The 55,717-nt window shown below is 71.4% G+C and carries 56 protein-coding genes and 1 pseudogene (2 of these 57 only partly in view); 36 read left to right on the top strand and 21 right to left on the bottom strand.

The window, feature by feature from the left end:
• Positions 1–292 carry the 3' portion of a DinB family protein gene (locus tag AYO52_RS14020; RefSeq protein ID WP_067718532.1) on the top strand. 236 nt of this gene lie to the left of the window's left edge, so the window shows 292 of its 528 coding nt (coding positions 237–528); the start codon falls outside the window, past its left edge; the stop codon is at positions 290–292.
• Between the two features lie 91 nt (positions 293–383).
• Here AYO52_RS14020 and AYO52_RS14015 read toward each other — a convergent pair whose 3' ends face one another.
• Positions 384–1,373, bottom strand: a complete 990-nt coding sequence (locus AYO52_RS14015) for a pseudouridine synthase (RefSeq protein WP_067718530.1) — start codon at positions 1,371–1,373, stop codon at positions 384–386.
• Positions 1,370–1,546, bottom strand: a complete 177-nt coding sequence (locus AYO52_RS18400) for a hypothetical protein (protein WP_156523619.1) — start codon at positions 1,544–1,546, stop codon at positions 1,370–1,372. The genes AYO52_RS14015 and AYO52_RS18400 overlap by 4 nt, the downstream gene beginning before the upstream one ends.
• A 110-nt stretch (positions 1,547–1,656) precedes the next feature.
• Between AYO52_RS18400 and AYO52_RS14010 the strand changes: the two genes are divergently transcribed.
• The 4 genes from AYO52_RS14010 to AYO52_RS13995 all read left to right on the top strand — a co-directional run bounded on the left by AYO52_RS14010 (position 1,657) and on the right by AYO52_RS13995 (position 6,033).
• Complete coding sequence (locus tag AYO52_RS14010) at positions 1,657–2,574, top strand: endonuclease/exonuclease/phosphatase family protein (RefSeq protein WP_067718528.1); 918 nt, start codon at positions 1,657–1,659, stop codon at positions 2,572–2,574.
• Positions 2,575–2,588: 14 nt separating this feature from the next.
• Positions 2,589–3,209 carry a hypothetical protein gene (locus AYO52_RS14005; protein ID WP_067718525.1) on the top strand — a complete coding sequence of 207 codons (621 nt, stop codon included), beginning with the start codon at positions 2,589–2,591 and terminating at the stop codon, positions 3,207–3,209.
• 244 nt (positions 3,210–3,453) lie between these two features.
• A complete protein-coding gene (locus tag AYO52_RS14000; protein ID WP_067718523.1) occupies positions 3,454–4,488 on the top strand; it encodes an LLM class oxidoreductase in 1,035 nt (344 codons plus the stop codon).
• 153 nt (positions 4,489–4,641) lie between these two features.
• The gene (locus AYO52_RS13995) at positions 4,642–6,033 is read left to right on the top strand and encodes a deoxyribodipyrimidine photo-lyase (protein WP_216635335.1); all 1,392 of its coding nucleotides are present in this window, start codon (positions 4,642–4,644) and stop codon (positions 6,031–6,033) included.
• Between the two features lie 47 nt (positions 6,034–6,080).
• Here AYO52_RS13995 and AYO52_RS18395 read toward each other — a convergent pair whose 3' ends face one another.
• Positions 6,081–6,242 (bottom strand): sulfatase-like hydrolase/transferase, encoded by a 162-nt coding sequence (locus AYO52_RS18395; RefSeq protein WP_239550338.1) that lies wholly within the window; start codon positions 6,240–6,242, stop codon positions 6,081–6,083.
• 107 nt (positions 6,243–6,349) lie between these two features.
• Here AYO52_RS18395 and ilvD point away from each other — a divergent pair, with 107 nt between their 5' ends.
• A complete protein-coding gene (ilvD, locus tag AYO52_RS13990; RefSeq protein WP_253702172.1) occupies positions 6,350–8,089 on the top strand; it encodes a dihydroxy-acid dehydratase in 1,740 nt (579 codons plus the stop codon).
• An 88-nt stretch (positions 8,090–8,177) separates the two neighbouring features.
• On the opposite strand, the pseudogene AYO52_RS18620 reads toward ilvD, so the two are convergent.
• Both AYO52_RS18620 and AYO52_RS13980 read right to left on the bottom strand, forming a co-directional pair.
• Positions 8,178–8,534, bottom strand: a pseudogene (locus AYO52_RS18620) (VOC family protein); the annotation flags it as partial.
• Between the two features lie 63 nt (positions 8,535–8,597).
• On the bottom strand, positions 8,598–9,284 hold the full coding sequence (locus tag AYO52_RS13980) for a PhoU domain-containing protein (RefSeq protein ID WP_067718518.1): 687 nt from the start codon (positions 9,282–9,284) through the stop codon (positions 8,598–8,600).
• A gap of 161 nt (positions 9,285–9,445) precedes the next feature.
• Here AYO52_RS13980 and AYO52_RS13975 point away from each other — a divergent pair, with 161 nt between their 5' ends.
• From AYO52_RS13975 to AYO52_RS13955, 5 genes are read left to right on the top strand one after another with little or no spacing between them, the layout of a single operon-like run.
• On the top strand, positions 9,446–9,988 hold the full coding sequence (locus AYO52_RS13975) for a DUF4242 domain-containing protein (protein WP_067718516.1): 543 nt from the start codon (positions 9,446–9,448) through the stop codon (positions 9,986–9,988).
• Positions 9,985–11,097, top strand: a complete 1,113-nt coding sequence (locus tag AYO52_RS13970; protein WP_082924027.1) for an acyl-CoA dehydrogenase family protein — start codon at positions 9,985–9,987, stop codon at positions 11,095–11,097. Before AYO52_RS13975 ends, AYO52_RS13970 begins: the two co-directional genes overlap by 4 nt.
• Before the next feature lie 44 nt (positions 11,098–11,141).
• Positions 11,142–11,843, top strand: coding sequence for an ABC transporter ATP-binding protein (locus tag AYO52_RS13965; RefSeq protein WP_371517849.1), 702 nt, complete (start codon positions 11,142–11,144; stop codon positions 11,841–11,843).
• A 7-nt stretch (positions 11,844–11,850) separates the two neighbouring features.
• On the top strand, positions 11,851–13,038 hold the full coding sequence (locus tag AYO52_RS13960; RefSeq protein WP_067718513.1) for an ABC transporter substrate-binding protein: 1,188 nt from the start codon (positions 11,851–11,853) through the stop codon (positions 13,036–13,038).
• 57 nt (positions 13,039–13,095) lie between these two features.
• On the top strand, positions 13,096–13,920 hold the full coding sequence (locus AYO52_RS13955) for an ABC transporter permease (RefSeq protein ID WP_371517847.1): 825 nt from the start codon (positions 13,096–13,098) through the stop codon (positions 13,918–13,920).
• Positions 13,921–14,008: 88 nt separating this feature from the next.
• Here AYO52_RS13955 and AYO52_RS13950 read toward each other — a convergent pair whose 3' ends face one another.
• From AYO52_RS13950 to AYO52_RS13935, 4 genes are all read right to left on the bottom strand, one after another.
• On the bottom strand, positions 14,009–14,491 hold the full coding sequence (locus tag AYO52_RS13950) for an FABP family protein (RefSeq protein WP_067718510.1): 483 nt from the start codon (positions 14,489–14,491) through the stop codon (positions 14,009–14,011).
• Between the two features lie 40 nt (positions 14,492–14,531).
• The gene (locus AYO52_RS13945) at positions 14,532–15,059 is read right to left on the bottom strand and encodes a DUF488 family protein (protein WP_067718508.1); all 528 of its coding nucleotides are present in this window, start codon (positions 15,057–15,059) and stop codon (positions 14,532–14,534) included.
• Positions 15,059–16,099 carry a DUF808 domain-containing protein gene (locus AYO52_RS13940; protein ID WP_067718505.1) on the bottom strand — a complete coding sequence of 347 codons (1,041 nt, stop codon included), beginning with the start codon at positions 16,097–16,099 and terminating at the stop codon, positions 15,059–15,061. The genes AYO52_RS13945 and AYO52_RS13940 overlap by 1 nt, the downstream gene beginning before the upstream one ends.
• 88 nt (positions 16,100–16,187) lie before the next feature.
• Complete coding sequence (locus tag AYO52_RS13935; protein WP_067718623.1) at positions 16,188–17,063, bottom strand: oxygenase MpaB family protein; 876 nt, start codon at positions 17,061–17,063, stop codon at positions 16,188–16,190.
• An 82-nt stretch (positions 17,064–17,145) separates the two neighbouring features.
• Here AYO52_RS13935 and AYO52_RS13930 point away from each other — a divergent pair, with 82 nt between their 5' ends.
• Positions 17,146–17,883, top strand: a complete 738-nt coding sequence (locus AYO52_RS13930; protein ID WP_067718502.1) for a CPBP family intramembrane glutamic endopeptidase — start codon at positions 17,146–17,148, stop codon at positions 17,881–17,883.
• On the opposite strand, the gene AYO52_RS13925 is transcribed toward AYO52_RS13930, so the two are convergent.
• From AYO52_RS13925 to AYO52_RS13915, 3 genes are all read right to left on the bottom strand, one after another.
• Entirely contained in the window at positions 17,858–19,048 is a 1,191-nt protein-coding gene (locus tag AYO52_RS13925) for a multidrug effflux MFS transporter (RefSeq protein ID WP_235027729.1), read from the bottom strand. The two genes, AYO52_RS13930 and AYO52_RS13925, sit on opposite strands and share 26 nt — an antisense overlap.
• A gap of 83 nt (positions 19,049–19,131) precedes the next feature.
• Complete coding sequence (locus tag AYO52_RS13920; RefSeq protein WP_067718499.1) at positions 19,132–20,715, bottom strand: cation:proton antiporter family protein; 1,584 nt, start codon at positions 20,713–20,715, stop codon at positions 19,132–19,134.
• Positions 20,716–20,743: 28 nt separating this feature from the next.
• A complete protein-coding gene (locus AYO52_RS13915; RefSeq protein ID WP_067718496.1) occupies positions 20,744–21,250 on the bottom strand; it encodes an LGFP repeat-containing protein in 507 nt (168 codons plus the stop codon).
• A gap of 157 nt (positions 21,251–21,407) precedes the next feature.
• Between AYO52_RS13915 and AYO52_RS13910 the strand changes: the two genes are divergently transcribed.
• Positions 21,408–21,893: a VOC family protein gene (locus tag AYO52_RS13910; protein ID WP_067718494.1), complete on the top strand. Its 486-nt coding sequence runs from the start codon at positions 21,408–21,410 to the stop codon at positions 21,891–21,893.
• A gap of 124 nt (positions 21,894–22,017) precedes the next feature.
• Here the strand turns inward: AYO52_RS13910 and AYO52_RS13905 are convergent, their stop codons facing one another.
• The 3 genes from AYO52_RS13905 to AYO52_RS13895 form a co-directional block, all read right to left on the bottom strand.
• Positions 22,018–23,715: a fumarate hydratase gene (locus AYO52_RS13905; RefSeq protein ID WP_067718491.1), complete on the bottom strand. Its 1,698-nt coding sequence runs from the start codon at positions 23,713–23,715 to the stop codon at positions 22,018–22,020.
• A gap of 62 nt (positions 23,716–23,777) precedes the next feature.
• A complete protein-coding gene (locus AYO52_RS13900) occupies positions 23,778–24,344 on the bottom strand; it encodes a protein-L-isoaspartate O-methyltransferase (protein ID WP_235027730.1) in 567 nt (188 codons plus the stop codon).
• A 55-nt stretch (positions 24,345–24,399) separates the two neighbouring features.
• The gene (locus AYO52_RS13895; RefSeq protein WP_067718488.1) at positions 24,400–24,699 is read right to left on the bottom strand and encodes a hypothetical protein; all 300 of its coding nucleotides are present in this window, start codon (positions 24,697–24,699) and stop codon (positions 24,400–24,402) included.
• 195 nt (positions 24,700–24,894) lie between these two features.
• On the opposite strand from AYO52_RS13895, the gene AYO52_RS13890 reads away from it, so the two are divergent.
• The 8 genes from AYO52_RS13890 (at position 24,895) to AYO52_RS13855 (ending at position 33,499) form a co-directional block, all read left to right on the top strand.
• Positions 24,895–25,806 (top strand): siderophore ABC transporter substrate-binding protein, encoded by a 912-nt coding sequence (locus AYO52_RS13890; RefSeq protein ID WP_067718485.1) that lies wholly within the window; start codon positions 24,895–24,897, stop codon positions 25,804–25,806.
• 19 nt (positions 25,807–25,825) lie between these two features.
• The gene (locus tag AYO52_RS13885; RefSeq protein ID WP_067718483.1) at positions 25,826–26,848 is read left to right on the top strand and encodes an ABC transporter permease; all 1,023 of its coding nucleotides are present in this window, start codon (positions 25,826–25,828) and stop codon (positions 26,846–26,848) included.
• Complete coding sequence (locus AYO52_RS13880; protein WP_082924024.1) at positions 26,841–27,890, top strand: iron chelate uptake ABC transporter family permease subunit; 1,050 nt, start codon at positions 26,841–26,843, stop codon at positions 27,888–27,890. Before AYO52_RS13885 ends, AYO52_RS13880 begins: the two co-directional genes overlap by 8 nt.
• Positions 27,891–27,904: 14 nt before the next feature.
• Entirely contained in the window at positions 27,905–28,774 is an 870-nt protein-coding gene (locus tag AYO52_RS13875) for an ABC transporter ATP-binding protein (protein WP_082924023.1), read from the top strand.
• A gap of 149 nt (positions 28,775–28,923) precedes the next feature.
• Positions 28,924–30,162, top strand: a complete 1,239-nt coding sequence (locus tag AYO52_RS13870) for a glucose-1-phosphate adenylyltransferase family protein (RefSeq protein ID WP_067718480.1) — start codon at positions 28,924–28,926, stop codon at positions 30,160–30,162.
• A 79-nt stretch (positions 30,163–30,241) separates the two neighbouring features.
• Positions 30,242–31,228, top strand: a complete 987-nt coding sequence (locus AYO52_RS13865; RefSeq protein ID WP_067718478.1) for a TIGR03560 family F420-dependent LLM class oxidoreductase — start codon at positions 30,242–30,244, stop codon at positions 31,226–31,228.
• 122 nt (positions 31,229–31,350) lie between these two features.
• Positions 31,351–32,580: an acetyl-CoA hydrolase/transferase family protein gene (locus AYO52_RS13860; protein ID WP_082924034.1), complete on the top strand. Its 1,230-nt coding sequence runs from the start codon at positions 31,351–31,353 to the stop codon at positions 32,578–32,580.
• A gap of 127 nt (positions 32,581–32,707) precedes the next feature.
• Positions 32,708–33,499: a hypothetical protein gene (locus AYO52_RS13855; protein ID WP_067718472.1), complete on the top strand. Its 792-nt coding sequence runs from the start codon at positions 32,708–32,710 to the stop codon at positions 33,497–33,499.
• Between the two features lie 99 nt (positions 33,500–33,598).
• Here the strand turns inward: AYO52_RS13855 and aqpZ are convergent, their stop codons facing one another.
• From aqpZ to AYO52_RS13840, 3 genes are all read right to left on the bottom strand, one after another.
• Positions 33,599–34,387 (bottom strand): aquaporin Z, encoded by a 789-nt coding sequence (gene aqpZ / locus AYO52_RS13850; protein ID WP_067718469.1) that lies wholly within the window; start codon positions 34,385–34,387, stop codon positions 33,599–33,601.
• Positions 34,388–34,537: 150 nt separating this feature from the next.
• Positions 34,538–35,311 (bottom strand): NAD-dependent deacylase, encoded by a 774-nt coding sequence (locus tag AYO52_RS13845; RefSeq protein WP_082924022.1) that lies wholly within the window; start codon positions 35,309–35,311, stop codon positions 34,538–34,540.
• On the bottom strand, positions 35,308–35,988 hold the full coding sequence (locus AYO52_RS13840) for a hypothetical protein (protein ID WP_082924021.1): 681 nt from the start codon (positions 35,986–35,988) through the stop codon (positions 35,308–35,310). The genes AYO52_RS13845 and AYO52_RS13840 overlap by 4 nt, the downstream gene beginning before the upstream one ends.
• Positions 35,989–36,344: 356 nt before the next feature.
• Here AYO52_RS13840 and typA point away from each other — a divergent pair, with 356 nt between their 5' ends.
• Genes typA through AYO52_RS13820 form a run of 4 tightly spaced genes read left to right on the top strand, consistent with a single transcriptional unit; the run spans position 36,345 to position 41,459 of the window.
• Entirely contained in the window at positions 36,345–38,267 is a 1,923-nt protein-coding gene (gene typA / locus AYO52_RS13835) for a translational GTPase TypA (protein WP_067718464.1), read from the top strand.
• An 11-nt stretch (positions 38,268–38,278) separates the two neighbouring features.
• Positions 38,279–40,141 carry an ABC transporter substrate-binding protein gene (locus tag AYO52_RS13830; protein WP_067718461.1) on the top strand — a complete coding sequence of 621 codons (1,863 nt, stop codon included), beginning with the start codon at positions 38,279–38,281 and terminating at the stop codon, positions 40,139–40,141.
• Entirely contained in the window at positions 40,138–41,034 is an 897-nt protein-coding gene (gene mshB / locus AYO52_RS13825; protein WP_067718458.1) for an N-acetyl-1-D-myo-inositol-2-amino-2-deoxy-alpha-D-glucopyranoside deacetylase, read from the top strand. Before AYO52_RS13830 ends, mshB begins: the two co-directional genes overlap by 4 nt.
• Positions 41,031–41,459, top strand: coding sequence for a hypothetical protein (locus AYO52_RS13820; RefSeq protein WP_235027784.1), 429 nt, complete (start codon positions 41,031–41,033; stop codon positions 41,457–41,459). Before mshB ends, AYO52_RS13820 begins: the two co-directional genes overlap by 4 nt.
• On the opposite strand, the gene AYO52_RS13815 is transcribed toward AYO52_RS13820, so the two are convergent.
• Positions 41,430–43,133 (bottom strand): PH domain-containing protein, encoded by a 1,704-nt coding sequence (locus AYO52_RS13815; protein ID WP_082924020.1) that lies wholly within the window; start codon positions 43,131–43,133, stop codon positions 41,430–41,432. The genes AYO52_RS13820 and AYO52_RS13815 overlap by 30 nt on opposite strands.
• Positions 43,130–43,786 (bottom strand): PH domain-containing protein, encoded by a 657-nt coding sequence (locus tag AYO52_RS13810; RefSeq protein ID WP_067718455.1) that lies wholly within the window; start codon positions 43,784–43,786, stop codon positions 43,130–43,132. Before AYO52_RS13810 ends, AYO52_RS13815 begins: the two co-directional genes overlap by 4 nt.
• A 99-nt stretch (positions 43,787–43,885) precedes the next feature.
• On the opposite strand from AYO52_RS13810, the gene AYO52_RS13805 reads away from it, so the two are divergent.
• From AYO52_RS13805 to dapC, 3 genes are all read left to right on the top strand, one after another.
• Positions 43,886–46,465, top strand: a complete 2,580-nt coding sequence (locus tag AYO52_RS13805) for a bifunctional FO biosynthesis protein CofGH (RefSeq protein ID WP_067718602.1) — start codon at positions 43,886–43,888, stop codon at positions 46,463–46,465.
• Positions 46,466–46,551: 86 nt separating this feature from the next.
• Positions 46,552–46,875 (top strand): ferredoxin, encoded by a 324-nt coding sequence (fdxA, locus tag AYO52_RS13800; RefSeq protein ID WP_067718452.1) that lies wholly within the window; start codon positions 46,552–46,554, stop codon positions 46,873–46,875.
• A gap of 5 nt (positions 46,876–46,880) precedes the next feature.
• Positions 46,881–47,993, top strand: coding sequence for a succinyldiaminopimelate transaminase (gene dapC, locus AYO52_RS13795; RefSeq protein WP_172812177.1), 1,113 nt, complete (start codon positions 46,881–46,883; stop codon positions 47,991–47,993).
• Positions 47,994–48,154: 161 nt separating this feature from the next.
• On the opposite strand, the gene dapD is transcribed toward dapC, so the two are convergent.
• Entirely contained in the window at positions 48,155–49,123 is a 969-nt protein-coding gene (gene dapD, locus AYO52_RS13790; protein WP_067718447.1) for a 2,3,4,5-tetrahydropyridine-2,6-dicarboxylate N-succinyltransferase, read from the bottom strand.
• Positions 49,124–49,130: 7 nt separating this feature from the next.
• On the opposite strand from dapD, the gene dapE reads away from it, so the two are divergent.
• The 8 genes from dapE to AYO52_RS13750 all read left to right on the top strand — a co-directional run.
• Complete coding sequence (gene dapE / locus AYO52_RS13785; RefSeq protein ID WP_082924033.1) at positions 49,131–50,348, top strand: succinyl-diaminopimelate desuccinylase; 1,218 nt, start codon at positions 49,131–49,133, stop codon at positions 50,346–50,348.
• An 85-nt stretch (positions 50,349–50,433) separates the two neighbouring features.
• A complete protein-coding gene (locus AYO52_RS13780) occupies positions 50,434–51,234 on the top strand; it encodes a TIGR00730 family Rossman fold protein (RefSeq protein WP_067718445.1) in 801 nt (266 codons plus the stop codon).
• Positions 51,231–51,788 (top strand): TIGR00730 family Rossman fold protein, encoded by a 558-nt coding sequence (locus AYO52_RS13775; RefSeq protein ID WP_067718442.1) that lies wholly within the window; start codon positions 51,231–51,233, stop codon positions 51,786–51,788. Before AYO52_RS13780 ends, AYO52_RS13775 begins: the two co-directional genes overlap by 4 nt.
• Positions 51,785–52,675, top strand: coding sequence for a dihydropteroate synthase (gene folP / locus AYO52_RS13770; RefSeq protein ID WP_067718439.1), 891 nt, complete (start codon positions 51,785–51,787; stop codon positions 52,673–52,675). The genes AYO52_RS13775 and folP overlap by 4 nt, the downstream gene beginning before the upstream one ends.
• A gap of 75 nt (positions 52,676–52,750) precedes the next feature.
• The gene (locus tag AYO52_RS13765) at positions 52,751–53,119 is read left to right on the top strand and encodes a DivIVA domain-containing protein (protein WP_067718436.1); all 369 of its coding nucleotides are present in this window, start codon (positions 52,751–52,753) and stop codon (positions 53,117–53,119) included.
• Between the two features lie 92 nt (positions 53,120–53,211).
• Positions 53,212–53,379, top strand: a complete 168-nt coding sequence (locus tag AYO52_RS13760; protein WP_067718434.1) for a DUF3117 domain-containing protein — start codon at positions 53,212–53,214, stop codon at positions 53,377–53,379.
• A 78-nt stretch (positions 53,380–53,457) separates the two neighbouring features.
• Positions 53,458–54,933 (top strand): M17 family metallopeptidase, encoded by a 1,476-nt coding sequence (locus AYO52_RS13755; RefSeq protein WP_067718431.1) that lies wholly within the window; start codon positions 53,458–53,460, stop codon positions 54,931–54,933.
• Positions 54,930–55,717: the 5' portion of a putative RNA methyltransferase gene (locus AYO52_RS13750; protein ID WP_253702169.1), read on the top strand. Its footprint extends 175 nt past the window's final position; only the first 788 of its 963 coding nucleotides appear in the window; it begins with the start codon at positions 54,930–54,932; its stop codon lies beyond the right edge, outside the window. The genes AYO52_RS13755 and AYO52_RS13750 overlap by 4 nt, the downstream gene beginning before the upstream one ends.

The following is a 55,717-nucleotide window of genomic DNA, read 5'->3' as shown; positions in this document are numbered from 1 at the left end:
AGTCCTGGGGGACCGCATAGCGGCGATGCTCGACCGAGCCGAGCCGACCTACGACGATTTCGACGGCGAGGCGGCGGTCGTCGAGCACGGGTACTGGCGCAGCGACCCGGACGATCTCGCCCGCCGACTCGACGCCACCACCGCTCGGACGCTGAAGGTTCTCGACCGCGTCGGCCCCGCGGACCGGGACAGGACCGGTCGACGCGGCGACGGCTACGTCTTCACCATCGCCTCTCTGTGCCAGTACATCGTGCACGACGTCGAACACCATCTGGGTGACGTCGACGGGTGAGAACGCGCGGTCCCTGTTTTCCGCCCCGGGGCCTCGCGGGCGGGCTCGCCGACCGGCCCGTGGTCGGCGCCCACGCCGTCGCCCAGCGGCGTCACGCACCTGACGTTCCAGCGGCGTCGCTGACGGGGGCGTGTGTGAGGGTCCGGCGCGTGGCGAACCGTCGGGGCTCGCCGGTGACTGGGTCGGTGAACCCGAGCTCGCGGGCGAGGAGTTGCAGCGGCAGGTCGGGGTCGTCGGGGGCCTCGGGCAGCAGGTCGGGGTAGCGCCGGTCGCCGAGGATGGGGATCCCCAGCGCGGCGAGGTGCACGCGCAGTTGGTGGAGCCGCCCCGTGCGGGGCGTGAGAAGCGTGTGGACGACGGGCCGCCCGGAGGCGCTGAGTCCGGTCGCGAGCACGTCGACGAGGGTCTCGGAATTGGGCGGGAGCTCGGGGTGGAGGGTGACGCGCAGCTCGCCGCGCAGCGAGCGGATGTGCGCGCGGTGCGTGACGGGGACCGGGTGGCCGCAGAGCGACGGGGCGGCCGCGTCCCACCCGGCCGGACGGGCGGAGACGGCCTCGTAGGCCTTGGTCACCTCGCGCCGCTCGAACATCGACTGGTAGGCGCCGCGCGTGTCGGGGCGGGCGGAGAACATGACCACCCCGGCGGTCTCGCGGTCGAGGCGGTGGATCGGCGTGATGTCGTCGTTGCCCAAGCGGGTGCGTAGCCGGACCAGTGCGGTCTCGCGCAGGAAGTGGCCGGACGGGGTGGTGGGGAGGAAGTGCGGTTTGTCGACGACGACGAGGTGGTCGTCCCGGTACAGGATCTCCTCCCGGTAGGGCAGGACGGTCTCGTCGGGCAGGTCGCGGTGGTACCAGACGAACTCGTGGGTGCCCAGCGGAGTGTGGTGGTCGATCGCCCGGCCGTCGGCGCCGACGATCTCCCCGGCGGGGATCCGGCGCCGCAGCTCGCCCGGGTCGAGGTGGTCGAACCTCGTCTCGATGTAGTCGGCGATGCCCGCCCACGGGCCGGCGGCGGGGACTCGCAGGCGGGTGGGGCTGACGCCGTCCCGGACCGGTAGAGGCGGCGGTGCGGGCACGGTCACACGTCCTGTCCGGTGACCGCCCGCGCCGGCAGGAAGTCGTTGTCGAGACGGCTCGGGACGTACATGGTGTGCTCGGACCCGACCCCGGCGCGGCGGACGACCGCGGAGAAGAACACCCGCGCGGCCGGCAGACACTCCACGCACTGCTGTCCGACCGGCGTGTGTTGATCCACGGGAGGATCGTGTCACGGTTGCGACCGGTCCGCAGCGGGCCGCGCGCCGAATAGGGTGGAGGTCGCCCGGCAGGAGCGATGCAGAGGCGAGAACGGTGTGGGGTGGGGAGATGGCGCAGCGCGAGGCCGGGTCGGACCCCGCCGCCGAGCCGTCGGCGGGGGACCCGCCGCTGGTCGGCCCGGTGCCCGCGCCCGGCCTGCACGTCATGACGTGGAACATCCGGCGGCCGGTGCCCGCTGCGCTCACCCGGCCGGCGGACCGGTGGCATCACCGGGCGCCGCGCGTGCGGGCGCTTCTCACATCCGAGCGACCGACCGTTCTGTGCGCGCAGGAGGTGGCCGCCCGACAATTCGCCACCGTGCTCGAGGCCCTCGGCCCGGGCTACGACCACGTCGGTCGTGGCCGCTCGGCGGACGGCGGGGGAGAGGCGTGTCCGATCTTCTTCGACGCGACCCGTCTCGAGCTGCTGGGCTGGGAACAGTCCGCCCTGTCGGACACGCCTCACCGTGCCGGGTCGGTGTCCTGGGGCAACCTGTTCCCCCGGGTGATGGTCGAGGTGCACCTTCGCGACCGGGTCACCGGTCACGACCTGCTGGTGGTCAACACACACCTCGACCCGCTGTCCGGCCGGTCCCGGCTGCGCTCCGCCCGTGCCCTCCTGGAGGTGGTGGCCGCACGGGGCCTGCCGGCCGTCGTGACGGGCGACTTCAACGCGGGCCCGTCGAGCCCGGCCGTGCGCGCACTCCTCTCGGACGGGGTACTGGTGGACAGTTGGCGGGTCGCCCGCGCCCGGCACAGCGAGCAGTGGGGCACCTACGCCGACTACCGGCGCCCGCGACGGGACGGCGCCCGGATCGACTGGATCCTCACCACTCCCGATCTCTCGGTCACCGACGCCGCGATCAATCCGCTCCGCCACGAGGGCGGGTGGCCCTCGGACCATCTGCCGGTGCACGCTGTGGTGCACCCGGCCGGCCCGGGCGATGAGGAGCACAATGGGCGGCGAGACGAGACGCGAGGACAGTGAGGAGCCCGACGGACGTGATCGACAACTTCCTGCGCCCCGCCGGGAGCGCATTCCAGACGGTGGCGGACGCCCTGCGCCTGCTCGGCGTCCTTAGCGTGGTCTCGGCCCTGCTGTTCCACGGGGTGACGGACGCCGCCATCGTGGCCTTCGCCCTACCCGGACTCATGCTGCCCCGGTTCCTCGGCATGCGCGCGTGGGCGGACGTCACCGTGTCGGCCACGCTGCTCGTGGCGGCGTGGAGCAACGTCGTGGACCTCTACCGAACCGTCTGGTGGTGGGACATCCCGATCCACTTCTTCCTGGCCGGCGCCCTGTCTGTGGTGGCGTACGTGTTCTGTGCGCACCGCGGGATCGTGCGGGCGCCGGGTGCCCGCGGGTTCACCGTCACCGGCGCGGTCGTGCTCACCACGGCGTTCGGGCTCGCGCTGGGCGCGATGTGGGAGATGGTCGAGTGGTTCGGCTACGCCTACCTCGCAGACGAGATCTACGTGACCTACGAGGACACCGTCGGGGACTTGGCGGCGGGCGGACTCGGCGCGCTGCTCGCCGGCGTGCTCATGGCCCGTGGCCCAGAGCTGCTGCTCCCCGCGGCCACGCCGCCCGCCCGGCCGGCGCCCGCCTACCGGCACAGGTAGATCTCGGCCCGCCCGTCCCCGGAGCGAGCTGCGCCGTTCGCGACGAGAGCCGGCCTCGTCGTCGTCGCCGTACCCGCGCAGGCTCGAGGCGCGGCCCACACCACCATCGCGATCCGGAAGAGGGAGACGAGTTCGGTCGAGGAGGGCTCCGCGGCCGGGCCGGCAGGCGGTGTCGCCCGGCGTGGCGGCACCGGGTGACCGTGGGCGTTCGGCCCGCCGTGCCGCCCGTGCCAAGGTGGAAGCCATGACCTCCTCGCCGTGCACCCGCTCCGACGGTGACCCCCGCGCCCTGCCGGGGTTCCGGCGCACCTACGCGCCCGGCCGACTCACGCTCGGCCTGGGGTTCCCGATGCGGAGCCGGACCGACAGCGACGACGTCCACGACCCGGCGGCTCAGGTCCGCCTCGCACGGGCCGCCGAAGCCGGCGGTTTCGCCGCCCTCTACGTCCGTGACATCCCGCTGCGCGTGCCGTCCTTCGGCGACGTCGGTCAGGTCTACGACCCGTGGATCTACCTCACCCACATCGCCGCCCACACCTCGCGGATCGCGCTGGGCACCGCGGGCATCGTCCTGCCGGTGCGGCACCCGCTGCACGTGGCCAAGTCCGCGGCCAGCGTCGACCGGCTGTCGGGCGGACGGTTCCTGCTGGGATTGGCGTCCGGCGACAGGCCCGAGGAGTTCCGCGCGTTCGGCCTCGAGCAGGGGGAGCGCGGTGAGCGGTTCCGCGAGAACCTCCGCGTGATGACGCACGCCCTGACCACCGAGATGCGCGGGATCCGGTGGTCCGGCGGATGGATGCACAGCGCGGACGTGGTGCCCAAGCCCACCGCCGCGTCGGTTCCGGTCATCATGATCGGGTCGTGTCAACAGAGCGTGGCCTACCTCGCCGCGCACGGGGACGGGTGGATGACCTACCCGCGCGACTTCGACGCCCAGCGGCGCACCGCCGCACAGTGGAGGGACGCCGTCGCCGCCGCCGCGGCCGGCGGAGTCGGCGACGCGAACGACGACGCTGACAGGGACGACGGGGAGGTGTTCAAACCCTTCGCGCAGTCGCTGCAGATCGACCTCTCGCAGGACCCGGACGAGTCAGCCTCCCCGATCACCTTCGGCTTCCGGATCGGCCGGCGCAGGCTGGTCGACCACCTCGAGGACCTGAGGGGGATCGGGGTCAACCACGTGCAGCTGGGTCTGGGGGCCTGCCGTCGCCCGGTCGGCGAGGTGATCGCCGAGCTGGCCGAGCACGTCGTGCCCCACTTCCCGCACCTCGCGCACTAGGGCCGCCGGACTCACCGGAGCGGCTCCCGTGCGCGTTCCCGCGGCCGAGCGTCTGGCTGCCCGGCGAGGGCCGCACTTCTGCCACACTCGATGATCACGGCGACGGATCCCGGTCGATCCGCCGCGAGCGCCGACGAGGGAGGCCCCGTGGGGATCTCGATTCTGTGGTTCCGCCGCGACCTGCGACTGTCCGACCATCCGGCGCTGCTCGCGGCAGTGGAAGCGGGGGATGAAGTGCTGCCCGTCTTCGTCCGCGACCCCGGCCTGCTGTCCCGGGCCGGCGCGCGAGCCGACAGACTGGCGGCGTCGGTCGCGGCGCTGTCGGCTGACACCGGCGGAGCGCTGGTCGTGCGAACCGGCGATCCAGCCCACGTCATCCCCGGGCTGGCCACGCTCACCGGTGCCCGCGAGGTGCACGTCAGCCGTGAGTCCACGCCCTACGGACGGCGCCGGGACGCACGGGTGGGGGCCGCGCTCGAGGCCGACGGCCGCCGGCTGGTCGAGACGGGGGCGCCCTACGCCGTCGGGCCCGGCCGCGTTCTCAACGGCAGCGGCCGTCCGTACCAGGTGTTCACCCCGTTCTCACGCGCGTGGCGCGAACACGGGTGGCCCGCGCCCGGACAGCAGCCCCGGGACGTCCCCTGGGCGGCGGTGCCCTCCGGTGAGCTCCCCGGAGTCGACGGTGACGGCTGGGGACGCGGCACGGCGAGTGGCGTGGTTCGCGGTGCGGCCGGAGACGCGGGGGAGGCCGCGGCCCTCGCCCGGTGGCGGGCCTTCCTTGAGGACGACCTCGAGAACTACGGACAGAGGCGCGACCGCCCCGATCTGGACACCACGAGCCGCCTGTCCGCGCCGCTGAAATACGGAGAGATCCACCCGCGCACGATCCTCGCCGACCTCGCGGCGCACCCCGCCGCCGACGGCGAGGGGGCCCGCCGCTTCGTCACCGAACTCGCGTGGCGGGAGTTCTACGCCGACGTCCTGTGGCACCAGCCCCGGTCCGCCTGGAAAGACCTGCGTGACGCTCTCTCCGGGTTGCCCTACGACCAGGGACCCGAAGTGGACGACCTCGTCGAGGCCTGGCGACGGGGCCGGACGGGCTTCCCCTTCGTCGACGCGGGAATGCGTCAGCTCCTCACGGAGGGGTGGATGCACAACCGCGTCCGCATGGTCACCGCCAGCTTCCTGGTCAAAGATCTGCACGTGTGGTGGCCGGTCGGCGCCAGGCACTTCCTCGCCCACCTGCTCGACGGCGACCTCGCTTCCAACAACCACGGATGGCAGTGGGTGGCCGGCACGGGGACGGACGCCTCGCCGTTCTTCCGCGTCTTCAACCCGGTCACGCAGGGCCAGCGCTTCGATCCGGACGGGGAGTACGTCCGCCGATGGGTCCCCGAGCTGCGGCACCTGCCCGGGGCGGCCGCGCACGAGCCCTGGCGGTGGCCCGACGGCCACGATCACGGGTACCCGGAACGGATCGTGGATCACGCCGAGGAGCGGCTCGAGGCGTTACGCCGGTACGACCTCGTCAGGAACGGCTCCTGATGATCAGGCGGGTTGCGGGCGGCGGGCAGTCTGCCACGTGCAGCAGCTCAGTTTCTCCCAGGTGGGAACAGGCCGACGTGCCACTCGCCGGCGAAAGGGGTGCGGTATCCCGCGTCACGCAGGAGTTCCGCTACGGTCGGCACCGGGTGGTCGAGGTATCCCTCGTAGCCCGGCTGCATGTACTGGTTCAGCTCATGCAGCGGCTGCATCACGCCGAGGCCCGCGGGTGTGGAATCCCCGGCCCGATCGGTGGTCTGTCGGGCCGCGGCGGAGGGGCCGACCGCGCAGCTGGGCCGACAATGCCTAGGCTGTGCGCATGAGCTCCGGAACCGACATGCCTCGCCCAGGACACGCGGCCACCGGCCGCGAGGCCGACATCAAGCCCCGAAGCCGCGACGTCACCGACGGGCTCGAGAAGACCGCCGCCCGCGGGATGCTCCGCGCGGTGGGTATGGGCGACGACGACTGGGTCAAGCCGCAGATCGGTGTGGCCTCCTCGTGGAACGAGATCACCCCGTGCAACCTCTCGCTCGACCGGCTGGCCAAGGCCGTCAAGGACGGGACTCACGCCGGAGGCGGTTACCCGCTGGAGTTCGGCACCATCTCGGTGTCCGACGGCATCTCGATGGGCCACGAGGGGATGCACTTCTCGCTGGTCTCGCGTGAGGTGATCGCCGACAGCGTCGAGACCGTCATGAGCGCCGAGCGGCTCGACGGCTCTGTGCTGCTCGCCGGCTGCGACAAGTCCCTGCCCGGCATGCTCATGGCCGCTGCGCGGCTGGATCTGGCGAGCGTGTTTCTCTATGCCGGGTCCACCCTTCCCGGCTTCGCCAAGCTCTCCGACGGAACGGAGAAGCAGGTCACGATCATCGACGCCTTCGAGGCCGTCGGGGCCTGCTCGCGCGGTCTCATGAGCCGGGAGGACGTCGACACGATCGAGCGGTCCATCTGCCCGGGCGAGGGCGCGTGCGGCGGTATGTACACCGCCAACACGATGGCGAGCGCCGCCGAGGCGCTGGGTATGTCCCTGCCGGGTAGCGCGTCGCCGCCGGCCCCGGACCGCCGGCGCGACGACTACGCCAAGGCGAGCGGCGAGGCCGTGGTCGAACTGCTGCGGCAGGGCATCACCGCGCGCGACATCATGACCAAGGAGGCGTTCGAGAACGCGATCGCCGTCGTCATGGCCTTCGGTGGGTCCACCAACGCGGTCCTACACCTGCTCGCGATCGCCAGCGAGGCCGAGGTCGAACTGACCCTCGACGACTTCGCTCGCATCGGCGCCACGGTGCCGCATCTGGCCGACGTCAAGCCGTTCGGTGCCCACGTCATGACCGACGTGGACAAGATCGGTGGCGTCCCCGTGGTCATGCGGGCGCTGCTGGACGCCGGGCTGCTCCACGGTGACTGCCTCACCGTCACCGGCCGCACCGTGGCCGAGAATCTCGCCGACATCGCTCCGCCGGACCCGGACGGCAAGGTGCTCCGAGCTATGTCCGAGCCGATCCACCCGACCGGCGGGATCACGATCCTGCGCGGGTCGCTCGCCCCCGAGGGTGCGGTGGTCAAGTCCGCCGGTTTCGACTCCGACGTCTTCGAGGGCACCGCGCGCGTCTTCGAGCGCGAACGCGCTGCCATGGATGCTCTCGAGGACGGGACCATCACGGCGGGCGATGTCGTCGTGATCCGCTACGAGGGTCCCAAGGGCGGGCCCGGTATGCGTGAGATGCTCGCCATCACCGGTGCGATCAAGGGCGCGGGCCTGGGCAAGGACGTCCTGCTCATGACCGACGGCCGGTTCTCCGGCGGAACCACCGGACTGTGCGTGGGCCATATCGCGCCCGAGGCCGTGGACGGCGGGCCGATCGCCCTGGTGCGGGACGGCGACCGGATTCGGCTCGACGTCTCGCAGGGCACCCTGGAGCTGCTCGTGGACGAGTCGGAGCTACAGACCAGGCGTGAGGGCTGGGAGCCGCTCCCTCCCCGCTACACCCGCGGTGTCCTGGCCAAGTACTCCAAGTTGGTGCAGTCGGCGTCCACCGGGGCGATCTGCCGCTGACCCCGGATGGCACGACGACACCCGGCCGCGGTTCTCCCGCGACCGGGTGTCTACCGGCCTCCGGGTCAGGCTGGTGTAACCCGAACACATTGCCCTCGGTGTCGAGGAAGTAGCCCTGCCAGGCCATTCCCGGGAGCGCGTGCTTGTCCAGCGCCACGGTGCCCCCGGCCGACAGGATCATCCGGGCGGTGGCATCGAAGTCCTCGCACCCCACGGTGAGCACGGCGCCCCGGACCGGCGCCCCGGCCGCGGGCGGATCGCCGGTCCGCTGCTTGATCGCGCCGTTGATGCCGGGGGCGTCCTCGGGTCCGGTGGTCACCCCGAAGTAGGGGCTCCCGGCGTACTCGCTCCAGTCCTCGAACGTCCAGCCCAGCGCGTCACCGTAGAACGTGCAGGCCCGGGCCGGGTCGGAGGCGTGGATCTCGAAATGGACCGGTCGGGACATGGCGGTCTCCTCATCGGGTCGCGGGAACCCAGGATATCGCCGCGCGGAATCGTCCGGCAGTACTCAGTCCAGAACCGTGCCGTCATCGAGATGGGACAGCGACCCGCCCTCGGGGCGCTCGCCGGTGGCCAGGTACACGACCCGGTTGGCGATGCTCACGGTGTGGTCGCCGAAACGCTCGTAGTAACGGGCGAGTAGGGCCAGGTCCACGGCCGCCACCGAACCGTGCGGCCAGTCCTCGGCGGAGATCTGCTTCATGAGGTCCGCGTGGAGGCGGTCGACGGCGTCGTCCTCGGCGTCCAGGGTGCGGGCCCTGTCCGCATCCTTCTCGACGAGCAGGGCGGTGAGCTCGCGGGCCATCCGACCGTCGTGCTGCGACAGTTCCCGGATGAGCGGGACGAGCGGGGCGGGCACCACGGACTGCGGGTGGCGCCGTCGGGCGACCCGGGCGATGTGGCCGGCCAGCGCGGCCATGCGGGTGAAGTGCTCGACGATGTAGATCCCCGAGACCACCTGACGTAAATCGCCGGCCACCGGGGACTCGAGCAGGAGGAGCTCGAACGCGTGCTGCTCACTGGCCTCACGGAGATCCTCCAGTTCCGCGGCGCCGTCGATCACCTCGATGGCGGCGAGTTCGTCGCCGTCGAGCAGTGCCGCGGTGGCGCGGTCGAGCAGGCGGATGTTGGTCTCGCAGAAGCGAACCAGCTGGTCGGAGAATTCATCGAGCTTGGAATGGAAGACAGTGCGCATGACACGACTGTAGTGCCGGTGAGGTAACGGACGGCTTCCATTCTCCCACTGTTCACCGCGCCGCCCTCCGGAAAGGGGGGCCCAGCCCGGGAATGAATAGACAGAACGGTCTGTTCTTACTAGCGTCAAGCCATCACGAGACGTCCGGAAAGGACTTGTTCATGACCCTCTTCCTCTACGAGACCACCCCGTCACCGGAGCAGCAGGCCGACCCCTCCGGTCTCGTCGACTCCCTCGCCACCGCACTGACCGCGGGCGGCGCCGAGGTCATCGAGACCCAGGTCACCAAGGGTGCCGCACGCGTCTTCACGATCGTCGAGCTCGCGGACGGCCCGAACGGTGCCTGTGACATCGACGCCCCCGTCCTCGACGCCGGAGCGATCGGAGCCGCCGACGTGACCGCGCCCGCGCAGGTCCGCCTGGTCGGCACCGACCTCGAGACCATCAAGGCCGCGCGACCCGACGCAGGCTACCTGGTCGAGTGGGACATCCCGGCGGAGATCGACATGGACACCTACCTCACGCGGAAGAAGGAGAAGTCCCCGAAGTACGCCGAGATCCCCGAGGTCTCCTTCCTGCGCACCTACGTGCGTGAGGACACGGACAAGTGCCTGTGCTTCTACAACGCTCCGGACACCGACGCCGTCGTCCGCGCGCGTGAGATCGTGTCCACCCCCATCTCTCGCCTGCACGAGCTGTCGTGAGCACCGCCGCGACGCAAGCCTCCGTTCTCGGTACGCCCCGAGCCCGGCTCACTGCCGGCGCACTCGGTGACGTCGACGTGGCGGAGCTCGTCGCGGTGATCGACTCGGTCGCTGCGCGGGCCTCCGCCCTGGACCGCGACGAGGCGGACCTGCGGGACGACATCGGCGCCCTCGCCGGGCTCGGCCTCTTCGACGTCGACCGCACCCCCGTCGCCGTCGCCGCCACGATCATCGAGGCCGTGGCCACGGAGAGCCTGGCGGTTGCGTTCGCCGCTTGGGCGCAGCGTATGACCGCCGCATACCTCCGCCACGCGGCGGACCGTTCCGATGCCGCGAGCCGGACCTACCGGGCCGTCGCGGACGGCAGCCGCCCCGGTGTCACGGGCATGGCCGCCGCCCAGCGGCAGGTCGTCGGACTGGGGAAGGTCCCGATCACCGCCACGCCGGTGTCGGGCGGGTACAAGATCGACGGACCGATCGCGTGGGCCTCCAACGTGTACCCGGACAGCACCATCGTGCTCGCCGCCAACACCGAGGACGGGCGAAGCCTGGTCCTCACCTTCGAGGCGTCTGCGCCCGGCGTCGAGATCCGCAGCGCCCCCGACCTGCTCGCACTCAACGCGACGGCCTCCACCATGATCGGCCTCGACGGCGTGGTGGTCCCGGATGAACAGGTGCTGGGGGAGGACCTCGCGGACTTCCTGTCCGGCGTGCGTCCCCAGTTCCTCGTCCTGCAGGCGGCGTTCTGCTCGGGCGTCGCCGCACGGTCCCTGACCGAGGCAGAGGGCCGGCTCGAGGGCCTCGGCGCCTTCTACTCCGACGAGCACGGCGAGCTGGCGGCTCGGCACGAGCACATGCACGCCGAGCTGCACCGCCTGGGGGCGACGCCGACCGAGGCCACGCTGGGCGATCTGCTCCTGCTGCGCCTCGACGGCGCGGAGATCGCGCCGGCGGCGACCCGGCTCGAGGCCGTCCTCTGCGGCGGCATGGGCTACGCCCAGGCCGCGCCGGCCAACCGCCGCATGCGGGAGGCGGCGTTCCTGCCTGTGCAGTCACCCTCGCAGTCCCAGCTGCGGTGGGAGCTCGACCGACTCGGGGTGCCCGCGTGACAGCCGGCGTCCTGACCAGGCCCGTCGCGGTGAGCGTGTCGGGCCTGCAGCACCGGCTGCCCGGCGGGAGGGTGCTGTTCGACGACCTCGAGCTCAGTGTCCGGGCCGGTGAGTCACTGGTCCTCCTGGGGCCGTCCGGGGCCGGCAAGTCCACTCTGCTGAGGCTGCTCGCGGGCCTCGAGGAGCCCGCCGCGGGCGAACTGCGGGTGGGCTCGACGGACACCGGGGACGACCGGGCGCACCCGTACGCGGTCGTCTTCCAGAAGCCGCTGTTGTATCCGTGGCTGTCGGTCCGTGAGAACGTGGCGTTGGGTGGGCGGTTCCGGGCCCTGCGCGGCCGTGTCGATCCCGCCCACGTCGACGGTCTGCTCGAGCATTTCGGGATCGCCGAGTTGGCCGACTCCCGTCCGGACCAGATCTCGGGCGGCCAGGCGCAGCGCGTGGCCGTCGTCCGTGCGGCGGCGACCCGTCCCGAGATCCTGTTGCTCGACGAGCCGTTCAGCGCGCTCGACCCCGTCACGCGGGCGGACTCGCAACGGTGGCTGGTCGGGGCGACCGCGGACCTCGGGGTGACCACGGTGATGGTCACGCACGACGTGGACGAGGCGCTCGTCGTGGGGTCCCGCATCGCACTGTTGGGATCGTCGGGTCGTGTCCAGCAGGAGTGGACGAACCCGTCCCACGGCTCCACGGAATCCGACCCGGCCTTTCGCGACAGCATTCTCGCCGCCTACCGGACGGCCTGACCCGGCGATGAGAGTCGAACCCGGGGCCCGCGGCCCCCTCCTCGACCGGCGCGCGCTGCTCAGGGCCGGGGGCGCCCTCGCCGTGGGCGCAGGTGCGGTCGGAGGCGCCGCGGCCCTCGGCAACCTGGTCACGACGGCCACCGCCCCGAGGGGGGTGGCCACCGATGATCTCCGCATCGGCTACCTCCCCATCACCGATGCGGCCCCGTTGTTGGTGGCTCACGGAGACGGCTACTTCGAGCAGCAGAGACTCACCGTCGGGCGGCCGGTGATCTTCCGCTCCTGGTCTTCGCTCATGGAGGCGTTCCTCACCCGGCAGGTGGACCTCATCCACCTGCTCATGCCGTCCGCGATCCAACTCCGGTATGTCGTCGGAGCCGACGTCAGGGTGGTGGGCTGGAACCACACGGGTGGAGGCGCCATCACGGTGGCACCGCACGTGACGGATGTCGCCCAGCTCGCGGGCACGCAGGTGGCGATCCCGGGATGGTGGTCGATCCACAACATCCTGCTCCAGCGGGTACTACGCGCAAACGGCCTCACCCCGGTGGCGCGTCGCGCCCCGAGCCGGTCCGAGGGGACCGTCGAACTCGTGGTGATGGGGCCCTCGGACATGATCCCTGCCCTGGCCACCGGGTCGATCTCCGCGTTCACGGTCGCGGACCCGTTCAACGCCGGCGCGGTCGCCCAGGGTGTGGGCTCCCTGCACATGCTCCTCGACCAGGTGTGGCGGGATCACGCGTGCTGCGTCACCGTCGTCCACCGGGACCTGATCGACACCCGCCCCGACACCGTGCAGGCGCTGGTCGACGCCGCCGTCGCCGCCCAGCTCGGTATCAGGGCGGACCGCAGCGAGGCGGCGGCCATCCTGTCCGGGAAGGGATACCTCCCGCAGCCTCCGAAGGCGGTCGAGGTCGCCATGGCAGGGACCGTGCCGGACCCCGACGGCGGCCCCGCGCGTCACCGGATCGACTTCCACCCGTACCCGTTCCCGAGCTTCACCTCCGAGCTCGTCCGCCAGATGCGGACGACGGTCGTCGACGGGGAGACCCGCTTCCTCGACGGTCTCGATCCCTCGGGTGTCCACGACGAACTCGTCGACGACCGGTTCGTCCGCGCCGCCATCGCCCGCCACGGCGGCCCCGCGGTGCTCGGCCTCCCCGCCTCACTGACCCGACACGAACGGCTGATCTAGATGACGCGCACCGATTCGACCCCGGACCCGGCCACCGACACCGTGCCAGCGGACGCGATGGTCGCCGACCCGCCCGCGCCCGGCTCCCGCCGGGGCCGCCGGGGCCGCCGGGCCGTCGGGGCCGGGCCGTCGGGTCTGCTCACACGCTGGGCCGCGGGGCTACTGGGGTTGCTCATCGGCCTGGGCGTGTGGGCCCTGCTCACCTCCGGGCTCGTCACCGACGACCCGGTGATCGGCGGGATGTCGCCCGTCGAGACGTGGTCTGGCTTCGGCGACCTGCTCGACAGGGGAGTGCTGCTGTCCGACGCGGCGGTCAGTCTGTACCGACTCGTCGCGGGACTCGCCGTCGCCGCGTTTCTCGGGGTGCCGCTGGGGCTCTGGCTGGGACTGCGGCGGACCGCGGAGGCGGTCGCGGGTCCGCTCGTGCAGTTCCTGCGGATGATCTCACCGTTGTCCTGGGCACCGGTGGCCATCGCGGTGTTCGGGATCGGCAACGAGCCCGTGATCTTCCTCGTCACCGCCGCGGCGGTGTGGCCGATCATGCTCTCGACCTCGGCAGGCGTCAACGCGATGGATCCCGGGTACCTCGACGTGGCCCGGACCATGGGCGCCAGCGGCTGGGAGCGCCTGACCCGGGTCGTCATCCCCGCGGTCCGGCCGGCGATCCTGGGCGGCATCCGCCTCGCGCTCGGGACGGCCTGGATCGTGTTGGTGCCCGCGGAGATGCTCGGTGTGCGGTCCGGCCTGGGTTATCAGATCCTCAACGCCCGCGACCAGTTGGCCTACGACCAGGTCATGGCGGTGATCCTCGTGATCGGCATCCTCGGATTCGCGCTGGATGGGCTGTCACGGCTGGTTCTGCGCGACCGCGCCGCGCGCTGACGCTCGCGGCTGGCCCCGGCGGTCGGTGGTCGCGCAGCGCCCGGATCAGTTCGTCGTTCCTCGTGACCGACCGGCCCTGTGCTGCGGTCTAGGCCCTGCGCAGCTCGGAACGCAGGTGGTGGGTGAGGGGCTGGCCGACCGCTGCCATGGCGAACGTGGTGGTGATCCGGTCGTCGACGGTCTCGTAGCGGCGGTGCGTGGTGTCGACCTGCTTGGCGCTCGCACTGTTGTGCACGCGTGAGCGGAACTCCAGCACCAGGGCGTCCGCCTCGGCGGCGAGCGTTCCCTCGCAGAGTTCGGTCTGCCCGGTGGGTTGGGACAGGACGAACTCGGCCGTACCGTCACCCGGGACCCGGAGGTATCCGGTCTCGGTGTGCATGGGGGATCCGGTGGGGCTCCACGTGCGCTGCACGTAGTGCAGGAAGGGCTTGCCCACGTCGGTGAACGTGATCTCCTCGGTGTAGGTGAAGTCGTCGATCGTCGGGTACGAACCGGCCCCCTCGCCTCGCCAGGTGCCCAGCAGGGCGGCGACGGGGGTCAGGTTGGCGGCGGGCGTCGAGGCGGGATACATGGCGCGAGACTAGGCCATCGGTGACGCCGGCCGCGCGGGGTCAGCCATCCCAGACCGGTTCGCCGTGCTCGTCGAGCCGCAGGCCCTCGCTCGGACTGTGCTCGGTGATCTTTCCGGTGTGCATCAGGTGCCCCACGGGCAGACCGTGGACCGTGGCGACGACGTCGGCGACGATCCGACGATGGCAGCGCCACCACACCGACTCCGAGCACATGACCGCGACCTGTCGCGATCGGGCGTCGGCCACGACCCGATCCAGGGCGGCGCGGAATGCAGGGTCCCGGGTCCAGGCGCTGTAGGCGCGGAACGCCTCGACCCGCCACCAGGTGTCGGGGGAGGCCCGGCGCCGGTCGGCGGTGAGGCTGCGGCGGCCGCCGAGGTCCTCTTCCCAGCGGTAGTCGATCCCCGCCTCGCCGACGATCTCGGGCACCGCGCCCTTGGCAGCGGCGGAGTTCGCGCGGCTCCCGGGAAAGCGCCGGATGTCCACGAGGAGTTCGACGCCGGCGCCGGTGAGCAACCGTGCCAGCTCGTCGCGATCCAACCTGCCGTGCCCCACCGTGAACAGCATCAGTGGCCGGTGTCCTCTCCCGTCCTCGTTCGGGTCGCCCCGCCGTGGTCACCGCGCGCGCCCCCGGCGTCGGTGCCGGACCCGGCGTCGGAGTCGGCGTCCGCCCCGGCGTGCGACCCGGAGCTCCGTCGCGGGATCAGGTGCATGATCGCCACGACCACCGCGCCCACCGCGAGGCCGAAGACCAGTGCGCACGCCGTGTCGACGAGCCAGGCGAGTACCGCGCCGACGCCCGCGACGCCCGCCGCGGGCTCGGTCAGGACGTGTACGAGGTGGTACGGCCCCGTCACGCCGAGTTCGTCGAGCCCCACGAGGAGGATGTGGCCACCGACCCACAGCATGGCCAGCATGCCGACGAAGGAGATCACCTCGAGCACCGTCGGCATGGCCTTGACCAGGCCGTGGCCGAACCGCTGCACACCCGGGGACTCCCTCCCCGCCAGGTGGAGGCCGACGTCGTCCATCTTCACGATCACCGCGACGACGCCGTAGACGAGCGCGGTGATGCCCAGCCCCACGACGACCAGGATGATCGCCCGGGACCAGAAGGACTCCGACGCGACCTCGTTGAGGGAGATCACCATGATCTCGGCGCTGAGGATGAAGTCGGTGGTCACGGCGCCGCGGACCATCTTCGCCTCGGCGTCCGGGCCCCGGTCCACGACGGGGGCGGCCTCCTCGTGGTGTCCGGAGACCCGCTCCCAAACCTTCTCCGCCCCCTCGAAGCAGAGGTAGAGCCCGCCCAGCATGAGGATCGGGGTGAGGATCCACGGCACGAACTGGCTGAGCAGGAGTGCGAAGACGATGATGATCGCCTTGTTGCCCAGTGACCCGATGGCGATCTTGCGGATCATGGGCAGTTCGCGGGACGGGTCGACGTCGCGGACGTACTGGGGGGTCACGGCGGTGTCGTCGACCACCACGCCGGCGGCCTTCACGCCGGCGCGGCCTGCGGCGGCGGCGACGTCGTCGGTACTGGCCGCTGCCATGCGCGCGAGCACCGCGACGTCATCGAGCAGGGCGGCGAGTCCACCGGCCATCACAGACCTCACTTCTCAACGGGCGGGGGGAACCCGCGGACGACAGGGCCGACCCCGGAGGGTCGGATCGTCACAGGGTAGCGCCGCGTCACTCGGTCGCGTCGAGGACCCAGCGCAGTGAGGAGACACCGGCGCGTCCCAATGCCCGTCCGAGTCCGCTGGATCCGAGCGGCCCGTCGGGGAGTTCGAGCATCGTCCGGGCCCACCCCGGCAGCGCCGCGACGGCTCCCTCCCGCAGCAGCGCGTAGGCGGGCCTGTCGGTCAGTCCCATCGGTGGTCCGTCGAGCAGGAAGTGGCGCGCGTCGAGCGCGGCGGGCGAGGCCTCGAGCTCCGGCCGGTACTCCTCCAACGCCGCGTCGAGGTCGCGCACGGTGAGGGGCACCTCCCCGGCGCCCATCATGAGCCCGGTTCTCGAGGCCTGTCGTACGTAGTCGTCTCGTTCGGCCGGCGTCAGCGGCTCGCGCCAGTAGAGGCGGTGGCATTCGAGGAAGCTCCAGATCTCGGCGACGTGGACCCAGCGCAGGAGGTGGGGGTCGCGGGCGTCGTAGGGGCGCCCCCGGTAGTCGGTGCCCAATACCGCGCGGTGCGCACCGTTGATCTCCCGGATGAGCCGGGAGGCGTCGGTGATCGTGCCGAAGGTCGTGGTGGCGATGAACTGCGAGGTGCGCTGGAGGCGCCCCCACGGGTCGCCGCGGTAGTCGCTGTGGTCGGCCACCCCGGCCATGGCCAGCGGGTGCAGGGACTGTGGGAGGAGTGCGGTGAGTCCGCCGGCGAACATGGAGGCGTCTCCGTTGACGCGGCAGATGGCGTCGTCGGGGGAGTTCCAGCGTTCGCCCTCGGAGTGCCAGATCTGCTGGCGTCTCGCGTCGGCGTCGTCACCCGCCACCCGGGAATGGACCACTAGGCCCACCCTGCGGCGGGCGCCGGTCAGGGCGCGGGACGCGGTCGTCGTCACCGTTGCCATGGTGGACACCCCGTCACGTGACGTGGTCGTCCGTGTCACCATACCCCTGGTACGGACGGGCCGCGCGGTATCGTCGCGACTGATGACCACGACGTCGACGTCCCTGTCCGGCCGCTCCCGTGTGCGCGGGGTGGCGGGCGTCGCCGCGGTCCTGGCCACGCTGGTCGCCATCAATCTCACCGCCAACCTGGCGGGTCTGCCCTTCCGCGAGTGGATCGTGCCGCTGGCCGTTCTCGTGCTGGTCGTGGTCGCCAAGGCGCGGTGGATGCGGTGGTCGGACCTGGGGCTGGCGGCGCGGCACATGCCCCGCGGGCTGGCGTACGGTCTCGCGGCGACGGTGCTGGTGGCGGCCGTGGTCACGGCCGGGTGCCTGATCCCGGCGACGAGCCCGTTCTTCCTGTCCGAGCGCTACTCGGACCTGCGCATGGCGGTGTTCTCGGCGCTCGTGCTGATCCCCCTGATGACGGTCCTGCCCGAGGAGCTCGCGTTCCGCGGGGTCCTGCAGGGGGCGCTCGAGCGGACCTTCGGCACCACGGGCGTGTTCGTGATCGGGTCATCGGCGTTCGGACTGTGGCACGTCACGTCGTCTCTCGGGCTCACGGCCGGCAACGCCGGCCTCGCACAGGTCTTCGGTACCGGTCTGGCGGGTCAGCTCGCGGGGATCGGCCTGGCGGTGACCGCGACCTCGGTGGCCGGGGCCGGGTTCATCTGGATCCGTCGCCGCAGCAGCAGCCTCCTGGCCCCGATCGGGTTGCACTGGGCGTTCAACGCCGTCGGGGCGCTCGCCGCAGCGCTCACGTGGCGCGCACTGGCCGGCTGATCACCGCCCACGTCGCCGCGACGACCAGGACGGCGCACGCCCCCATCACGACGAGCAGCGGGATCACCGAGTGCGGTCCGGCGAGTCCGGTGAGCGGGGAGACCACGGCGGCGAGTCCGAACTGGGCGGCGCCGAGGAGCGCCGATCCGGAGCCCGAGCGGCCCCGGGTGGCCTGCATGGACAGTGCCGCGGCGTTGGGCAGGACCAACCCGACGGACAGGGTGAGCAGGACGAACCCCACGGTGACCGGTGCCAACCCCAGGGTGCCGGCGGGGGAGAGGGCGACGACGACGACGAGGTGGACGATCGCCGTCACCATGCCCACCACGCCGGTGCGCATGATCTTCTCCGGGGCGAACCGGCCGATCAGCCGGGCGCCCGCGAGGTTCGAGACCAGGATCCCCAGCGCGTTGACGGTGAACGCCACCGAGTACGCGGTGGGGGACAGGCCCACCATGTCCTGGTAGATGAACGGGCTGGCGGAGATGTAGGCGAACAGGACGCCGAAGGTGAACACGAACACCGACACGCGCGCGATGAACGGGCCATGGGTGGCGACGCCCCGCATGTCCGACACGGTGGACAGCACGCTCCCGGTACGGCGGGACGCGGCCGGGAGCGACTCCGGCACGGCGACGAGGACCCCGACGACCGTGATGGCGGACAGGCCGGCCAGTAGCCAGAACACGCTCCGCCAGCCGCCGAACGGCACGACCGCGCCGCCGATGAGCGGTGCGATGACCGGGGCGACGGACTGGATCGCCATGAGGGTGGCGAACGCCTTGGCCACGCCCGCACCGCGCCCGACGTCCACCACGACGGCCTTGCTCAGGACGATCCCGGCCGCACCGGCGAAGCCCTGCGCGACGCGTCCGAGCACCAGGATCCAGATGGACGGGGCCAGCGCGCACACCACTGCCGCGAGTGCGGTGCCCACCGAGCCCAGGACGAGCAGCGTCCGCCGCCCCACCCGGTCGGAGAGGGGCCCGATCACGAGCTGCCCCGCCGCCAGCGAGACCATGAACGCCGTGAGGGTGAGCTGGGCGGTGGAGGCCGTGATCCGGAACTCCTCGACGATCAGCGGCAGCGCGGGCAAATAGGTGTCGGTCGCGAACGGCCCGATCGCCCCGGTGAGCGCGAGTGCGAGGAGCATCGTGGCGGGCACCGACGCGGTGGGTGTGGGTGTGGGGATCGGCGGTGCGGTGGGTGGTGTGGGGGGCGCGGCGGAGGGTCGTCGGCCGGCAGACCTCATTCACGCACCCCCGCGGCCTCGGCGGCACTGTCCGCCAGGCCGACCCCGGTGCCCTCGAAGATGTGGAAGGCCACGTCGGCTCCCCGAGCGATGAGTTCGTCCCTCTCGTCGTCGTACTGGGCGACCACCGCGACGGCGCCCTCGAAATCCCGCGTGTCCACCTGCTCGAGGGCGATGAGGTTCGAGCCGTGGAACGGCATGGCCAGCACGATGATGTCCACCTTCTCGTCGTTCACACAGCGGTCCCAGAAGTCGTCGTCGGTCGCGTCGGCCTCGATCACGTGCACATCCTGCTCGCGGAGCCTGGCGACCTTCACGGGGTCGTTCTCCACCCCGACGACCGTCAGACCGTACTCCTCGGTCAGACGGTCCCGCACCGCGCGGCCCACCCGGCCCACCCCCAGGACCAGCACCCGGGCGTGACCGATGTCGAGCGGGGCGTCCTCCGGGTGGGTGCGCTCGTCCCGCAGGGTGGGTACGAGCGAGGACAACCGCGCCACGAGCCGCGTCCCGCGGTGGTTGACCAGTGTCGAGATCACGAAGCTCGCGGCGACCGCGACCGACACCACCACGAGCCAGTCCTGCTCGACGAGACCCGCATCGACCCCGGTCGCGGTGACGATGAGCCCGAACTCCGAGAAGTTGGCCAGCGCGAGGCCCGCCAGGATCGAGGTCCGTTTGCGCAGCCCGAACGCTGCCAGCACGAGGGTGAACACGGCGGCCTCCAGGGGGAGCAACACCACGAGCAGGAGGCCCAGCAACAGGGTCTCCGGGGTGGGCGTGACGTGGAGGCCGATCGAGACGAAGAAACCCACGAGCAGGAGTTCACGCAGACCGAAGAGGGTCCGGGACAACTCGGCGGCACGCGGGTGCGAGGCGAGGAGGACTCCCACCACCATCGCCCCGAAGTCACCCTTGATGCCGACGCTCTCGAACAACCAGTACCCCGGCACCAGCGCCATGGTGATCCCGAACAACGCCTGCAGTTCGCCGTGACCCAGCCTGCTCCAGGCCCGGCGGACGAGCCACACCGCGGGGAGCAACAGTGGCAACGCCAACGCCCACGGGCTCGGCGGGGCGCCCGTCATCGCCGTGAGGAACGCGACCGCCACCACGTCCTGCAGGACGAGGATGCCGATCGCGACCCGACCGTAGAGGGTGTGGGAGTCGGACCGCACGTCGAGCACCTGGACGACGAAGACGGTGCTGGAGAACGACAGCGCGAAGCCCAGCAGGGCCACCACCTGCCAGTCCGCCCCGGCTAGCAACCGCACCCCGATGATGGACAGCATCCCCAGGAAGCCGGCGGTCAATCCCGCGACCGCCAGGAGGTTGGCGGCCGTCGTGGCCAGGACCTCACGGCGCAGGAGCATCCGCACGTCCAGTTTGAGCCCGATGGTGAAGAGCAGGATCGTCACGCCGAGGTCGGCGAGTGAGTCCACCACGGGCAGGGCCTCGATGCCGGGCGCGTGGAGGATGAACCCCGAGGCCAGATAGCCGATGAGGGTGGGCAGGCGCATCATCCGGGCGACGAACCCGCACCCGAACACCACGACGAGGTAGATCGCGACGGTCTCCAACGGTGCTACTCGCCCGGCGCGGTGGTCGTCACCGCACCTCGACGACCGGCCGACCGTCCAGGAACGCGATCGTGCCGTTCTCGAACGCCGAGATCCACCCGCCGTCGGTCGTCGTCTCGTCCGAGACGGGGAAGCCCAGCTCACCGGCGGGGCCGCCCGCCTCGCGATAGGCGGCGAGGATCTCGCCCTGGACCACGAACGCGTTCCCGGACGGTGTGAGCACGATCGCCCCCCGCTCGAAGTCGGTGACCGAGCCGCCCTCCACAGCCGTCGGCGGCCCCGTCACCCGGCCGAGATCGCTCTGCTCGCCGCCGAGCTCGTTCCAGCGGTCCGCAACGGCCACCGGGATGTCGACGCCCGAGTCCGCGGGCCCCGGGACGGGGGTCGACCTCGTCGTCGTCGCCGTCTCCGTCGAGGACACCGGTGCGGCGGACTCACCGGCGCCGCCACCGTCGTCGGCGGAACAGGCGACCAGGCCGGTACCGAGGGCGACGGCGAGAGCGAGGGGGGCGAGGACACGCGTGATCCTGTCCATGCCGGAGATCCTAGCCGCCCGCCCACCGGGCCCACCCCGCCCACCGCCGCCGCCGATGCCGAACCGTGATGCCCGAGTCCTTTCCGGGGGGCGCCGGGCCGTGGAGACTGGGAGCGGGCGACCCGCCCGACCGGGCGAGCCCCGGGAGGAGGCCGCGATGGCCGTGATGACCACGTGTCTGTGGTTCGCCACCCAGGCGGAGGAGGCCGCCGAGTTCTACTGCTCGGTCTTCCCCGACTCGCGCGTGGTCGCCGTGGACACCAGCCCCGTCGACACCCCGGGACCGAAGGCGGGGGACCTGCTCACCGTGGAGTTCGAGCTCGACGGGCGGCCCTTCATCGCGCTCAACGGAGGCTCGGACCCCGAGTACACCGACGCGATCTCCCTGGAGATCCGGTGCGCCGACCAGGCGGAGATCGACCACTACTGGAACGGTCTGCTCGCGGGAGGGGGCCGTGAGGTGCAGTGCGGGTGGCTGATCGACCGCTTCGGAGTGCGGTGGCAGGTCGCGCCGCAGTCCCTCTACGATCTGTGGCGCGGCGAGGACCGGGAGTCGGCGGCGCGCGCGTTCGCGGTGATGATGGACATGGTGAAGCTGGACGTGTCGGCCATCGAGGCGGCGGCTGCGGGCACCGACGCCTGACTCGGACTCCCACTCGTCGGCCCTACGAAATCCGCTATTCGCATTCCGGATCCGCTACTCGATATGGAGTAGCGGATCCGGAAAACGAGTAGCGGATCTGCGGGAACGCGGGAACGAGGGCGGGTCAGAGGCCGGGGCGCTTGCCGATCGTCAGCGTGACCTCGCCGGTGTGGGCGAAGAAGTCCTCGCCCTTGTCGTCCACCACGATGAAGGCGGGGAAGTCCTCGACGTCGATCTTCCACACCGCCTCCATCCCGAGCTCCTCGTACTCGAGGATCTCCACGTGCTTGATGCAGTCCTGCGCCAGGCGCGCGGCCGGACCGCCGATCGAGCCCAGGTAGAACCCGCCGTGGGCCGCGCACGCGTCGGTGACCTGCTTGGAGCGGTTGCCCTTGGCGAGCATCACCATGGATCCGCCCGCCGCCTGGAACTGCTCGACGTAGGAGTCCATGCGGCCGGCGGTGGTGGGCCCGAACGATCCCGACGGCATGCCCTCCGGCGTCTTGGCCGGGCCGGCGTAGTAGACGGGGTGGTCCTTGAGGTACTGCGGCATCTCCTCGCCGGCGTCGAGCCGCTCCTTGATCTTGGAGTGCGCGATGTCGCGGGCCACGACCAGCGGGCCGGTCAGGGACAGGCGGGTCTTGACCGGATGCCTGCTCAGCTCGGCGAGGATCTCCGGCATCGGTTTGTTGAGGTCGATCCGCACCGCGGCGCCCTTGCCGGTGCCGGAGATGCCGTCGGTTGCGGCGTCGAGCTCCGCGTCCGTGGTGGCGGGCAGGAACCGGCCCGGCTCGAACTCGAGCTGCTCGAGGAACACGCCCTCCGGGGTGATCTTGGCCCTGGCCTGACGGTCCGCCGAGCAGGACACCGCGATCGCGACGGGCAGCGAGGCGCCGTGGCGGGGCAGGCGGACGACGCGGACGTCGTGGCAGAAGTACTTGCCGCCGAACTGCGCGCCGATCCCGATCTGCTGGGTGAGCTCGAAGACCTTCTCCTCGAGCTCGACGTCGCGGAAGCCACGCCCGGTCATCGCGCCCTCGCGGGGGAGCTCGTCCAGGTAGTGCGCCGAGGCGAGCTTGGCGGTCTTCAGCGCGAACTCCGCCGAGGTACCGCCCACGACGATCGCCAGGTGGTACGGCGGGCAGGCGGCCGTCCCGAGCGAGCGGATCTTTTCCTCGATGAACTGCATCATCCGGTCGGGGTTCAGGATCGCCTTGGTCTCCTGGTATAGGAACGACTTGTTGGCCGACCCGCCACCCTTCGCCATGAAGAGGAACTTGTAGGCGTTCTCGCCGCCCGGGGTGGTGTTGGCGCCGATCTCGATCTGCGCGGGCAGGTTGGACCCGGTGTTCTTCTCGTCCCACATGGTGAGGGGGGCGTTCTGCGAGTAGCGCAGGTTGAGCCGGGTGAAGGCGTCGTACACGCCGCGGGCGACGGCCTGCTCGTCCGGACCGGGCGTGAGCACGTGCTGGCCGCGCTCGCCCTTGACGATGGCCGTACCGGTGTCCTGGCACATCGGGAGCACGCCGCCCGCGGCGATGTTGGCGTTCTTGAGCAGGTCCAGGGCGACGAACTTGTCGTTGTCGCTGGCCTCGGGGTCGTCGAGGATCTTGGCGACCTGGGCCAGGTGGTCACTACGGAGGTAGTGGGAGATGTCGTGCATCGCCGTCTCGGTGAGCAGACGGATGGCCTCGGGGTCCACCCGCAGGAACGTCATCCCGTCGGGGCCCTCGACCGTCGACACGCCCTCGGTGGTGAGGAGGCGGTATTCGGTGGTGTCCTCCCCGACGGGAAGAAGGTCCTCGTAGAGGAAGTCGGCCATCAGGGGCTCCTGGTTCTGGAGGTGGACAAACTTCCCCCAGGATAGTGGCCGGGGTCACGGGGTCAGAATCGGGTGTGGAGCAGGGGGACGAACCGGTACCCGCCGTGCTCGGTCACGTCGATGCCGTCATCGGTCCGGCGTACGCGGTGCATCGCCCCGGCCCAGGGCGCCACCATGACGCCGTCCACGGTGAGCTGGTCGACGAGCTCCGAGGGGAGGTCGTCGGCCATCGCGGAGACGAGGATGCGGTCGAACGGGGCGAGGGAGGGGAGGCCCAGCGTCCCGGGCTCGGCGGGGTGGACACGTACCCAGGGTTGTCGTATCGCCGCCCGGGAGCGTTCGACCAGCTCGGGGACGAGTTCGACGGCGGACACGGAGGAATCGGTCCCCCCGAGTTCGCCGAGGATCGCCGAGGTCCACCCGCTGCCCGAGCCCACGTCGAGCACCCGCATCCCGGGGAACGGCTCGAGGAGCGAGAGCATCGCCGCGACCGTCGACGGCTGTGAGTTGGTCTGCCCGAACCCGATCGGTAGCGGGGCGTCGAGTTCGTAGTCGGCCACGACCTCCGGCGGGAGGAATCGACGGCGATCCTGCGCGCGCATCGCCTCCGGGATGCTCGGGGTGCTCACCGCGAGACCTCCTCCCGCCGGGCATGGCGGCGGGGCTGATCGCCCCGCCCGGGCTCTATGCCTCGCCGAGAACGCGCGTCTCGCCGTCGGGGTCGAGGTCGTCGATCTGGTCGCGGGGCTCCTCGGCGACGCCCTTGTCCTCGGGCTCCGCGGTGTCGACGTCGGGGCGCTCGGCAGACAGCTTCTCGTCGAGGGTGTCGTTCTCCTCGACGGGCTTCCACGACTCCGGCGCGTCGACGGTGAGGTCCTCACCGTCGGTCGAGATGGTGTCGGCGTCGAGACCCTCGCTGCCGTCGAGCGTGTTCTCGTCGTAATCGCCGTCGGTGTCCTGGTCGTACTCGCGTTCGGTGCTCATACCGTCGATTGTGCGTCGTCCGCCAGCCCGTCGCATCCGGTCGCCCCGCACCCCGGGGGAGTCGGAGGGTCCCGGATTGTCCGGGCCGTGAGGCTGGCAAACTGCCGAAGTGAGGTAAGCCATACGTAAGACTTGCCCAGGAGCCGCGAGGGTGGTTAAGGTGAGCCTAACCTTCCGAACCAACCTTGGAGTGACATGAAGCGATTCCCCAAGATCGTCGCAGCGACGGCCGCCGTCGCGCTGACCGGTGGCGCACTGACCGCCTGCGGGAGCTCGGATGCACAGTCCGCCGGAAACGAGGGTGAGGGGCCGACCCGCGTCGTGCTCACCAGCCACGCCGCTGCCGACACGCTGGATGAGCTCGATCTCGAGGATCGCGTCGTCGGCCTGGTCAAGACCGGGGTCTTCCCGGAGGCGCTGGACGCCTACGTGGGCGACGAGTACACGGACATCGGCAGCCTCAAGGAGCCGAAGATGGATGTGATCGCGGAACTGGGGCCCGACCTCATCCTGTTCGGCAACCGCACCCGCGCGATGGAGCCCGAGTTCGCCAAGATCTCCGACCAGGTGATCGCCGGTGATCCGGACACCGCCGAGACGATCGCCTCCAACCGCGCCAAGGTGGAGGAGATCGCCGCGCTGTTCGGGGCCGAGGACAAGGCCGCGGACGAGCTCGCCGAGATCGACGAGATGGTCACCGAGACCCGCGCCAAGGCCGAGGGCGCGGGTACGGCGCTGGTGCTCATGACCTCCGGTGGCAAGGTCACGGGGTACGGACCGGGTTCACGCTTCGACCTCATCTTCAACGAGCTCGGCATGACGCCCGCCGGTGAGCTCGAGTCCGAGGGCAGCCACGGCGCGCCGCTGAGCTGGGAGCAGATCGCCGAGCTGAACCCCGACCACGTTTTCGTCATCGACCGCGACGCCGCGATCGGTGCGGAGGGCGAGGCGGCCACCGCCCTGCTCGACAACCCGCTGTTCAACCGGACCAACGCCGCGACCAACGACAACGTCCACTTCCTGGACGGCCAGAACTGGTACCTCGTCGGGGGCGGCATCGGCGTCCTCGAGTCGATGATCGACGAGATCGACTCCGCCGTCTCCTGACGGTGGGAGTCCACTTCTCATGACGACCACCCTGGTCGAGCGCCGACCGCAGCGTCACTCGCTGTGGCCGGCGCTCGGCGTCGTCGCGCTCGTGCTCTCGCTCGTCGCGAGCGTGTTCGTGGGCGCGGCCGACATCACCGTGTGGGACGCGCTCACCGGAGGGCTCACCGAGGCGCACCGTGTCTACCTCGTGGAGGCCCGTCTGCCCCGCACCGCCGCCGCCGCCCTCGCGGGGGCGTCCCTGGCGATCGCCGGTCTGCTCATGCAGTTGCTCACCCGCAACCGCTTCGTCGAACCGTCGACCGCGGGGACCGTCGAATCGGCGGGGCTGGGACTCGTGGTGGTGGCGATCATCGCGCCGGGCGCCCCGATCGTGGCCAAGATGCTCGTGGCCATGGTGTTCGCGCTCGCCGGGACCGCCCTGTTCCTCGCCTGCATCCGTCGCGTCCCCGTGTCGGACTCGTTCGTGGTGCCCCTCATCGGCATCATGCTCGGCTCCGTGATCGGGGCGGTCGCAGCCTTTCTGGCCCTGTCGCGTGACCTTCTCCAGATGCTCAACTCGTGGATGCTCGCCGACTTCTCGGCGGTCCTGGCCGGGCGGTACGAGCTGCTGTGGCTGGTGGCGGTCCTCGGTGTCCTCGCCTACATCGCCGCCGACCGCTTCACCGTGGCGGGCCTGGGTGAGGACGTCTCGACCGGTCTCGGGCTCGACCACAAGACCGTCGTCGCCGCCGGGATGGCGATCGTGGCGGCGGTCGCCGCCGTCGTCGTCGTCACCGTCGGTGCCCTCCCGCTCCTCGGGCTCGTCGTTCCCAACGTCGTCTCACGCCTGGTGGGAGACGACGCCCGCCGGGGCTTGCCTCTCGTGGCACTGCTCGGGGCGGTCACCGTCCTGATCTGCGACATGGTGGGCCGGTCGCTGCCCGGGCTGTTCGCCGGCGGCGCCCCCGGTGCCGGCGAGATCCCCGTCGGGACGATCGTCGGGATCCTCGGCGGCGCCGTGTTCCTGGCCATGATGCTGAGAGGGGTGCGCAATGCCTGAGACCGCCATCCTCGTCGCACCGCCGGAGAGCCTCACCCGGGGACGGACGAGAGCGGAGGCCGACCGCCGTCGACGGTGGATCGTGACCCTCGTCTGTGCCGTCGCGGCCGTCGCGGCGCTCGCCGCTCTCGTCCTCACCGGGTTGCCGGACACCGTCGGTTCCAGGGCGTGGTCCTACTCCCTCGACCGACTGTCGCGCCACGCGGTGGCGATCGTCCTGGTCTCGGTCGCGGTCGGGGTCTCGACGGTGATCTTCCAGACCGTCACCGGCAACCGGATCCTCACGCCGGCGCTGATGGGTTTCGACTCGCTGTACCTGCTCATCCAGACCATGCTCGTGTTCTTCATGATCCCGCGCGATGCCGCCGTCATCGGGGGCCTGACGAGCGGCGGTCTCTCCGGGTTCCTCGGTCAGACCGCGATCATGGTGGTCGCGTCGACCTCGCTCTACCTGTGGCTGCTCGGGGGTCGGAGAACCGATATCCACCTGCTGCTGCTGGTGGGTGTGGTGTTCGGCGTATTCTTCCGCTCCGCCTCCTCGTTCTTCCAGCGCCTGCTGGACCCGGCGGCCTACCTGCAGGTCCAGGACGCCATGTTCGCGAGTTTCCGAGGGGTCCAACTCGACGTCCTGGTGGCGTGCGGGGTCATCGTGGTGGGTGGACTCGTCGCCGTGGCGATCCTCGGCCGTCGACTCGACGTGATGCTGCTGGGGCGCGATCCCGCCGTCGCGCTCGGCGTCGACCACCGCCGGGTCACCATCGTGGTCCTGGTGGTGGTCTCCTTCCTGGTGTCCGCCTCCACGGCCCTGATCGGGCCGGTGATGTTCTTCGGGCTCATCGTCGCCAACGCGGCCTACGCCCTGCTCGGCACCACCCTGCACCGGTTCACCCTGCCGGTGGCCTCGCTGCTGGGCGTGATCGCCCTGGCGGGGGGCGAGATGGTCCTCGGCGCCCTCGGCGTCGAGTCCGCCCTGAGCATCGTCATCGAGTTCGCCGGTGGCCTGCTGTTCCTGTTCCTGCTCCTGACCAACCGCGCACGCTGAAAGAGAGGCACATCATGTCCCTTCTCCCGTTCCGACGCCGCGACGACCGATCCGGTGAGAACCGGTGGTCGGCCGGGTGCGGTATCGAGGCGCGGTCGGTGTGTTCGTCCTACGGCGACACCCGGGTCCTGCACGACGTGACCGCGTGCTTCGCGCACGGTGGCGTGACGTCTCTCATCGGGCCCAACGGCGCAGGAAAGTCGACGCTGCTGGGTGTCATGAGCCGGCTCCAGGCGGCGGATTCCGGAACGGTGCTCGTCGACGGCGTCGACGTGTCGGTCAACGGTGGGCGTGAGCTGGCCCGCCGCCTCGCGGTGCTCCGCCAGGAGAACGCCGTCTCCATCCGGCTCACCGTGCGGGAGCTGGTCGGATTCGGCCGGTTCCCGCACAACGGTGGCAGGCCCGGCCCGGACGACGCCGAGCACGTCGACTACGCCCTGGGGGCGATGGAACTCGAGGACCTCGCCGACCGGTATCTCGACGAGTTGTCCGGTGGCCAGCGCCAACGGGCGCACATCGCGATGGTCTTGGCGCAGGACACGGACTATGTCCTGCTGGACGAGCCTCTGAACAACCTCGATCTCCGGCACGCCACCTCGATCATGCGGTTGCTGCGTCGCACCGCCGCGGAGCGGGGCAAGACCATCGTGCTCGTCATCCACGACATCAACATCGCCGCCGCGTACTCGGACCGGATCATCGCCATGAAGGACGGGCGGATCGTCTCCGACGGCACCCCGGCCGAGATCATGCGCACCGATGTCCTCAAGGCTGTCTACGACATGGAGATGCAGGTCGCCGAGGTCGCCGGGCGGTACGTGGCCCTGTACTTCGACGGGGAGGACGAGTTGGAGGAGTGTGGCGCGGCGTTGTCCACCGCCTGAGCCCACCGCCTGATCCACCGCCTGATCCGCCGCGGCCTGATCCGGCCACACGGTGCCGGGCGACCGGTGGGATGACGCCGCAGTCCGGTTAGAGTGTCGTACTCGCATGGGGTGGGTAGTCCCACGCCTGACCGGAGAGGAGACCTCGCATGGCGCCGCTGTCGGTCGTCACCATAGTCCTCGCAGGTGGAGCCGGTTCCCGGCTCCGTGCGCTCACCCGGGACCGGGCCAAGCCGGCCGTCCCCTACGGGCCCGGATACCAGCTGGTGGACTTCTCCCTGAGCAATGCCGCCAACTCGGGCCTGAGGGATGTCTGGGTGGTGCAGCAGTTCCATCCGGTGTCCCTGGGGTCCCATCTGCGGAGCGGCCGCCCGTGGGATCTCGACCGACTCGACGGCGGTCTGCTGGTGCTGCACCCGTCGCAGGGAACGGGCCGGGACGGATTCCACTCGGGGACCGCGGACGCACTGTGGAAGCAGATCGAGCCCCTGCGCGAGGCGGCCCCGGACGTCACGGTCGTGGTCAGTGCGGACGCGGTGTACCGCCTCGACTACGACGAACTGGTCCGCGATCACCTGGACTCGTTCGCCGAGCTCACCATGGTCACCACTCGCGTGGCCCCCGAGGACGCCTCCCGCTACGGCGTGGTCCGGGTGGGCGAGGACGGGGCCGTCACCGAGTACCGCTACAAGCCGGACGATCCGGACGGCGACCTGATCTGCGCGGAGATCTTCGTCTTCAACACGACCGCCCTCATCAGTTACCTCGAGCGGGCCCACGAGGACGTCGTCACCGCCGGCGGCGCGGGGGACCTGGGCGACATCGGGGACAACATCCTGCCCGCCATGGTCGGGGCGGGGCACGCCCGGGAGTGGCGGCACGAGGGGTACTGGCGGGACGTGGGGACCGTCGAGTCCTACTGGGCCGGCCACATGGACCTCCTCGGCGAGTCCCCGGTCCACGAGCTGGATGTCCCGGGGTGGTCCCTGCGGACCGCGTCGGCCTTCAGCGGTCCCGCCCGGACCGGGGAGGCGGCGCAGGTCGTCGGGTCACTGCTCGGGCACGGCGCGGTGGTCCACGGGACGGTCGAGCATTCCGTCGTGGGGCCCGGGGCGGTCATCGAGGCGGGTGCGAGGGTCCGGGACAGTGTCATCCTGCCGGGTGCCGTGGTCCGGTCCGGTGCGCACGTGGAGACCGCGGTCGTCGATGCCGACGTGGAGGTCCCTGTCGACGCGAGGATCGGCGAACGGCAGCCCGGTGCGACCGAGTCGACGGTGCGCGTCGCGCTGTTGGGCAGCGCCCCGGACGGACCCCGTCCGGCCGGGTTCGTGCTCGCCGCCGGCACGCTGGACCCACCCGATGACGACGACGAGGACCGCAGCGTCTGATCTGGTAGCGCTGGCCCACCCGTCGGAACCGGTCGTGGGTCGGCCACCCGGGCCGGGTTCCGGGGCTAGGCTCGGCGCCATGCGATTCGGACTGTTCCTGCCCCAGGGTTGGCGCCTCGACCTGGTCGACGTGCCGGCCGCCCGTCACTGGCCGGTCATCTCCGACCTGGCCGCCCGCGCGGACGCCGGGCCGTGGGAGTCGGTGTGGGTGTACGACCACATGCACACCGCGCCCCTCACCTCGACCGAGGCGACGCACGAGGCATGGAGCCTGATGTCGGCGCTCGGTGCGACCACCTCCCGGGTCCGGCTGGGGCAGATGTGCACGTGCCTCGGATACCGCAACCCGGCATTGCTGGCGAAGATCGCCGCGACGGTCGACCACATCTCCGGCGGCCGGGTGGAGATGGGGATCGGCGCGGGCTGGTACGAGCACGAATGGCGAGCGTACGGCTACGGATTCCCTTCCGCGGGTGAGCGGTTGGCCATGCTCGACGAGGGTGTGCGCATCCTGTCCGAGGCGTGGTCCGACGGTGTGGTCTCACTCGACGGCGAGCACTACCGGGTCGACGGGGCGATCGTGCAGCCGACGCCTCTGCAGGAGAGCGGCATACCCCTGTGGATCGCGGGCGGGGGCGAGCGCAAGACCCTCCGCACCGCCGCGAGGTACGCGGATTACACCAATTTCGACGGCACCGCCGAGGGCTTCGACCATAAGTCGAAGGTGCTGTTCGGACACTGTCGGGACATCGGTCGTGACCCGGCGGAGATCACCCGGACCGCGAACTACAACGTGGCGATCGGGGAGACCGAGAAGGACGTCGCGGATCGGCTGGCGTACCTGAAGGACCGGATGGCGACGCACGTCGGTGAGGACGAGGCAGAGCTCCAGCTCGGCGCGTACCGCGGGCTCCCGGCGGTGGGGACGCCGGAGCAGATCGTCGAGAAGCTGACCGAGCTCGAGGCGCTGGGAATGGAGTACGGCATTTTCTACTTCCCCGAGATCGCCACCGACACCTCCGGACTCGAGTTGTTCGAGCGCGAGGTCATCCCGGCCCTGTCCTGAAACCGCCGGGGTGTGTCACCGCACCGCGACGTCCGGAACTACGAGAGCAGGGGTCAGTGACGAGGAACGTCGAGTACGAGGAGCGTCCGGCCGAGGCGGTCCTCGACCACATCACGCCGGGGATGCACGTCATCGTGCCCATCCAGAACGCCGCTCCGCCCGCCCTGCTGCGGGCGCTGGACGCCGGGGGCGCCGGACTGGACGACGTGACGGTCCACCACATGGACCCCTGGGAGTCGCTGCCGTTCATGGAGGGTGCCTACCCGGGCAGGCTCCGGCATGTCGACTACTTCCTGGGCCGCGGGTCGCGAGAGAACTTCCACCGGGGCCACTGCGACCTCATCCCCGTCGATTTCGCGCAGGTGCCGGCCACGCTGCGCGAGTTCTCTCCGCCCGGTCTGGCGATCGCCACGGTCTCGGAGATCGACGAGCACGGTTTCTTCTCGATGGGCACGAACGCCGACTACGTGGCCTCGTTCATCGGCCAGGTGCCGTTCTTCGTCGAGGTCAACTCCCACATGCCCCGCACCTTCGGGCGCAACCACATCCACATCTCCCAGGTGGTGGGCGTGACCCGTAACGACACCCCGATGATCACCATGGAGGCGCCGCCACCGGGGGAGACGGACAACGCGATAGCGGACGTCATCGCCGAGCGTGTCCCCGACGGGGCCTGTCTCCAACTCGGGGTCGGCAGGTTGCCGAACGCATTCCTGTCCCGGCTGACGGATCACCGTCATCTGGGGATCCACACCGAGGCGTTGTCCGACGGGGTGATGGACCTCGTCGAGGCCGGGGTGATCGACGGGTCGCGCAAGACGGGGCGGCCGTTCAAGCACGTCACCACCTTCGCCCTCGGGTCGCAGCGACTCATGGACTGGCTCCACAACAACCCGTCTGTGGCGATGCTCCCCGTGGATATCGTCAACGACCCGAGGGTGATCGGCCAGGAGCACAATCTCTACTCGATCAACGCGACCAGCGAGGTGGACCTGTTCGGGCAGGCGGCCTCGGAGACCATCGGCGGCCGGTACTGGTCGGGGGCCGGGGGACAGGCGGACTTCGCCCGGGGCTGCACGTTCTCCCCGGGAGGCCACGGGTTCATCGTCACCCCGTCGCAGACCTCCGGGGGCGTCAGCAGGATCTCCCTGTCGCTCACGCCCGGCAGTCCGGTCACCACCCACAAGAACATCATCGAGAACGTCGTCACCGAATTCGGTATCGCGGAGCTGAGGGGCAAGTCGGTCGCCGGGCGGGCCGCGGCGCTGATCGCTGTGGCGCACCCGGATCACCGGGAGCGGCTCAGCCGGGAGGCGCGGGAGGCGGGACTGCTCCCGCGGGCTCACCACTAGTCGCCCCCGGGCGCCGGGCCGGTGCCGCGGGCGCCGAGCCAATACCGCCACGGGCGCGACCGGTGGCACCCGTCTGGGGGCGGGGTTACGTTCCAGACGCAACCCGACCCCTGAAAGGGAGGCAGCTGTGGACCCCATCATCTGGATCATCATCGGGGTGATCGCGCTGATCATCGTGATCGCGCTCATCGCGATGGCCGTCAAGAGCAGCAACCGGAAGAAGCTCACCGAGGCCGCGGAACTGCGGCGCAGCGCACGAGAACGCGAGCAGCAGCTCGAGCAGCAGGACGCGGTCGTCCGCGAGCAGGAGCACCGGGCGGGTGCAGCCGAGCAGGAGGCCCGTGCGAAGGCCGCCGAGGCCGACAAGCTCCGGGTGGAGGCCGAGCGGCAGCGCGGCACCGTCGACGAGCAGAAGCACGATGTCCGGCGGATGGAACAGACCGCCGAGAAGCTCGATCCCAAGGGCCGTGCTGATGACCTCGACCGCGGTCGCGACCACGGCGATCGGGGCCTCACCCACGATCGCGACCATGGCGGCGACGGGGGCCTCACCCACGATCGCGACAGGGGCGGCGACCTCACCCATGACCGCGACCGCGGTCACGATCACGGAGGGTTGGCCACCGGGACCGGTATGGGCTCGTCCGCCACTTCCGGGTCCGGTATCGACTCCGGTGACCGGGGCCGCCACGGAGCGGGTGCCGCGGCCGCGGGAGCATCCGGAGTCGGCGCGGGTGACGCCGGCGGGCGTCACGCCCGGACCGACGATGTCCCCGGTGGTTCCGATCCGCAGGCGAGGTCGGGGCACCGGACCGGGACGCCCGGCGACACCGTCGACCCGGACCGTCATCCTGACGACAAGCCGGGAATAGTGGACAAGATGCTGGGCCGGACCCGCGGGGATGAACCCCGCCACTGACCGGAGGAGGCCTCGCGCCTCGGAGAGGCCGCATCGATGAGGGGCCCGTGGGAGAGAGATCTCCCTCGGGCCCTTCGTGTTGACCCCGTCGGCGGTGCGTCAGGCCGAGACGGCCGCGGATCGACCGTTCAGCCCGCGAGCGCCGAACAACGGGCCGTACAGGACGCCGGCGATCAGGGCGCCGACGATCGGTGCCACCCAGAACAGCCACAGCTGGCCCGGTGCGCCGCCCCCGTTGAAGAACGCCACGGCCGTCGACCGTGCCGGGTTCACCGACGTGTTGGTGATCGGGATGGAGATGAGGTGGATCAGCGTCAGTGTGAGGCCGATGGCCGCGGGCGCGAAGCTGGCGGGGGCCCGGCGATCGGTGGCGCCGAGGATGACCCATACGAAGAGGGCCGTGAGCACGATCTCGATGAGCAGCGCCGAGAGCAGGCCGTAGCCGTCGGGCGAGTTGGCCCCGTAGCCGTTGGCGGCCATGCTGCCGGTGGCCTCGAATCCGTCTTTTCCGCTTGCCACGACGAGGATCAGCGCGCCCGCGACCAGACCCCCGACGACCTGACTGACGATGTAGATGGGCACTTTCGCCCAGGGAAGTCGGCCCGCGACCGCGGCGCCGATGGTCACAGCCGGGTTGAAGTGACCGCCCGAGATGTGCCCGAACGCGTACGCGCCGGTGAGGACCGTGAGCCCGAACGCGATCGCGACCCCGAGGTATCCCACGCCGACGGGGACGTCGCCGGTATCGGCGGTGGCGATCTGGACCGCCGCGAACACGGCGGTGCCGCAACCGCCGAGGACGAGCCAGAACGTGCCGATCAGCTCGGCGGCGATGACCGCGGTGATGGCCGGGGCGGTAGACGGGGTTGCCGGGGACGAATCAGACATGAGGTGACCTCCGGTCCTGGCCTCCGTGCGAACGGAGGAGCGGGAACTCCGGGCGTGGGTCCCTGCGCGCTACGCTAGCGCGCTCTATCGGCCGCAGAGAGGTTTCCGCCAGCCGGTGTGTGGCAGGGCCGGAAGGGCGGCCCGAGGGGATCAGGGTGCCAAGAGGTGAGGAAGCGCCTGCCCTGCGGTGGCCCGGACGTGGACCGAGACCTCGGAGCCGAGCCCCGAGGCGCCCGGGTTCACCTCGATCACCGGGATCCGGGCGTCGGCGGCGAGCCCGGGTAGTGACGCCGCGGGGTGGACCAGGCCGGAGGTGCCGACGACGAGCACCGCCGCGGCCGAGGTGACCGCGTCGACCGCAGCGTCCCAGGGCCGGCCCGGGAGCATCTCGCCGAACCACACCACGCCCGGTCGGGCGCGCCCGCCACACCGGTCACAGTTCGGCGGGGTGAGGCGGTCGACGGGCTCGGCAGGAGGAGGGCCGACCTCCATCGGCGCGTCGCAGGTGTCGCAGCGGTGGGCGAACAGACTCCCGTGGACGTGGTGCACCCGGCTCGATCCGGCGCGCTCATGGAGGTCGTCGACGTTCTGCGTGACCACCACGACGTCACGGTGGGCCTGGGCGCGGGCCACCGCGACGTGCCCGGCGTTCGGCTCCGCGCCGGAGACCAGGCGCTCGCGCCAGCGGTACCAGGCCCAGACGGTGTCCCGGTCGCGTGCCCAGGCCTCCGGCGTGGCCAGTGCGGACGGGTCGTACCGCTCCCACAGGCCGGTCTGGGCGTCGCGGAAGGTGGGCACACCACTCTCGGCGCTCATCCCGGCGCCGCTGAGAACGACCAGAGGCCCGTCGCCGGCGAGGGCGAGACGGGCCTCGGTCAGGTCCTGGTCGGCGTCGGGGTGGGGCCCGCTACCGTCGCCGGTCACCGGACGAACGCGGTCCCCACGGTGGGGAAGGCGACGCAGTTGGCGGTCCCGCCCTCCTCCAGGTTCGTGGTGACGCCACCCTGCAGGAGCATGAGGACCTGGCCCGGGCCCGTGTCGGCGACACCGTTGACGGTGGCGGGGCCACCCTCGTTGAGGCCGTTGTACCCGAGGACGGTGGTACCGCGACGGCCGTTGTTGACGTTGATCCAGTCGACGGTCATGGGCTGGGCCTGCTGGGCCGCGACACCCTCGGTGCCCAGGGCGGTGAAGATGAAGCCGAGATGGCCGGGGGCGATGCCGGGCAGCGGCAGATCGGCCGGGCCGGGCACGGCGGTCGCGGCACCGACGGCGGTCTGCTCACCGCCGATGCACTGCTGCATGATCGTGGGGTAGGCGAACTGCGCGATGACCGGGCCGTTCTCGGGAATCGGGGTGCCGGGTTCGCCGGTGCCGCGGAAGAACCCGACGGCGCGGGCGATGGTGCCCCGGGTCTCCTCGGGGATCCACTGCTGCTCGGCGAGGTTCTCGATCGCCTGGAGCACGGGCTCGGTCGGGCGTCCCAGTTCGTCGAGCGACTGCGCGCTGGCGGTGGCGGGTGCGGCGAGACCGACCGCGACGGCGGCGACGGCCCCGAGACCGATGGTCCGGAACGAGGTCCTGAGCGAGTGGCGGATCACTGGCGAGTCCATTCTTCGGATGGGGCGGGCGGACCGGCGGACGGGCCGACCGGTCGACCGCTAGATATTCTCATAAGTGTCCCGAGTCACGGGCACCGGGAGTCGGGCAGACGCGCGTTCTGGTGCTGATGTTACAGAAGTTATACGTGATGTAAATAACACAGGGCGTCCGCACTGTCGGGGTGGTCTCAGGATGGGGGAATCGTCCGGATCAGCGGGTAAAGTAGATCCGCACGCGCGCTCGACCGGACGCGCCTGTGGATCGCGGCTGACTAGCGCCGTCGATTCCCACCACCAGCCCGGCGGCCCACGAGCCGCCCCGGGCGCCCGTAAGCCTCCGAGGGAGAACCCAGCGTATGGCCTTGACCGAGTTCCGCAACGTCGCAATCGTCGCCCACGTCGACCACGGGAAGACGACACTCGTCGACGCGATGCTGCGCCAGTCCGGCGCGTTCGACGAACGCGCGGAGCTCGTGGACCGGGTCATGGACTCGGGCGACCTCGAGCGTGAGAAGGGCATCACGATCCTCGCCAAGAACACCTCCGTGCGACGACACGGCGCGGGTGCGGGTGGCGCCGACCTCGTCTTCAACATCATCGACACCCCGGGCCACGCGGACTTCGGCGGCGAGGTCGAGCGTGGCCTGAACATGGTGGACGGCGTCGTCCTGCTCATCGACTCCTCCGAGGGGCCGCTGCCGCAGACCCGCTTCGTGTTGCGCAAGGCGCTCGCCGCCTCCCTGCCGGTCATCATCGTCGTCAACAAGACCGACCGGCCGGACGCCCGGATCGACGAGGTCGTCGAGGAGGCCCAGGACCTGCTCCTCGATCTCGCGGCCGATCTGGAGGACCCCGCCGCCCAGGCCGCCGCCGAGCACGCGCTCGAGCTGCCCGTGGTCTTCGCCTCCGGCCGCGCCGGCAAGGCGTCCACCACCCAGCCGGCCAACGGCCAGGAGCCGGAGGGGGAGAACCTCGACGAGCTGTTCGCGCTCCTCTACGACGTGATCCCCGCCCCCCGCGGAGACGCCGACGCCCCGCTTCAGGCCCACGTCACCAACCTGGACGCCTCCAACTTCCTCGGCCGTATCGGTCTGGTGCGCATCCACAACGGCCGGCTGCGCAAGGGGCAGCAGGTCGCGTGGATCCACAACCTGCCGGGCGGCGAGCAGGAGACCAAGTCCGTCAAGATCTCGGAGCTGCTCAAGACCGACGGTGTCGAGCGGGTGCCCACCGAGGAGGCCGTCGCCGGCGACATCGTCGCGGTCGCCGGTATCAGCGACATCATGATCGGTGACACGCTGGCGGATCCGGAGAACCCGGTCGCCCTCCCGGCCATCACGGTCGACGAGCCCGCCATCTCCATGACCATCGGCGTCAACACCTCGCCCCTGGCCGGCCGGAACGGCGGCAAGAAGCTCACCGCGCGCATGGTCAAGGCGCGCCTCGACCAGGAACTCGTGGGCAACGTCTCACTCAAGGTGCTCGACACCGAGCGGCCCGACGACTGGGAGGTGCAGGGTCGTGGCGAGATGGCGCTGTCCATCCTCGTCGAGACCATGCGCCGCGAGGGGTTCGAGCTCACCGTCGGCAAGCCGCAGGTGGTCACCAAGACGATCGACGGCAAGCTCCACGAGCCGTTCGAGCACATGACCATCGACGTCCCCGAGGAGCACCTCGGCGCGGTCACCCAGCTCATGGCCGCCCGCAAGGGCCGCATGGAGCAGATGAGCAATCACGGCTCCGGCTGGGTGCGCATGGAGTTCACCGTCCCCGCGCGCGGCCTCATCGGTTTCCGGACCACCTTCATGACCGATACCCGGGGTGCGGGGATCGCCAACTCGTACTCCGCCGGGTACGAGCCGTGGGCCGGGGAGATCCGGGCCCGGCACACCGGTTCGCTGGTCGCGGACCGTGCGGGCAAGGCGACCACGTTCGCGCTGCTCGGGTTGGCCGACCGCGGTGACTTCTTCATCGAGCCCGGCTCCGAGGTCTACGAGGGTGTCGTCGTGGGGGAGAACCCGCGCTCGGAGGACATGGACGTCAACATCACCAAGGAGAAGAAGCTCACGAACATGCGTGCGGCCTCCTCCGACGCCACCGAGACGCTGTCCAAGCACAAGAACCTCTCCCTCGAGGAGGCCATGGAGTTCTGTGCCGTCGACGAGTGTGTCGAGGTGGCCCCCGAGGTGGTCCGTGTGCGCAAGGTCCTGCTCACCGCCAACGAGCGGGCCAAGGCCCGCAGCCGGTCCAAGTCGCGCGACCAGCAGACGGTCGGCTAGACCGGAAACAGATGACGACGAGGGGGGCGTCGGTGCGCCGGCGGGGTGCCGCCGCGGTGTGCGCCGCGCTGGCCCTCGTCGTCGTCACCGGGTGCGTCGCCGACCCGCCCCCACCGGCGGTGGTGGGCGAGGAGCGCACCGACGGCGCGTCGGTCACCCTCACGGAGGACGGTCTCCTGCTCGCGCTGAACCGGGTGGACCCGGGGTTCAACCCGCACCTCCTGGCCGACCAGGGGGTGGACACCGACCTCGTGGCCTCGCTGCTGCTGCCCAGCGCGTTCGACCCGGGCCCCGGTGGCGAACAGACGCTCAACCGGGATCTCCTGGTCTCCGCCGCGCGGGTCCCCGGGGCCCCCTCGACCATCCGGTACACGATCGATCAGCAGGCTCAATGGTCTGACGGTGTCCCCGTCGCGGCGGAGGACTTCGAGTACCTCTGGCGGCAGATGACCACCCAGCCCGGCGTGGTCGATCCGGCCGGGTACGAGAGGATCGTGGAGGTCCGTTCCGGTGCGGGCGGCAAGGTCGTCGACGTGGAGTTCGACGTCGTGCCGGAGCACTGGCGGGGCCTGTTCACCCACCTCCTCCCCGCGCACATCCTCAAGGGTGCGCCCGACGGGTTCCAGGGCTCGATGCAGTTCCTGCCCGTGACGAGCGCGGGTCCGTTCATGATCCGCACGGCCGACATCGGCCGGGGGCAGATCGAATTCGTGCGCAACGACCGGTACTGGGCCCGCGCGCCCGAGGTCGACCAGATCGTCGTGCGACGCGCCACCGGAGCCGGCCAGCTCGGCGAGGCGCTGAGGGGCGGTCCCGGGGTGATGGCGATCGTCTCGGCGAACCCGGTGGCGGCAGACGTGGCCGCCACGGTCCCGGGAGTGACCACCGCGCCCCTGGAGAGCGCGGCCCAGCTCGAACTCGGGCTGAACACGGTCGCGCCGGCGGTGGCCGATCCGGCGGTCCGTCGCGCGGTGGCCGCGGCGATCGACCCCGAGGTGGTCGGGCGCATCGTCACGCGGGAGGCCGATCCGTCCGTGTCATCCTTCCCGTTCCCGGCGGGATCGGCCGACACCGTCACCGCTGACGCGGACGCCGTCGAGCGCGCGCTGGGCGACGCCGGCTTCACCCGCACGGGCACGCGGTGGCGACGTGACGGGGCCCCGCTCGCCGTGACCCTGGGGGTCGAGGGTGCGGACGAGCGGGCCGTGACCGCTGCCTACACCGTCGCCGACCAACTGCGCGCTGCGGGGATCGGCGCCCGGGTGTGGGAGCTGGACGCGACCGCCCTGTACGCGGACGCCCTCCCGCACGGGCTCGTCGACGGGGTCGTGGGCTGGCAGCGGACCGACGGACGGCCCGAGGTCGCCGCGGTGTCGCGCTTCGCCTGCGCGACCCCCCCGGCCGCCACCGGGACGACGACCGCGGCCCCGTCCCGCACGCCGACGACCGTGTCGAGCCTCATCCCGCCCGACCCGGACACGGGCGAGACCCCCGATCGACGGACGAGTGCCACCTCCACCGTCACCACGACGCCCACCACCCCCTCGCGCACACTCGGCCGCGGCGCGGCCGCGCGGGCCGGTGACGTCACCGGAGTCTGCGACCCCGAGCTCAACCGGGCGCTCGGCGTGGCGGAGCCGGGGGGGTCGTCCGGTCAGGGCGCCCCGCCCGCCCCGGGTGCCGTGACCGATCTCGCCGCCGCGGGCGACAGGGTCGCCGAACTGGCCCTGCGGGTGCCGCTCGTGCGGCCGGCCCTGCTGCTGGCGGCCGACGGGGTCGACGTGAGCGGGACGGAGCCGGCCCGCGACGACCCGGACCAGAGGCCGGCCACCGACGTGTTCGACACCGCACCCGCCTGGAGGAGGACCGGATGACACCGACCACCGCGACCCCGCCCGCCGACGGCGTGCGCGCCCTGTTCGTCCACGCCCATCCCGACGACGAGGCGATCACCACCGGCGGCACGATCGCCGCGCTGGTCGCCGCCGGTGCCGACGTCCGGGTCGTCACCTGCACGCTCGGGGAGGAGGGCGAGGTACTCGGCGAGGAGTTCGCCGGCCTCGTCGCGGACCGCGCCGACCAACTCGGCGGATACCGGATCGGCGAGCTGGCGGGCGCCCTGCGCGCCCTCGGGGTCGACCGAACCCGCTTCCTCGGCGGCGCCGGCCGGTGGCGCGACTCCGGGATGGCGGGGACCGCCTCGGCCGACCACCCGCGTGCGTTCGTGCGGTCGGGCAGGGAGGCGGTGGACGAGGTGGTGGCCGTCCTCGACGACTTCAGGCCCCATCTCGTGGTGACCTACGACCCGCGGGGCGGCTACGGCCACCCCGACCACATCCGGGCCCACGAGGTGGTGCACGCCGCCATCGAGGACGCCGCCCACCGGCCGGAGCGCGTGGCCTGGACGGTCACCGCGCGGTCGGAGACCACCCGGACCCACCCTGCGCCGCCCGCGCACCTGCGGCACCCGGAGTCCGGCGAACTGCCGTCCGTCCCGGACTCGAGGCTGACCCACCGCGTCCCGCTGGACGACGCCGACTACGCCGCCAAACTGGCCGCCCTGACCGGACACGCCACCCAGCTCGAGCTGGTGCCCGGCCCCGAGGGGGAGCCCTGGTTCCTCGCCCTGACCAACGGGGTCCTGCAGTCCGTCCCCCAGGTGGAGTGGTACATCGCCCGTGACCGCGCCGAGGACGACGGCCCGTACGTCACGTGCCCGGCCGGGTCCGCGCATCTGCTCGACGGGCTGGGCGGGGAGCGACCGTGACGGCCGCGGCGCAGGGCGCGCAGGGGGCCTCCGTGGTACCGCGTGCGCGGGCGGCTTCCGTCGCCGAGTTGGGGACTGCGCTGGTGCTGCTCGCGATCGGTGCGGTGGCAAGCTGCGTGCTCGCCTCGGCGTGGCTGACCATGTATGTCGGTCTCGTGCCGGTCCCGATCAGTGTCCTCGCCGCCGGGGCGTGGTCGCTGTTCCTGGTGTGGGTCGGGTCGATGTGGTCGCAGCGGAAGATCGTGGCGGCGTTCCCCGCCCTCGTCTGGATCCTCACGTTGGTCGCGATCAATCTGGGCCCCGGGGGAGACATGCCCGTGCCGATCGGACTGCGCGGGCTCGCGCTCCTGGTGTTCGGGGGTCTGGTCCCGCTGTGGATGGCCACGCTGTGGCCGTCACCCGCGTCGGACGCCCATCGACGGTGAGACACGGCCCCCGGGCTCTCCGGTGTGGTGCCACACGTCGGTGATCCCCGGCGTCAGCGCCTCGGCGAGCGCCCACGCCTCGTCGGCGTCGATGTCGACCACCGAGTAGACGCCGTTCCCGGCCGGTGTGGCCGCGGAGACGGTCGCGACGCGCGCCGTGCGCTGGAACACCGACTGGGTGACGGTCCAGCCGATGATCCCGTCCGCCTCGAGAACGGATCGCTTGGCGGTCCACGACCCGTTCGAGGTCACCAACACCTCCGGCAGTAGCGCGTGTCCGAGCATGCGGATACGGTCCACCGACAGCACCACGAAGAACACCAGTGCGGCGGGGATGCCCCAGTGCACCCAGATGTCCGCCGACGGGCCCGAGTCGATCCGCACCAGCACGATGATCCCGGCGACGATCCAGAACGGGAGCAGGCCCCGGGTGACCCGCCGACGGGAGGCCTTCCACGGGTGCCGCCGCAGCGGGACGGTCACCGGCGTCTCGTTTCCGAGGATGCGGATCGCCACCCGACGCACGTCCGCGATCGGCGCCTGCGGCAGCAGGGTCGACGCGGTGGCGCCCTTCTTGGTGCCGGTCATGATGGGTTCCAGCCGGCCGCCGCCGAGCATCCGCAGGTAGACCGGCAGCCGCATCTCCACGCCGCGCAACCGGGCCTTGTCGAGGGCGATGTGCTTGCGCCGCAGGATGCCGTTCTGGACGTAGAGCAGCTGGCCCCGGTCGGTCAGCGCGTACTTGCCGTACCGGATGGCGTAGGTGATGATCGCCAGCACCCCGGCGACCAGCCAGATCGCGACCCCCTTGCCGACGAACGCCCAGGGTTGCCCCAGTGAATCCAGCCAGTCGATGGTCCCCTCGACCACCGCCAGGTCCATGATGCGGTCGTGCATGTCGCCCATCTGCCAGGTGATGAGCCACAGGGAGAACAGCACGCCGAACCCGATGAAGGAGAACGGCGCGAACCGCGACCAGGTGACCTTCCACCGGGCGATGTCCTCCCCGTATTTCGACCCCCACTGTTCCTCGTCCTCCACGTCGAGCGAGGGGTCCATGGCGCGTCGGTGTTTGAGGAGCTCGTCCCGCAGCGGGTCGACGAGTGTGGTGTCGATGGCGTCGAGGCGGAACCGCTCGGCGTCCGACTTCCCGGAGTCGGCCCGCCCGGTCCCCACCTCCACGATCGAGACCTTGAGGACCCGGTGGAACAGGTCGGACTCGGTGTCGACGCTCCGGATGCGCTGACGGGCGACAGTGACCACCTGTCGACTGAAGAAGCCCTTCTTCAGGATGATGTGGGTGCGGCCGACCTGATAGCTGGTCGACAGCCACCGCAGGACACCGCTGAGGATCACCAGCGAGACCACGATAATCTCGAACCAGTAGTTGCTCCGGTTGGAGCCCAACCACAGGGAGATGAGGAACAGCGGGAGCAGACGGGTCAGCATGCCCAGCGGGTACACGAGCAGCATGCGCCAGGACAGGCGCTGCCACGGGGCCTCCGGGTCGATCTTCTCCCCGATCGCGGGTTCGTCGGCCGAGAGGACCTCTTCCGCCGGTTCGGCTTCCGGAGCCGGGGCGATGCCAGCGGAGGTGACGCCCTCGTCGTCGTCGTCGTACCGGTCGTCGTCCGACCCCGCCGTCACCCCGGCCGCCGTCTCGGGCCCGGTCACGTCCCGTCCTCCGAGTCCAGGTTGGCGATCGCGATGAGGTGCTGGGCCAGCGCCTCGGCGTCGGCCAGGTTGAGCCCGCGGATCTCCACCGTGCCCTGGGCGGACGCGGTGGAGGCGTTGACGGTCGCCAGGCCGAACCACCGCTCGAACAGCGTGCGCGTCGTGTACACGGTCTGCAGACGGGCCAGCGGCGCGATGCGGAACTGGGTGGTCCACCACCCCTTGCGTGAGCACACCGCCGTGTCCGAGACGTCCCACCGGGCCACGATGTATCGCCACCACGGCGCCACGACGATGCCCATGAACGCGAACGGCACCGTCACCGCCAGCGCCACCCAGTTCCAGAACGCCATGACGTTGTCGCCCCAGAAATACCAGCCGACCTGCAGGCCCGCGAGGACCGCCCAGGACCAGATCCCCTCGATCACGAAGAGCAGCGGCGTGCGCTTCTCGATCCGGTGCCGCGGCGCGGTGACCAGCACCCGGTTGTTCGTCAGCAGTGCATCGCCGGTGTCCGGCAGTTCGCCGCCTGGGTCCCGCTCGTCGAGCGTCGGGCGCGGCGCGCGGAGCGCGTGTGCACCCCCGTCGGCTGCGGCCGGGCTGGACACCAGGGGGTCCCCGTTCGTGCGGAGGGGGACTGCGTGATCGGGCATGACGGTAAGACTAGTGGGCGGGAGGACGCGTCAGGCCCCTGACCACCCGTGGAGCGCCGACCGCTCGCCACGCACGCGAGGTGGGGCATCATCACGGGCATGGATCACGCACCGAACCCCGCCGATCCCCGGCCCACGGCGTCGGCCATGCGGCGCGCCCTGCGCCGGGCCTCCGACGGGCTCACCCTGGACGTCACCGAGGCTGCCGTGCTGCTCGCCGCGCGGGGCGAGGACCTGGCGCGGCTGACCTCCCTCGCCGCCGGCCGCCGGGACGCACGCCTGGTGGACGAGGGGCGCCCCGGGGTGGTGACGTACTCCCGCAAGGTGTTCGTCCCGCTGACCCGCCTGTGCCGGGACCGCTGCCACTACTGCACGTTCGTCACCGTGCCGGGCAGGCTCCGCGCGGCGGGCGAGGGCATGTTCCTCGACCCCGACGAGGTCGTGGACCTGTGCCGCCGCGGCGCGGAGGCCGGGTGCAAGGAGGCGCTGTTCACCCTCGGGGACCGGCCGGAGGACCGTTGGCCCGAGGCCCGGGAGTGGCTCGAGTCCCGCGGCTTCTCCTCGACGCTGGACTACGTGCGCGCCATGGCCATCCGGGTGCTCGAGGAGACCGGGCTGCTGCCGCACCTCAACCCGGGCGTCATGAGCTGGTCCGAACTGTCCACGCTCAAGCCGGTCGCCCCGTCGATGGGCATGATGCTCGAGACCACCGCCACCCGGCTGTTCACGACCCCGGGCGAGTGCCACTACGGCAGCCCCGACAAGGATCCGGCCGTACGGCTGCGCACCCTCACCGACGCGGGCCGCCTCGCCGTGCCGTTCACCACCGGGATCCTCGTGGGGATCGGGGAGAACCGCACCGAGCGGGCGGAGAGCCTGCTCGCGCTGGCAGGGCTCGCCCGCGAGTTCGGTCACCTGCAGGAGGTGATCGTCCAGAACTTCCGCGCCAAGCCGGACACCGCGATGCGCGCCGCGGACGACGCGGACACCGACGAGTTCCTCGCCGCGATCGCCGTCGCCCGACTGGTTCTCGACCCGCGCGTGGCCGTGCAGGCCCCGCCCAACCTCGTCGACCGCGACGACGTGCTGGCCCTGATCGACGCCGGTGTGGACGACCTGGGCGGCATCTCACCGCTCACCCCGGACCACGTCAACCCGGAGCGGCCGTGGCCGCATCTCGACGAGCTCACCGCCGACCTCGCCGCGCGCGGGTGGACGCTGACCGAACGACTCACCGCGCATCCCCGCTACGTCGGTGCGGGAGACGCGTGGATCGACCCGCGGGTGGCGGGCCACGTCCGTGCGCTGGCGGACCCGTCGAGCGGGCTCGCCGTGGTGGGGGACGACGACGAGGTGGTGCAGCCGCAGGGACGGCCCTGGCAGGAGCCCGACGACGACTGGGACTCGAGCGGACGGACCGATCTGCACACGGCGATCGACTCCGAGGGCCGCAATACGGACACCCGGTCGGACATCGGCGAGGCCTTCGGCAACTGGGACGTCATCCGGGCCCGCGCGGCGGAGCTCGGGGCCGCGGCGCTGGTCCCCGAGCGGGCCGACGCCGAGGTCGTGGCCGCGCTGCGCGCCGCCGAGGCGGACCCCGCCGGCCTCACCGATGAGCAGTACCTCGCGCTGGCGACAGCCACCGGGGACGGCCTGGCCGCCCTCGCGGGGCTCGCCGACCGGATCCGCGCGGACGTGGTGGGGGACACCGTCACCTACGTGGTCAACCGGAACATCAACTTCTCCAACATCTGTTACACCGGCTGCCGTTTCTGCGCCTTCGCCCAGCGCAAGGGCGACGCCGACGCGTTCTCGTTGTCCGCCGCCGAGGTCGCCGACCGGGCGTACGAGGCGTACGTCTCCGGCGCATCCGAGGTGTGCATGCAGGGCGGCATCGACCCGGACCTGCCGGTGTCCGGGTACGCCGACCTGGTCCGCGCGGTCAAGGAGCGGGTGCCGTCCATGCACGTGCACGCGTTCAGCCCCATGGAGATCTCCAACGGCGCCTCGCGATCCGGCGTGGGGGTCCGGGAGTGGCTCACCGAGCTCCGTGCGGCGGGGCTGGACACCATCCCCGGTACCGCGGCGGAGATCCTCGACGACGAGGTGCGCTGGGTCCTCACCAAGGGCAAACTCCCCGCCTCCGAGTGGATCGACATCGTCACCACCGCCCACGAGGTGGGGCTGCGGTCGAGTTCGACGATGATGTACGGCCACGTGGACACCCCGCGCCACTGGGTGGCCCACCTGCGGACCCTCCGCGGGATCCAGGAACGCACGGGCGGCTTCACCGAGTTCGTCCCGCTGCCCTTCGTGCACCGCAGCGCGCCGCTGTACCTGGCCGGCGCCTCACGGCCCGGACCGACCCGGGAGGAGAACGTCGCGGTCCACGCCCTGGCCCGCATCATGCTGCACGGGGCGATCGACCACGTGCAGACGAGCTGGGTCAAGCTCGGGGTCGCGGGGACGCGGACCATGTTGCGATCCGGCGCCGACGACCTGGGCGGGACCCTGATGGAGGAGACCATCTCGCGGATGGCCGGCGCAGAGAACGGCTCGGCCAAGACCCCGGAGGAGATCGAGGAGATCGCCACCGGGATCGGACGCCCGGTCCGCCGTCGTGACACCGTCTACGGACCCGCCCACCGACCCGTCGGGGTGACCGTCGCCACATAGGTCGATCGGCTCACGGGGCGGCTTCCGCATCCGCGTGGCCTGTGACATACGATTCAGGTCATACCGCTACGAGGAAGGTGGCTGACGTGACCTACACGATCGCAGAGCCGTGCGTCGACGTGATGGACAAGTCCTGCGTCGAGGAGTGTCCTGTCGACTGCATCTACGAGGGTGGACGGATGTTGTACATCCACCCCGACGAGTGCGTCGACTGCGGGGCGTGTGAGCCGGTCTGCCCCGTGGAGGCCATCTTCTACGAGGACGACGTCCCGGACGAGTGGACCGAGTACAACGCCGCGAACGCGGACTTCTTCGTCGAGCTCGGATCGCCGGGCGGCGCGGCCAAGGTCGGCAAGGTCGACTACGACCACCCGATGGTCAAGGCGCTCCCGCCCATGAACCAGGAGTGACCCCGGTGGTGTCGCGCCCGGAGCGTCGACCGCCCGGGCGCGCGCTCCCGGTGTTCCCCTGGGACACCCTCTCGGACGCCCGCTCGCGCGCCTCCGCCCACCCGGACGGTCTCGTCGACCTCACCGTCGGTACGCCCGTGGATCCGGTCGCCCCGGTGATCCGCGAGGCGCTCGCCGCAGGCTCGGACCGGCCCGGGTACCCCACGACCGTCGGCACCCCCGCTCTGCGGCGGGCCGCGGTCGACGCGCTGGAGCGCCGGTACGGCGTCACGGGGCTCACTCCCGACGCCGTGCTACCGGCGATCGGCACAAAAGAACTCATCGCGGGCCTGCCCGCCCAGCTCGGACTGGGGCCGGGCCACTCGGTCGTTGTGCCCGAGGTCGCCTACCCGACCTATGAGGTCGGCGCACTGCTGGCGGGGGCCACGGTGGTTCGCGCCGACTCGCTCATGCAGCTCGGCCCGTCCTCGCCGACGTTGCTATACCTCAACTCGCCGTCGAACCCCAGTGGCAAGGTGCTCGGCGTGGACCACCTGCGCAAGGTGGTCGGCTGGGCCCGCGACCGCGGCGTGATCGTGGCCTCCGACGAGTGTTACCTCGGACTGGTGTGGGAGGGTGAGGCGCCCTCGATCCTCGATCCGCGTGTCTGCGACGGCGACCACACCGGTCTCCTCGCACTGCACTCGCTGTCCAAGACCTCGAACCTCGCGTCCTACCGCGCCGGGTTCGTCGCTGGTGACCCCGGCCTGGTAGCCGAGCTGCTCGAGGTGCGCAAACACGCCGGGATGATGATGCCGCTGCCCGTCCAGTCGGCCATGACGGCCGCCCTGGGCGATGACGCCCACGAGGCCGAGCAGCGTGAGCGGTACCGGGCCCGCCGTGCACGCCTGCTGCCCGCGGTCGAGGCGGCCGGATTCCGGATCGATCACTCAGAGGCCGGCCTGTACCTGTGGGCCAGCCGCGACGAGCCCTGCCGCGACACCGTGGACTGGTTCGCCGAGCGCGGCGTGCTCGTCGCGCCGGGCGAGTTCTACGGGCCCGCCGGGGCGCGACACGTCCGCATCGCGCTCACCGCCACCGACGCCGCGGTGGACGAGGCCGTGCGCCGACTGGGCTGAGCAGGCCGCCCGCGTCGCCCGGACTCTCGCGTCGCCCATCACCCGGTGTCCCGCGTCGCCCGGCCACCCCATCGAGAAGGACGTTCCGCGCACCGCCTCTCGGGCGATGTGTGCGGAACGTCCTTGTCGACGGAGGGTGACGCCGCCGATGAGCGTCGGCGTCAGTCGTTGGCGTGCAGATCCGCGTTGAGCTCGACGCCCTCGCGCTTCCACGGCACCGCCTCGACGGAACCGGTCAGTGAGTTGCGCCGGAAGAGCAGGTTGTCCATGCCCGAGAGCTGGCCGGCCTTCACGGGCTCCCGCTCGGCCCAGGCGCCCGCCCGGACATCCACCTTCGTGCCGGCGGTGACGTACAGCCCGGCCTCGACCACGCAGTCGTCGCCCAGCGAGATACCGACACCCGAGTTGGCCCCGAGCAGGCACCGTTCACCGATCGAGATGGTCTCCTTGCCGCCGCCGGAGAGCGTGCCCATGATAGAGGCCCCGCCGCCGACATCGGAATCGGCGCCGACCACGACGCCCGCGGAGATGCGACCCTCGACCATCGACGCGCCCAGCGTGCCGGCGTTGAAGTTGACGAACCCCTCGTGCATGACCGTGGTGCCCTCGGCCAGGTGGGCGCCCAGGCGGACGCGGTCGGCGTCGGCGATGCGAACGCCCGACGGGACCACGTAGTCCACCATGCGCGGGAACTTGTCCACGCCGTACACCGTGACCGGGCCGCGGGCCCGCAGCTTGGCGCGCACCAGCTCGAAACCCGGGACCGCGCACGGTCCGAAGTTGGTCCACACGACGTTGCTGAGCTTGCCGAACAAGCCGTCCATGTTCGCGAAATGCGGCTTGATGAGGCGGTGGCTGATGAGGTGGAGCCGGAGGTAGGCGTCGTAGGCGTCGGCCGGCGGCTGGGTCAGGTCCTCGATCTCCACCCGCACGGCCACCGTCTCGACCCCCCGGTCGGCGTCGGCGCCGGTCAGCGGCGACAGTTCGGCGGGTACCTCGTCTCCGGACAGCACCCGGTGACCGCCGGCGGACGCGGCGCCCAGCTCCGGCTCGGGGTACCACACGTCGAGAACGGTGTGGTCGGACGTCAGGGTGGCGATTCCGGTGGCCACGGCTCCATGTGCACTCATGGCCCCGATGCTAGCGGTCTGCCCCGACGGGCACGGGTCACGGGCAACTAGGGTGGGGGCCGTGACCGCCGCCCTCGATCTGACCGCCGACCCGGTCGACCTCACCCGCGCCCTCGTCGACATCCCCAGTCCCTCACGGGAGGAGGATGCGATCGCCGCCGCGGTCCACGACGCTCTCGTCGCGACCGTCGCCGGGTTCACCGGGCCCGCCGCCGACCGGACGGAGGTGGTCCGCGACGGCAACCGGGTCCTCGCCCGTACCTCCCGGGGCCTCCCGACCCGGGTCGTGCTCGCCGGACACCTCGACACGGTCCCCCTGGCCGACAACGTCCCGTGCCGGGTCACCGGCGAGGGGACGGACACGGTCCTGCACGGGTGCGGGACAGTGGACATGAAGTCCGGGGACGCGGTGTTCCTGCACCTCTTCGCCGCGCTGGCGGACTCCGACGAGCTGGCGCACGATCTCACCCTGGTGCTCTACGACTGCGAGGAGATCGAAGCCACGGCCAACGGTCTGGGTGTCCTCGAGCGCACGCACCGCGACTGGTTGACGGGCGATGTGGCGATCCTCGGTGAGCCGACCGGCGGGCTCATCGAGGCCGGCTGCCAGGGGACCCTGCGGATCCGGGTCCACGCCCGCGGCGTGCGGGCCCATTCGGCGCGGAGCTGGCTGGGCGACAACGCCGTGCATCGGCTCGCGCCGGTGCTGGGGGCACTCGCGGCCTACGAGGCCCGGTCGGTGGACATCGACGGGTGTGTCTACCGCGAGGGTCTGCAGGCCGTCCGCATGTCGGCGGGGGTCGCCGGCAACACGGTCCCGGACGAGGCCTGGCTCGACGTGAACTTCCGATCCGCCCCGGACAGGGACACCGATGCCGCTCTCGCGCACGCCCTCGACGCACTGGGGCTGACCGGTCTCCCACGGGTGGCGGAAGGGGAGACCCCGCTCGCCGAGCCCGGTCTGTCCTGGGAACTCACCGACCTCTCGCCGGGGGCGCTGCCCGGTCTGGGGGCCCCGGTCGCGGCGGAACTCGTCCGTGCGGCCGGCGGGCGGGTCCGTGCGAAGTACGGGTGGACCGACGTGTCCCGTTTCGCGACCCTGGGGATCCCGGCGGTCAACCTCGGCCCCGGCGACCCCGGCATGGCCCACAAGCGTGATGAGTACTGTCCGGCGGCACAGATCACCGAGGTCGGCAGGGTGCTGCGCACCTACCTCACCGGCTAGGGCGCGGGAGCCCCGGGATCGCCCATGTCCCGGGTACCGCCACTCTCGGCCCCACCCCCAGATCATCGAAGGAGACCCCCGGCCCATGGCCCCCAACGACCCCGTGCACATGCGAGGCCCCGTCCTCGTCCGTCGTGAGAAGGGTGGCGAACACACCACCACCGACCAGCGGCTGCTGGACAAGAACCAGGACACCGACTGGCTGCACACCGACCCGTGGCGGGTGCTGCGCATCCAGAGCGAGTTCGTCAACGGCTTCGGCGCGCTGGCCGAACTGTCGGACGCCGTCAGTGTGTTCGGTTCGGCCCGCACCCGGCCCGGGGACCCGGCGTACGAGCAGGCCGTGGAGTTGGGCCGTGCGCTGGTGGAGGCCGGCTACGCGGTGGTCACCGGTGGTGGCCCCGGGCAGATGGAGGCGGCGAACAAGGGGGCGTGGGAGGCGGATGGCGAGTCTGTCGGGCTCGGGATCGAGTTGCCCCACGAGCAGGGCCTGAACCGGTGGGTGGACCTGGGACTGCACTTCCGCTACTTCTTCATCCGCAAGACGATGTTCGTCAAGTACACGCAGGCCTTCGTGTGCACGCCGGGCGGGTTCGGCACCCTCGACGAGTTCTTCGAGGCCATCACCCTCGTCCAGACCGACAAGATCACCAGGTTCCCGATCGTGCTGCTCGGCGTGGACTTCTGGGCCCCGCTGACCGACTGGATCCGCGGCACGCTGGCGGAGGAGGGGATGATCTCCGCGTCCGACCCCGACCTGTTCCTGGTGACGGACTCCGTGGCGGAGACCGTGGAGTACATCCGCGAGGCCCACCACAGGGCGGCGCTGACGTCCGAGGAGCGGGAGGACCTGTACGGCGAGGAGCACCGCGGGGTCGAGCGGTGACGGCGCCGGTCGCCGGTCGCCGTGTCTGCGTCTACTGCGCCTCCTCCACGTACGACCCGGAGATGCTGGCCATCGCGACGCAGGTGGGGGAGGGCATCGCCAGACGCGGGTGGTCGCTCGTCTCGGGCGGCGGCAACGTCTCGATGATGGGTGCGCTCGCCGAGTCGGCCCGCGCGGGTGGCGCACGCACCGTCGGTGTGATCCCCGAGGGGCTGCGGGTCCGCGAGGTCGCCGACACCGCGGCCGACGAACTCGTCGTCGTCACGACCATGCGGGAACGCAAGCGGGAGATGGAGGAACGATCCGACGCGTTCCTCACCCTGCCCGGCGGGATCGGGACGATGGAGGAGATGTTCGAGATGTGGACCTCGGCGTCCCTGGGCTTCCACCACAAGCCGGTGGTGCTCTACGACCCGATCGGGTTCTACCGCCCCTTGCTGGACTGGGTCGGAGGGTTGGTGGAGGCCGGATTGGTCAAGGACGAGGCGATGGCGAGCCTGGTCGTGTGTGACGATCTCGAGGCCGCGCTCGACGCCTGTGGAGGTCGGGGATGACCGGTGCCGGTGCCGCTCCGGCGCCGGCGCCCACCCTGTGTGGCCGCCCGGTCCCGGTCGATCGCCCGCTGGTGATGGCGATCGTCAACCGTACGCCGGACTCCTTCTACGACCGTGGGGCCACGTTCACCGACACGGCGGCGATGGCGCGGGTCGACGAGGTGGTGGCGGCCGGCGCAGACATCCTCGACATCGGCGGCGTCAAGGCCGGGCCCGGTGACCTCGTCGACGCCGCGGAGGAGACCCGCAGGGTCGTGCCGTTCGTACAGGCCGTGCGTGACCGTCACCCGGACGTGGTGATCTCGATCGACACCTGGCGGGGCGAGGTCGCCCGGCGCGCGTTGGCGGCCGGGGCGGACCTGGTCAACGACACGTGGGCGGGGCACGATCCCGGCGTCCTGACCGCGGCGGGGGAGGCGCGCGCCGGGTTCGTCTGTTCGCACACGGGCGGCGCGGTGCCCCGGACGCGGCCGTTCCGCGTGGGGTATGCCGACGTCGTCCGCGACGTGGTCGACGAACTCTCGGCAGCTGCCGACCGCGCGCTGGCGGCCGGTGTCCCGCCGGACGGCATCCTCATCGACCCCACCCACGACTTCGGCAAGAACACCTTCCACGGCCTCGAGTTGTTGCGACGGATGGACGAGATCGTGGCGGTCGGGCACCCGGTCCTCATGGCGCTGAGCAACAAGGACTTCATCGGCGAGACCCTGGACGCGGGCGTGGACGACCGCGCGGAGGGCACCCTCGCGGCGACCTCGGTCGCGGCCTACCTCGGGGCGCGGGTCTTCCGCACCCACGACGTCCCGGGCACACTGCGCGCCCTCGAGATGGTGTCGTCGATCGTGGGGACGCGCCGACCTGCGCGAACCGTACGCGGCCTGGCGTGACTTGCCACACCGCCAGGGGCGGGCCGTGTGCCAGACTGGTCGCGGCGCTAGTCACTACAGGAGGGGAGCACGGGAATGCTCACCATCGTCGTCTACGTGGTCGTCACCCTGGTCGTCGCGGCGGGGCTGTTCGGGCTGTCGCTCGTGGTGTTCGGCCGTTCCGAGGTGTTGCCGCCCGTGGCCCGGGACCACACGGTCACCCACCTGCCGGACGGGGCCCTGGCCGGTGATGATCTCCGGTCGGTGCGATTCGGCATGTCGGCCCGTGGATACACAATGGCAGAGGTCGACTGGGCACTCGAGCAGGCGGCGGTGGAGATCGACCGGCTCCGGGCCCGGTTGGGCGAGGACGTCACCGTGGCCGGGGACGCCGCGGCGAACGGGGCGCAGAACGGGGTGGACGGTCGTCCCGCTACGGCGTCCGGACGCGGCCGGACGCGCTAGAATCGACATCATCCACTCAGCAGTACCGATCGTGGGCACGGGCGCTCGTACAGTGCGCCGCCCCGCGGACAAGGACGAAGGGAAACGACTCGATGGCGGCTATGAAGCCCAGGACCGGTGACGGACCGATGGAGGCGGCCAAGGAAGGCCGTGGGATCGTCATGCGCGTCCCTCTGGAGGGTGGCGGGCGTCTCGTCGTCGAGCTGACCCCCGATGAGGCCAAGTCGCTCAGCGAGGAGCTGTCGCAGGCCATCTCCTGATCTCGTCGCCCCACCGATGCCGGCGCATCCGACCCTCGTGGCGGGTGCGCCGACTCATATCCCGGAAGGTCCTCGTCGATGTCCGCCGTCCCCGGCCGTCCCCTGCCCTCGGTCCGTGTCGTCTCCGGTCCCGCCCCCGATGCCGCGCTGGCGGTCGTCACCCGCGCTCCCGAGCCCGGTCGCGTGCCGCTGGGGCGCGCCGACGAGGCGCGGGTCTCCGTCCACGACGGGCGACCGGTGGTCGAGGTCGAGTTGGCCGACTCCGCGCCCCGTCCGGGCTGGTCGGGGGCGGCGGATCACGGTCTGGGGCACCGGCGGGTGGGCGCCGCGTTGGCCCGCCACCTACGGGACTCGCGGGCGGAGGGGCCGGTGACCGTGGCCGTGCCCGGGGCCCTACCGGCGGACCGGGTAGGCGATCTGGTCATCGGGTACCTCCTGGGTGCGCGTGGCCAGGACGTCTTCGCCGCGGACCCCGCACCTGTCGTTCCCGATCTGGTCGTGGAGGTGGCGGCCGGTCCGGGCAGTGGCGACGACGACGAGGTGATCGTCGCCCGCGCGGTGGCGGCGGCCGAGGAGGCCGCCCGGGCCACGGCGATGGCGCGCGATCTCGCCGGGGCCCCCTCCGATCTGAAGACACCCGAGTGGCTGGTGGCCCGGATGGCCGAGGCGCTGGGCGCGGCGGGCATGCGGACCGAGGTCATCGAGGGAGACGGGCTGGTCTCCGGCGGGTTCGGCGGCGTGCTCGCGGTGGGCGGGGGCTCGGCGGCCGGCCCGCGCGTGCTGGTGGCCCGTCGCCCCGGTCCGGGCCCGCGGGTGCTGCTGGTGGGCAAGGGCATCACCTTCGACACCGGGGGGATCTCGGTCAAGCCCGCCGACGGGATGCATCTCATGCGTACGGACATGGCGGGCTCGGCCGCGGTCGTGGCGGCGGCCGCGGCGTTCTGTTCGGACGGGTCGCCCGGGTACGCCGACGTCGACCTGACCGTGGTGGTGCCCTCCGCCGAGAACATGCTGTCCGGTTCCGCCTACCGCCCGGGTGACGTCGTCACGCACGTGGGCGGAACGACGTCCGAGGTCACGAACACCGACGCGGAGGGCCGGATGGTCCTCGCCGACGCGCTCGCCCACGGCATCGCCGAATGCGACCCGGAGGTCGTCGTGGACGTGGCCACCCTCACGGGTGCGATGAAGGTCGCGCTGGGGATGCGCACGGGAGCGGTCATGGCGAACGACGACGACCTCGCCGACCGGGTCGCCGCGGCGGGGGCGGCGGCGGGGGAGCGATGGTGGCGGCTGCCGCTCCCCGACGATCTGCGCCCGGCAGTCCGCTCCGATATCGCCGACCGTCGGCAGGCCCCCACGGGGCCGGGTGCCATCACCGCGGCGTTGTTCCTCGAGGGTTTCGTGGACGGTCGGCCGTGGGCGCACCTCGACATCGCCGGGCCGGCCCGCTCGTCCGAGGAGATCGACGAGGTCGGGCCGGTGGCCACCGGGTTCGCTACGCGCACGCTCATGGCGTTGCTCCGCGACCTCGCGGACCGGCCCCGCCCGTGAGTTCCTCCCCGTCAGCACCTGCGGGCTCGGGGCCGGCCGCCCTCGACCGCGTCGTGCCGCTGTTGCGCTGCCCGGTCTGCGGACAGGGTATGGAGGCCGTGGACCGGGCGGTGGTGTGCGCTGCCGGGCATTCGTTCGACCGGGCACGGCAGGGGCACCTCAGCCTCTTCGGTCCCCGCGGCCGGCGCTTCCCCGGCGACGGTGCGGACCAGGTCGCGGCGCGCGACCGGGTCCTCGGCTCGGGACTGTTCGACCCCCTCGTGGCGATCCTCGCCGGAGTCGCCCGCGAGGCGCTCGCGCCCGGGGCCGGCGGCGTCCGCTCGGGATCGGCCCGACCGGTGGTGCTCGAGCCCGGCGCCGGCACGGGCTTCTACCTCGCCGGGGTCGTCGACGCGCTGGCGGGGGCCGGGCGGTCGGCCGGCGCGCTCGGGGTCGGCACGGAGATCTCCACCGCGGCAGCGCGCCGTCTCGCCAGGGTCCACGATGACGTCGCGGCGCTGGTCGCGGACACCTGGGACGGACTCCCGCTCGCGGACGACTGCGTCGATCTGGTGCAGGTGGTCTTCGCCCCGAGGAACCCCGCGGAGTTCGCCCGGGTGCTCCGGCCGGGTGGCACGTTGGTCGTCGCCGTTCCCGGGCCGGGCCATCTCGAGCCGCTGCGTTCGGCCGGCGGCATGCTGGAGCCGGCCCCGGACAAGTCGGACCGCCTGGACGCGGACCTCGCCGACCACTTCCGCCCCGGCCCGGTGCGTACCGTCGACGTGCTCACCGAGGTCCCCGCCCC

The sequence above is a fragment of the Dietzia sp. 111N12-1 genome (assembly GCF_001658045.1).
Taxonomy (GTDB): domain Bacteria; phylum Actinomycetota; class Actinomycetes; order Mycobacteriales; family Mycobacteriaceae; genus Dietzia; species Dietzia kunjamensis.
Note: the sequence above shows the minus strand (reverse complement) of the source record. Positions and strands in the feature narration are given on the sequence as shown.

Coding starts and splice junctions, on each gene's coding strand:
- AYO52_RS14010 (WP_067718528.1), top strand. CDS start 1,657: ATGGCGCAGCGCGAGGCCGGGTCGGACCCCGCCGCCGAGCCGTCGGCG.
- AYO52_RS14000 (WP_067718523.1), top strand. CDS start 3,454: ATGACCTCCTCGCCGTGCACCCGCTCCGACGGTGACCCCCGCGCCCTG.
- AYO52_RS18395 (WP_239550338.1), bottom strand. CDS start 6,242: ATGCAGCCGCTGCATGAGCTGAACCAGTACATGCAGCCGGGCTACGAG.
- ilvD (WP_253702172.1), top strand. CDS start 6,350: ATGAGCTCCGGAACCGACATGCCTCGCCCAGGACACGCGGCCACCGGC.
- AYO52_RS13980 (WP_067718518.1), bottom strand. CDS start 9,284: ATGCGCACTGTCTTCCATTCCAAGCTCGATGAATTCTCCGACCAGCTG.
- AYO52_RS13975 (WP_067718516.1), top strand. CDS start 9,446: ATGACCCTCTTCCTCTACGAGACCACCCCGTCACCGGAGCAGCAGGCC.
- AYO52_RS13960 (WP_067718513.1), top strand. CDS start 11,851: ATGAGAGTCGAACCCGGGGCCCGCGGCCCCCTCCTCGACCGGCGCGCG.
- AYO52_RS13955 (WP_371517847.1), top strand. CDS start 13,096: ATGGTCGCCGACCCGCCCGCGCCCGGCTCCCGCCGGGGCCGCCGGGGC.
- AYO52_RS13950 (WP_067718510.1), bottom strand. CDS start 14,491: ATGTATCCCGCCTCGACGCCCGCCGCCAACCTGACCCCCGTCGCCGCC.
- AYO52_RS13945 (WP_067718508.1), bottom strand. CDS start 15,059: ATGCTGTTCACGGTGGGGCACGGCAGGTTGGATCGCGACGAGCTGGCA.
- AYO52_RS13940 (WP_067718505.1), bottom strand. CDS start 16,099: ATGGCCGGTGGACTCGCCGCCCTGCTCGATGACGTCGCGGTGCTCGCG.
- AYO52_RS13935 (WP_067718623.1), bottom strand. CDS start 17,063: ATGGCAACGGTGACGACGACCGCGTCCCGCGCCCTGACCGGCGCCCGC.
- AYO52_RS13930 (WP_067718502.1), top strand. CDS start 17,146: ATGACCACGACGTCGACGTCCCTGTCCGGCCGCTCCCGTGTGCGCGGG.
- AYO52_RS13915 (WP_067718496.1), bottom strand. CDS start 21,250: ATGGACAGGATCACGCGTGTCCTCGCCCCCCTCGCTCTCGCCGTCGCC.
- AYO52_RS13910 (WP_067718494.1), top strand. CDS start 21,408: ATGGCCGTGATGACCACGTGTCTGTGGTTCGCCACCCAGGCGGAGGAG.
- AYO52_RS13905 (WP_067718491.1), bottom strand. CDS start 23,715: ATGGCCGACTTCCTCTACGAGGACCTTCTTCCCGTCGGGGAGGACACC.
- AYO52_RS13895 (WP_067718488.1), bottom strand. CDS start 24,699: ATGAGCACCGAACGCGAGTACGACCAGGACACCGACGGCGATTACGAC.
- AYO52_RS13890 (WP_067718485.1), top strand. CDS start 24,895: ATGAAGCGATTCCCCAAGATCGTCGCAGCGACGGCCGCCGTCGCGCTG.
- AYO52_RS13885 (WP_067718483.1), top strand. CDS start 25,826: ATGACGACCACCCTGGTCGAGCGCCGACCGCAGCGTCACTCGCTGTGG.
- AYO52_RS13880 (WP_082924024.1), top strand. CDS start 26,841: ATGCCTGAGACCGCCATCCTCGTCGCACCGCCGGAGAGCCTCACCCGG.
- AYO52_RS13875 (WP_082924023.1), top strand. CDS start 27,905: ATGTCCCTTCTCCCGTTCCGACGCCGCGACGACCGATCCGGTGAGAAC.
- AYO52_RS13870 (WP_067718480.1), top strand. CDS start 28,924: ATGGCGCCGCTGTCGGTCGTCACCATAGTCCTCGCAGGTGGAGCCGGT.
- AYO52_RS13865 (WP_067718478.1), top strand. CDS start 30,242: ATGCGATTCGGACTGTTCCTGCCCCAGGGTTGGCGCCTCGACCTGGTC.
- AYO52_RS13860 (WP_082924034.1), top strand. CDS start 31,351: ATGCACGTCATCGTGCCCATCCAGAACGCCGCTCCGCCCGCCCTGCTG.
- aqpZ (WP_067718469.1), bottom strand. CDS start 34,387: ATGTCTGATTCGTCCCCGGCAACCCCGTCTACCGCCCCGGCCATCACC.
- typA (WP_067718464.1), top strand. CDS start 36,345: ATGGCCTTGACCGAGTTCCGCAACGTCGCAATCGTCGCCCACGTCGAC.
- AYO52_RS13830 (WP_067718461.1), top strand. CDS start 38,279: ATGACGACGAGGGGGGCGTCGGTGCGCCGGCGGGGTGCCGCCGCGGTG.
- mshB (WP_067718458.1), top strand. CDS start 40,138: ATGACACCGACCACCGCGACCCCGCCCGCCGACGGCGTGCGCGCCCTG.
- AYO52_RS13810 (WP_067718455.1), bottom strand. CDS start 43,786: ATGCCCGATCACGCAGTCCCCCTCCGCACGAACGGGGACCCCCTGGTG.
- AYO52_RS13805 (WP_067718602.1), top strand. CDS start 43,886: ATGGATCACGCACCGAACCCCGCCGATCCCCGGCCCACGGCGTCGGCC.
- dapD (WP_067718447.1), bottom strand. CDS start 49,123: ATGAGTGCACATGGAGCCGTGGCCACCGGAATCGCCACCCTGACGTCC.
- dapE (WP_082924033.1), top strand. CDS start 49,131: ATGCTAGCGGTCTGCCCCGACGGGCACGGGTCACGGGCAACTAGGGTG.
- AYO52_RS13780 (WP_067718445.1), top strand. CDS start 50,434: ATGGCCCCCAACGACCCCGTGCACATGCGAGGCCCCGTCCTCGTCCGT.
- folP (WP_067718439.1), top strand. CDS start 51,785: ATGACCGGTGCCGGTGCCGCTCCGGCGCCGGCGCCCACCCTGTGTGGC.
- AYO52_RS13765 (WP_067718436.1), top strand. CDS start 52,751: ATGCTCACCATCGTCGTCTACGTGGTCGTCACCCTGGTCGTCGCGGCG.
- AYO52_RS13760 (WP_067718434.1), top strand. CDS start 53,212: ATGGCGGCTATGAAGCCCAGGACCGGTGACGGACCGATGGAGGCGGCC.
- AYO52_RS13755 (WP_067718431.1), top strand. CDS start 53,458: ATGTCCGCCGTCCCCGGCCGTCCCCTGCCCTCGGTCCGTGTCGTCTCC.